49 protein-coding genes, 1 other RNA gene and 1 pseudogene (2 of these 51 cut by a window edge) are annotated in these 57,671 nt (G+C 41.0%); 27 read left to right on the top strand and 24 right to left on the bottom strand.

The window, feature by feature from the left end; all coding sequences use genetic code 11:
* The 6 genes from D2V08_RS13875 to D2V08_RS13850 all read right to left on the bottom strand — a co-directional run.
* Positions 1-2,992, bottom strand: the 5' portion of a protein-coding gene (locus tag D2V08_RS13875) for a TM0106 family RecB-like putative nuclease (protein ID WP_119608757.1). 368 nt of this gene lie to the left of the window's left edge; 2,992 of the gene's 3,360 nt are visible here — the first part of the coding sequence; its start codon is at positions 2,990-2,992; its stop codon lies beyond the left edge, outside the window.
* Between the two features lie 215 nt (positions 2,993-3,207).
* On the bottom strand, positions 3,208-4,950 hold the full coding sequence (locus D2V08_RS13870; protein ID WP_119608756.1) for a DUF262 domain-containing protein: 1,743 nt from the start codon (positions 4,948-4,950) through the stop codon (positions 3,208-3,210).
* Between the two features lie 148 nt (positions 4,951-5,098).
* Positions 5,099-6,847 (bottom strand): ATP-binding protein, encoded by a 1,749-nt coding sequence (locus D2V08_RS13865; protein WP_119608755.1) that lies wholly within the window; start codon positions 6,845-6,847, stop codon positions 5,099-5,101.
* An 8-nt stretch (positions 6,848-6,855) separates the two neighbouring features.
* Positions 6,856-7,887 (bottom strand): SIR2 family protein, encoded by a 1,032-nt coding sequence (locus D2V08_RS13860; protein WP_119608754.1) that lies wholly within the window; start codon positions 7,885-7,887, stop codon positions 6,856-6,858.
* A 177-nt stretch (positions 7,888-8,064) separates the two neighbouring features.
* The gene (locus tag D2V08_RS13855; protein WP_245980590.1) at positions 8,065-8,940 is read right to left on the bottom strand and encodes a pPIWI-associating nuclease domain-containing protein; all 876 of its coding nucleotides are present in this window, start codon (positions 8,938-8,940) and stop codon (positions 8,065-8,067) included.
* A 202-nt stretch (positions 8,941-9,142) separates the two neighbouring features.
* Complete coding sequence (locus D2V08_RS13850) at positions 9,143-9,469, bottom strand: helix-turn-helix domain-containing protein (protein ID WP_182835559.1); 327 nt, start codon at positions 9,467-9,469, stop codon at positions 9,143-9,145.
* Between the two features lie 759 nt (positions 9,470-10,228).
* Between D2V08_RS13850 and D2V08_RS13835 the strand changes: the two genes are divergently transcribed.
* The 3 genes from D2V08_RS13835 (at position 10,229) to D2V08_RS13825 (ending at position 17,094) form a co-directional block, all read left to right on the top strand.
* Positions 10,229-13,261, top strand: a complete 3,033-nt coding sequence (locus D2V08_RS13835; protein WP_119608750.1) for a SusC/RagA family TonB-linked outer membrane protein — start codon at positions 10,229-10,231, stop codon at positions 13,259-13,261.
* A 16-nt stretch (positions 13,262-13,277) separates the two neighbouring features.
* Positions 13,278-14,714 carry a RagB/SusD family nutrient uptake outer membrane protein gene (locus D2V08_RS13830; RefSeq protein ID WP_119608749.1) on the top strand — a complete coding sequence of 479 codons (1,437 nt, stop codon included), beginning with the start codon at positions 13,278-13,280 and terminating at the stop codon, positions 14,712-14,714.
* A gap of 73 nt (positions 14,715-14,787) precedes the next feature.
* Positions 14,788-17,094 (top strand): zinc-dependent metalloprotease, encoded by a 2,307-nt coding sequence (locus D2V08_RS13825; protein ID WP_182835558.1) that lies wholly within the window; start codon positions 14,788-14,790, stop codon positions 17,092-17,094.
* Between the two features lie 120 nt (positions 17,095-17,214).
* Here the strand turns inward: D2V08_RS13825 and D2V08_RS13820 are convergent, their stop codons facing one another.
* The 4 genes from D2V08_RS13820 to D2V08_RS17225 form a co-directional block, all read right to left on the bottom strand.
* Positions 17,215-17,460 (bottom strand): DUF6520 family protein, encoded by a 246-nt coding sequence (locus tag D2V08_RS13820; protein WP_119608747.1) that lies wholly within the window; start codon positions 17,458-17,460, stop codon positions 17,215-17,217.
* Positions 17,461-17,521: 61 nt separating this feature from the next.
* Positions 17,522-17,974 carry a MauE/DoxX family redox-associated membrane protein gene (locus tag D2V08_RS13815; protein ID WP_119608746.1) on the bottom strand — a complete coding sequence of 151 codons (453 nt, stop codon included), beginning with the start codon at positions 17,972-17,974 and terminating at the stop codon, positions 17,522-17,524.
* 96 nt (positions 17,975-18,070) lie between these two features.
* Positions 18,071-18,997 (bottom strand): AraC family transcriptional regulator, encoded by a 927-nt coding sequence (locus D2V08_RS13810; protein ID WP_182835557.1) that lies wholly within the window; start codon positions 18,995-18,997, stop codon positions 18,071-18,073.
* Between the two features lie 10 nt (positions 18,998-19,007).
* The gene (locus tag D2V08_RS17225) at positions 19,008-19,388 is read right to left on the bottom strand and encodes a DUF7793 family protein (protein WP_147374132.1); all 381 of its coding nucleotides are present in this window, start codon (positions 19,386-19,388) and stop codon (positions 19,008-19,010) included.
* Positions 19,389-19,585: 197 nt separating this feature from the next.
* On the opposite strand from D2V08_RS17225, the gene D2V08_RS13805 reads away from it, so the two are divergent.
* From D2V08_RS13805 to D2V08_RS13745, 13 genes are all read left to right on the top strand, one after another.
* The gene (locus D2V08_RS13805; RefSeq protein ID WP_119608744.1) at positions 19,586-21,991 is read left to right on the top strand and encodes an aminotransferase class I/II-fold pyridoxal phosphate-dependent enzyme; all 2,406 of its coding nucleotides are present in this window, start codon (positions 19,586-19,588) and stop codon (positions 21,989-21,991) included.
* Positions 21,992-22,004: 13 nt separating this feature from the next.
* On the top strand, positions 22,005-22,844 hold the full coding sequence (locus D2V08_RS13800) for an RteC domain-containing protein (protein ID WP_119608743.1): 840 nt from the start codon (positions 22,005-22,007) through the stop codon (positions 22,842-22,844).
* A 285-nt stretch (positions 22,845-23,129) separates the two neighbouring features.
* Positions 23,130-23,408 (top strand): helix-turn-helix domain-containing protein, encoded by a 279-nt coding sequence (locus tag D2V08_RS13795; RefSeq protein ID WP_119608742.1) that lies wholly within the window; start codon positions 23,130-23,132, stop codon positions 23,406-23,408.
* A 4-nt stretch (positions 23,409-23,412) separates the two neighbouring features.
* Positions 23,413-23,952, top strand: a complete 540-nt coding sequence (locus D2V08_RS13790; protein ID WP_119608741.1) for a hypothetical protein — start codon at positions 23,413-23,415, stop codon at positions 23,950-23,952.
* Positions 23,949-24,611, top strand: a complete 663-nt coding sequence (locus D2V08_RS13785; RefSeq protein ID WP_182835556.1) for an ATPase — start codon at positions 23,949-23,951, stop codon at positions 24,609-24,611. The genes D2V08_RS13790 and D2V08_RS13785 overlap by 4 nt, the downstream gene beginning before the upstream one ends.
* Before the next feature lie 364 nt (positions 24,612-24,975).
* A complete protein-coding gene (locus D2V08_RS13780; RefSeq protein WP_119608740.1) occupies positions 24,976-25,263 on the top strand; it encodes a hypothetical protein in 288 nt (95 codons plus the stop codon).
* On the top strand, positions 25,263-25,541 hold the full coding sequence (locus D2V08_RS13775) for a hypothetical protein (RefSeq protein WP_119608739.1): 279 nt from the start codon (positions 25,263-25,265) through the stop codon (positions 25,539-25,541). The genes D2V08_RS13780 and D2V08_RS13775 overlap by 1 nt, the downstream gene beginning before the upstream one ends.
* Positions 25,534-27,945, top strand: coding sequence for a TraG family conjugative transposon ATPase (locus D2V08_RS13770; protein ID WP_119608738.1), 2,412 nt, complete (start codon positions 25,534-25,536; stop codon positions 27,943-27,945). The genes D2V08_RS13775 and D2V08_RS13770 overlap by 8 nt, the downstream gene beginning before the upstream one ends.
* 41 nt (positions 27,946-27,986) lie before the next feature.
* Positions 27,987-28,547 (top strand): conjugal transfer protein, encoded by a 561-nt coding sequence (locus tag D2V08_RS13765; RefSeq protein ID WP_500683415.1) that lies wholly within the window; start codon positions 27,987-27,989, stop codon positions 28,545-28,547.
* 2 nt (positions 28,548-28,549) lie between these two features.
* The gene (locus D2V08_RS13760) at positions 28,550-29,389 is read left to right on the top strand and encodes a hypothetical protein (RefSeq protein ID WP_119608736.1); all 840 of its coding nucleotides are present in this window, start codon (positions 28,550-28,552) and stop codon (positions 29,387-29,389) included.
* 11 nt (positions 29,390-29,400) lie between these two features.
* Positions 29,401-30,027 (top strand): conjugal transfer protein TraK, encoded by a 627-nt coding sequence (locus D2V08_RS13755; protein ID WP_119608735.1) that lies wholly within the window; start codon positions 29,401-29,403, stop codon positions 30,025-30,027.
* Positions 30,008-30,913: a conjugative transposon protein TraM gene (gene traM, locus D2V08_RS13750; RefSeq protein ID WP_119608734.1), complete on the top strand. Its 906-nt coding sequence runs from the start codon at positions 30,008-30,010 to the stop codon at positions 30,911-30,913. The genes D2V08_RS13755 and traM overlap by 20 nt, the downstream gene beginning before the upstream one ends.
* Positions 30,914-30,915: 2 nt before the next feature.
* Positions 30,916-31,722: a DUF4138 domain-containing protein gene (locus D2V08_RS13745; RefSeq protein ID WP_182835555.1), complete on the top strand. Its 807-nt coding sequence runs from the start codon at positions 30,916-30,918 to the stop codon at positions 31,720-31,722.
* Between the two features lie 141 nt (positions 31,723-31,863).
* Here the strand turns inward: D2V08_RS13745 and D2V08_RS13740 are convergent, their stop codons facing one another.
* Together D2V08_RS13740 and ssrA are read right to left on the bottom strand one after the other, a co-directional pair.
* The gene (locus tag D2V08_RS13740) at positions 31,864-33,090 is read right to left on the bottom strand and encodes a site-specific integrase (RefSeq protein ID WP_119608732.1); all 1,227 of its coding nucleotides are present in this window, start codon (positions 33,088-33,090) and stop codon (positions 31,864-31,866) included.
* Between the two features lie 235 nt (positions 33,091-33,325).
* Positions 33,326-33,726: a transfer-messenger RNA gene (gene ssrA / locus D2V08_RS13735) on the bottom strand.
* 300 nt (positions 33,727-34,026) lie between these two features.
* On the opposite strand from ssrA, the gene D2V08_RS13730 reads away from it, so the two are divergent.
* Positions 34,027-35,232 (top strand): NAD(P)-dependent oxidoreductase, encoded by a 1,206-nt coding sequence (locus tag D2V08_RS13730; RefSeq protein ID WP_119608731.1) that lies wholly within the window; start codon positions 34,027-34,029, stop codon positions 35,230-35,232.
* A gap of 80 nt (positions 35,233-35,312) precedes the next feature.
* Positions 35,313-35,582, top strand: a complete 270-nt coding sequence (locus D2V08_RS13725) for a hypothetical protein (RefSeq protein WP_220473407.1) — start codon at positions 35,313-35,315, stop codon at positions 35,580-35,582.
* 1 nt (position 35,583) lies between these two features.
* Here D2V08_RS13725 and D2V08_RS13720 read toward each other — a convergent pair whose 3' ends face one another.
* Entirely contained in the window at positions 35,584-36,699 is a 1,116-nt protein-coding gene (locus D2V08_RS13720; RefSeq protein ID WP_119608729.1) for an Sb-PDE family phosphodiesterase, read from the bottom strand.
* Between the two features lie 213 nt (positions 36,700-36,912).
* Here D2V08_RS13720 and D2V08_RS13715 point away from each other — a divergent pair, with 213 nt between their 5' ends.
* The 3 genes from D2V08_RS13715 to D2V08_RS13705 all read left to right on the top strand — a co-directional run bounded on the left by D2V08_RS13715 (position 36,913) and on the right by D2V08_RS13705 (position 38,711).
* On the top strand, positions 36,913-37,368 hold the full coding sequence (locus D2V08_RS13715; protein WP_119608728.1) for a COG2426 family protein: 456 nt from the start codon (positions 36,913-36,915) through the stop codon (positions 37,366-37,368).
* Positions 37,369-37,458: 90 nt separating this feature from the next.
* Positions 37,459-38,328, top strand: coding sequence for a DUF808 domain-containing protein (locus D2V08_RS13710; RefSeq protein ID WP_119608727.1), 870 nt, complete (start codon positions 37,459-37,461; stop codon positions 38,326-38,328).
* A gap of 17 nt (positions 38,329-38,345) precedes the next feature.
* Positions 38,346-38,711: a DUF1801 domain-containing protein gene (locus D2V08_RS13705; protein WP_119608726.1), complete on the top strand. Its 366-nt coding sequence runs from the start codon at positions 38,346-38,348 to the stop codon at positions 38,709-38,711.
* On the opposite strand, the gene D2V08_RS13700 is transcribed toward D2V08_RS13705, so the two are convergent.
* The 6 genes from D2V08_RS13700 to kdsA form a co-directional block, all read right to left on the bottom strand.
* Entirely contained in the window at positions 38,712-40,283 is a 1,572-nt protein-coding gene (locus tag D2V08_RS13700; protein WP_119608725.1) for a PepSY-associated TM helix domain-containing protein, read from the bottom strand. It abuts the gene before it with no gap.
* Positions 40,284-40,286: 3 nt separating this feature from the next.
* Complete coding sequence (locus D2V08_RS13695) at positions 40,287-40,574, bottom strand: hypothetical protein (protein WP_119608724.1); 288 nt, start codon at positions 40,572-40,574, stop codon at positions 40,287-40,289.
* A 3-nt stretch (positions 40,575-40,577) separates the two neighbouring features.
* Entirely contained in the window at positions 40,578-40,910 is a 333-nt protein-coding gene (locus tag D2V08_RS13690; RefSeq protein ID WP_119608723.1) for a hypothetical protein, read from the bottom strand.
* Positions 40,911-40,912: 2 nt separating this feature from the next.
* Positions 40,913-41,629, bottom strand: a complete 717-nt coding sequence (locus D2V08_RS13685; protein ID WP_119608722.1) for a DUF4198 domain-containing protein — start codon at positions 41,627-41,629, stop codon at positions 40,913-40,915.
* A gap of 9 nt (positions 41,630-41,638) precedes the next feature.
* Positions 41,639-44,101: a TonB-dependent receptor gene (locus D2V08_RS13680; protein ID WP_119608721.1), complete on the bottom strand. Its 2,463-nt coding sequence runs from the start codon at positions 44,099-44,101 to the stop codon at positions 41,639-41,641.
* Between the two features lie 163 nt (positions 44,102-44,264).
* Positions 44,265-45,083, bottom strand: coding sequence for a 3-deoxy-8-phosphooctulonate synthase (gene kdsA, locus D2V08_RS13675; protein ID WP_119608720.1), 819 nt, complete (start codon positions 45,081-45,083; stop codon positions 44,265-44,267).
* Between the two features lie 73 nt (positions 45,084-45,156).
* On the opposite strand from kdsA, the gene D2V08_RS13670 reads away from it, so the two are divergent.
* The 3 genes from D2V08_RS13670 to typA all read left to right on the top strand — a co-directional run bounded on the left by D2V08_RS13670 (position 45,157) and on the right by typA (position 48,258).
* A complete protein-coding gene (locus D2V08_RS13670; RefSeq protein ID WP_119608719.1) occupies positions 45,157-45,738 on the top strand; it encodes a hypothetical protein in 582 nt (193 codons plus the stop codon).
* A gap of 65 nt (positions 45,739-45,803) precedes the next feature.
* On the top strand, positions 45,804-46,361 hold the full coding sequence (locus D2V08_RS13665; RefSeq protein ID WP_147374130.1) for a hypothetical protein: 558 nt from the start codon (positions 45,804-45,806) through the stop codon (positions 46,359-46,361).
* Positions 46,362-46,458: 97 nt separating this feature from the next.
* Positions 46,459-48,258 (top strand): translational GTPase TypA, encoded by a 1,800-nt coding sequence (typA, locus tag D2V08_RS13660; protein WP_119608717.1) that lies wholly within the window; start codon positions 46,459-46,461, stop codon positions 48,256-48,258.
* 205 nt (positions 48,259-48,463) lie between these two features.
* On the opposite strand, the gene ppgK is transcribed toward typA, so the two are convergent.
* From ppgK to D2V08_RS18100, 5 genes and pseudogenes are all read right to left on the bottom strand, one after another.
* Positions 48,464-49,222, bottom strand: coding sequence for a polyphosphate--glucose phosphotransferase (gene ppgK, locus D2V08_RS13655; protein ID WP_119608716.1), 759 nt, complete (start codon positions 49,220-49,222; stop codon positions 48,464-48,466).
* A gap of 97 nt (positions 49,223-49,319) precedes the next feature.
* Positions 49,320-50,003, bottom strand: coding sequence for a cell division ATP-binding protein FtsE (locus tag D2V08_RS13650; protein ID WP_119608715.1), 684 nt, complete (start codon positions 50,001-50,003; stop codon positions 49,320-49,322).
* A 76-nt stretch (positions 50,004-50,079) separates the two neighbouring features.
* Positions 50,080-50,463, bottom strand: a complete 384-nt coding sequence (locus D2V08_RS13645) for a DUF3137 domain-containing protein (RefSeq protein WP_182835554.1) — start codon at positions 50,461-50,463, stop codon at positions 50,080-50,082.
* The gene (locus D2V08_RS13640) at positions 50,439-51,209 is read right to left on the bottom strand and encodes a hypothetical protein (protein WP_119608713.1); all 771 of its coding nucleotides are present in this window, start codon (positions 51,207-51,209) and stop codon (positions 50,439-50,441) included. Before D2V08_RS13640 ends, D2V08_RS13645 begins: the two co-directional genes overlap by 25 nt.
* A 55-nt stretch (positions 51,210-51,264) precedes the next feature.
* Positions 51,265-51,517 (bottom strand): annotated as a pseudogene (locus tag D2V08_RS18100) (LemA family protein).
* Positions 51,518-51,892: 375 nt separating this feature from the next.
* On the opposite strand from D2V08_RS18100, the gene D2V08_RS13625 reads away from it, so the two are divergent.
* The 3 genes from D2V08_RS13625 to D2V08_RS13615 all read left to right on the top strand — a co-directional run.
* Positions 51,893-54,916 carry a tetratricopeptide repeat protein gene (locus D2V08_RS13625; RefSeq protein WP_119608710.1) on the top strand — a complete coding sequence of 1,008 codons (3,024 nt, stop codon included), beginning with the start codon at positions 51,893-51,895 and terminating at the stop codon, positions 54,914-54,916.
* A 12-nt stretch (positions 54,917-54,928) separates the two neighbouring features.
* Positions 54,929-56,680: a TonB-dependent receptor gene (locus D2V08_RS13620; RefSeq protein ID WP_119608709.1), complete on the top strand. Its 1,752-nt coding sequence runs from the start codon at positions 54,929-54,931 to the stop codon at positions 56,678-56,680.
* A gap of 102 nt (positions 56,681-56,782) precedes the next feature.
* Positions 56,783-57,671: the 5' portion of an OmpA family protein gene (locus tag D2V08_RS13615; RefSeq protein ID WP_147374127.1), read on the top strand. The gene runs 194 nt beyond the window's last position; only the first 889 of its 1,083 coding nucleotides appear in the window; its start codon is at positions 56,783-56,785; the stop codon falls past the right edge of the window.

The raw sequence follows: 57,671 nt of genomic DNA, 5'->3' as shown, positions 1-57,671 counted from the left end.
AACGCACATCACCAGTGGTAAGTAGAGTCACGATTTCCAACACTTTTTCAACCTCTTCTATGGATGAGTTCGTGTTTCCGGTATGTTCTACTTTTTCAAGGTATAGACCCGCACCTGCATACCTTGAATCGATTATTTGCTGTTGGTCAAGATGCTCTTTTGATTTTAAACGGTTTTCATAGAAAAGCTCAGATACGAAAGCATTGATAGACGAATGCATGCGCCAAGTTTCACCTAGAAATATTCCTTGCTCATCAGAAATGGTTTTCTCACCCTTTAGCACATGCTCTAAGGCAGATACTTCAGAACCGTCCGGATGAACACCTTGTTGAGGTTGTTTCAATTGTTGGGGGTCCCCGAGGAGCACGAGGTTTGAACACGAATGTGATACAGCAAGTGTGTCGATCAAAGATAGCTGACCGGCTTCATCCACAAAAAGGTAATCTATACTATCTTCATAGGGTGGTTTGCTCCACATAAATGACGTTCCGGCAATTACGTCTGCTATCCCTATCATTGCTTGGATTATATTTTCGTCATTGCTTACTGTCCATGGAGAAGGATTAACTGGGTCCGGTTCAGTTTTTTGGATCATTTGAATATCAAAAGCAGCTTCCTGGGCTCTTTTGTGTACTTGTTTTAAAAGATTTGTAATCACTTTATGGCTCAGTGCAGTGATGCCGATTTTTTTGCCTTGCTGAGCCAAGCGGACAATAATTTGGCTACCCGTATAACTTTTACCGGCACCAGGAGGGCCTTGAACAGGGAGATAGCTATGGTCAAGTTTGCTGGCAAAGTCAAACGATTTTTCCAGAATGTCGTTATGGTTCTCTAATTCTTCGTTTAAGCTAGGAGGGACATTCATAAGCATTTGTCGAGCAGCTCGGTACTTTTCATCTACACTATCAATACCATTTTCTACTACCCATTCTGCTAAATCGATGATTGCTTCTTCTTTAGTTCTTGAATTGACACTCTCTAGGCTGATTACAGAAAAGGGGTGGGGGAGGTCGATTTTGGATGGTCCCTTTTTAATTCTCAGTACACCCGCATCACTATCAATCTCATGAATACTCCCTGGCTTGTTATTTTCTTGATCTTCCAATGAATTACCAGGACGTAAATCGCATTCCTGTGGGGGGAATGTATATGTATCTAACACGCTCTTCTTTATTGGTTCCCTTTCACCTGTATATTGAAGAAAGGAAATGGCTTTTCGCTCTTCTAACAGTTCATCTTCAGGTAGCTCTTTCAACCTAAAAAACTCCCACCAAAACGATTTTTTCTCTCTTCGATACCAATCCAACATGTGCGCTAGAATGAATCGTGCCTGTTCAGTGTTGGTTCGTTCAGTTTTTATTGGGGATACACCATCAAGTAGAGCCTCCATTATCGGTTCTATACGTTCCTGATGATCGGTGATAGTCTCGCTAGCTTGACCATCCCCATCTTCAGGTCGGGTAATATTAGCACCTTCTGCGATAAGAATTGCTCGAATACCCTCAAGCCATTCTTGAAGCCTTACCAAGGATTCACAGTCATCTTGATTGTAGAGTTGTACGGCATCTGCTGTTTCCTTGGTGAGTTTGTCAATGTTCCCGGTTTGAAGCAGTAATTCCAGTTGCGATTTGTGGCTTGATAGGTCCCTTAAATCCATCTTACGTTCATAACCAAAGAATATTTCCAAATCTTTGATTGAGTATTTCTCCACGCTAGCTCGAATAGATTGCCGAACCACACTATAGAGATCTACAAATGTGTTTGATCTCAAGAATGTGTCAATTTCATTTTCACGTGATGCGTATTTACCCATAAGCCGCTTTAAAGCAGTCACTTCATAAGGGGCATAGTGGTATATATGGAGTTTAGGGTCTTCTTGTTTTATGGCATATGCAAAGTCAATGAATTGTTCAAAAATGGCTTTTTCTTCCACTTCATTTTTAGCCCACAAAACATGATATATCCCTTTGTGTACATAACCAATCATGTATTCAAGACCATCAGGTTCAACCATACGGTCGCCTTCAAAATCAAGATAGATATCATTTGCTGAGGGTTCCGGTAACTTATTCAATCCTTTGCCTTCTTCTATGTCTAGAGTCTCGTAGATTGGTTTATTTCCATCTTCTCTACTTAGATACTGGATACGTGCTTGTTCACGTAGCTTGTTGTAGGTCTCTTTTACGCCTTTGGAAGGATCAAAAGGGACAGGTAAAGAAAGGTTCGCCAATTTTTCAAGCGTATTTACATCATTTAACCTAAACTCTTTTATTTGGGATTTTCCCATCCCCGCAACAAAGGTTAAGTGGTCATCTTTTCTTCTCACCGTGTTGCAATACTTCCACCATCTACAGATGTCGCAATGGGTCACAGGTTCCGGATAGGTTTCATATTCATTGGCAATCGCATCTTCTAGGTTTCGTTTTACCAATCTGATATATGCAGCGTTTTCATCATAGCGATAGCGTTCTTCACCCTCCGGCTTAATTACTCCCATATACTCTGGTGTTATTCCTTGGATTTTGGCTACACGTTCTGAGTAAAGACCAATCTGTAATATTGTCCCAGCTTTGGTTTCATTGGCCAACTTGGTATCCCACACCTCGTATGACCAGGTTCCCAAATTGCTTGGTGTTTCTACTTTAATCAAAAAATCAGCCCAGCCACTCCATTTACCCTCTTCTTTTAAACGCGCTTGGTAGATGACATCTGCCCCAGCATCCATAGCTTCTATTGTTTTCTTTTCGGCATGAGGGTCTTCAGTGCTTATCTCTGTTATCGTGTTTCCTTGTTCTTTAAGTTCTTGCAAGTGATTCTCCTCAAACGCTATTCCCTTGTCCTTAAGCATTTTCAAAACGTGGTTCGGATATACTTCTGGATCTGTGATTTCACCTCTTGCATTTCTTTTATTAAGCTGAGTAAGATGTTTACAGCTACTATGAGAAGAAAGGTCGGAAGGACTGTAAAGAATATGGTTGTTTTTGTTCTTCATATAAAAGTTTGAAAAGGGCTATTTATTGACAAGATTATTTTCAGCGACAATTAGTATGCATTTATGTCCAAAAATTTACCTAACTGCCCTGGTTATGAGTAGTTGCCTGGTTTAGCACTTAACTTTGCAAGTATACTCCAAACTGAAAATCCGTGAGGATTTTCAGAGATAAGCGAGAACAAGCAACTACTTATGTAAATTGTTAACCACGGTTTTTATTCCGAGTTTTCTTCCGTTTCCCAAATCTCTGGAAAGTCGATTTCATTATCTTCTACGTCTATATTTTCCTTGATTTTAGATAATATTTCGTTTTCTCTTTTAGCGATGAAAGTTTTGTATTGGGAATAATCAAAAAGAGACTTATCGATTAAGGACTTTTCAAGGATTGCCTCGCCTACATCCGCAAAGTAGTCTTTTGGATGTTTGTTTGATTTGTTTTGGTTCTTTGTTTTGGCTAAAATCCAAAAATTCCCAATCGTATCAATCTCAGACCATTCATACTCTTTTTCTCTCAGAATTGATTTGGGAAATATGTGGTCTATTTCAGGGGAATTCTTTTTGTATTTAACCTTGGTTCCTTGCATTCCTTGAAGGAGATGTAAAGTTAGATGTCTATTCCGCTGTAATAGCTTAATGTCAAAACGGTTATATCCTTCCCAATAATTTGCCCACCAAATTGAATTATCTAAAGGAAACGAATTGTCATTTTTCTCTGCTAATGGTTTAAGCTCTTCTCGTATAAATTTACCAATTCGACTATCTCCATAACGACTAAATGGCTTTGTGAAGCTAAAGATATATAAAGCTTTTTTTAGATTTCCAATTTCACTATTCGGCACCAAATTGTCTTTAGTGTATGACAAATAATAGACAATTGGAATAAGGTTTAGATTACCCCCAATTAAACCACTATTGAGGATATTTAGGTCATCACCCATAAAGTCAACCAATGACCGTATAGCATTACAAGTTCGTTCATAGTTACTTTTTACTTTCTTAACATTTGAATGTTTACGAAGTAGGTCAACATCAAATTTCGAACCCATATTTGAAACTGCAAAAAGTGAACGAATAACGAAATCAATATCAATTCCCAAATTGTTTCCATCATTCATTTCTTTTATGAATTCTGGTAGTTCTTCTGCTGATTCTTTCCAGTTTAATTTAAGCATACTGAAAATCAAGTCAGAACGGCTCAATGCAATTCCTTGTCGATTAACCCTTACAAATGCTTCTAAAATGTCAGATTCAGTTTTTCTGTCTTGGCTGTCTCGAGATTTGTTTTCATCGATAGTTGAAATCTTAAGAATATTGGAATCATTGGTAATAGAATGCACTAATTTGTTCATGTTAAGTTCAACAGTCAGAACCTCTTTGTCCGTAAGGTTGTAAGTCTCTTTCCATTTGTTTTTTAAATGCAGTCTGCCTTCTGGTGATGAGTTAAGAATCTCTTTCATAGATACAAAGATTGAAGTGTCTTCTACATCTTTTAATTCTTCTTCCGTTTCTTCTTCTTGTTTTCTTAGCTCAATCGATTTTTGATTCAACTCTTGAACTTTATTGGTGTCAAGAAATCTAAAAATGTAGAAAACCTCCCTGAAATCGTCGGCTTTTTTACCACTTAAGATATCAAAAAACATTTTTTTACCGTCAAGTGTTCCTTCCAACGCTAAATAAAGTGATTGCAGTCTTTGCTGACCGTCTAAAACGAGTTTTATCCTTCTATTTTCATCGTTATCTTTAAACGAATACTTAATCTCCTTGTGAAAGTCCTTATTGAATTCTCTGTATTTAATGTTTAAATATGTTTCCCAAAGCAGAGCAATTCCTAAAGGATATCCTCTCATTATTGAATCAAACATCATAGTTATCCTTTGTTCATTCCAAACAAAATCTCTTTGAATAGCAGGTAATACTATTTCGTCATTTTCAATTTGGGCTATAAGATTGCTTATCATTCTATTGAGGTTGGTTTATATTGTGGGTAATGGTCTTGTATATGTAAAGTAGCGGATTAAAATTTACTAACTTTTCGGTTTTGCGCTGATCTTTGTTTTATCACTTAAACCACGACCCCTCATACTTATTGTTACGCTTTTGTACTTTTTACTTTGATTGTTTTCTGAGTCCAATTACCGCACTAGGAATATCTTGTTCAGCTTTTTCATTGCTCCATTCTTTCCAAAAGTCAATTGTTGCACTTTGAGGTTTAATAGTTGGCTCATCTATTAATATTCTTGTCGGCAAAAGAGATGAGTCTCCAACGACTAGAGCTTCTCCTATATCTAAAATTGGTAAAACATCTGTTAGTCCAGAAAGATTATCTGGCAGTAGTCTTTTTATAACTGATTGGTCTTCTGCATTTGATAACCTTAGTGATATGAAATTGTTACATTGACTAAGAACTGTTCTGTTAACCTCTGCTGGTCTTTGACTTATGACAGTTAGACTAACACCATATTTCCTTCCTTCTTTTGCAATTCTTTCAAAATTCTTTAAACCAAGTTCGGAAGCAGAATCTTGACTTGTCCTTTCGGGAATGTATAAATGAGCTTCATCACACAATAAGCAAATAGGATGTCTTTTATCATTTGCTGTCCATTGCTGAACAGTGAAAACTATTCTAGCTACCAATCCAATAACAAGTGGTAAAACGTCTGAAGGAACCTCCGAAAAATCAATAACTTTTACACCTGATTTTTGGTCATTGTGTTTAGAACCTTGCATTAATGAATTACATAAACTATTCATCCAGTCAATATCTAACTCATCATTTGATATTTGAAATAAGAAACCTAGTCTTTTGTCTTGACTTTTTGCCTCTAACCTTTGTACGAATCTTGTCAATTTTCCATTGAATGGTCCTGCTTTGTCTGAACCTGGTCTTGTCCCGGGAACTCGTTCTTCATCTAGAGCTTTTAATTTGTTCAATACGTTTTCAATTTTATATGGTATGGGACTATCGATAGTTATTGAATCTCTAAATTCGGTATCTCCAATAGAATCTAAATAAGCTAATTTTTCTTCAAAGACTATTTTCGAAAATAGCATTGCTTGATTAGGTGCATTACTGTCACTTCTATCAAGTAGCATTGCTAACATTTCTTCATAAGTCAAAAGCCAATAAGGAAGCATTAAAACACCGTTTTGCAGATTACCAGTTTTCCCCAAGTCAGAAGGGTTAGCAACTCTTGAGTGTTGTATTCCATTGGTTTTAAATTCCTCACCACTATATTCACCGTGAATATCAAAAAGAATTGAATTTGCCATTGGAAGTTTTGCAATTTGTTCAACCAATTTTGCTACGCACCAAGATTTTCCAGAGCCAGTACTTCCAACTATTACAGCGTGTCTTTGAAAAAGTTTGTCTCCATCCAAATACGCATCTGCATTTTCATCAATTGAGTACTTACCAAGTGAAAGAGGAATATCATAATTTTCCTTCGATGATATTGTACCCATAAACTTTGTAATATTTTCTCCGTCAATAGGAAAACAGTTTGCTTCAATTTCAGGAACTGTATCTAACGTTCTTTTGAATACATTTTCTTTCTGTCCGTGCTTATCTATTAAAGTGCCAATTAGGTTAACTTTTAAGATGTTTTCTGTTAGCAAAAAATTGGTTAGACCTAAATCATCTGAGACTGGATTCTTGTCATCGGATACTTTTCTTGTAATTCGGTTGATGATACCAATTAGATGTTGTCCAGCTTTTGAACTTTTTATAGCAATTAAATGATTTACCTGCAGCTTTCGAAGCTTTTCAAGTTCTTCAACTTTCACGATTAGAGTAGAAGTGTCAACACTAAAAACCGTACCGATTTTTATGGATTCTTCAAATTGGAATATAGCCATGATTCTGTTTATGAAATGATTAGTTTTAAATATTCTCCTAATTCCCAGTAACTAGTATCTTCAATTACAAATTCTCCAAATTTGGAAGAATAAATTTTGGTGTCTTTATAATTAGCCTCTTCGATAAGCAAGTACTTTTGGCATTTATTATCAATGATTGATTGTTTAGTTTTTTCAGTAAGTTCTTTTGTTATTACAACAATTGGCTTATTGTTTTTTATTTGTTCAATTAGTTTTGGTTGAACATGAGTGTCATTAAACCCATAGCCAATACATAAAAACCCATTTGCATTCTCAATTTCAGAGTCTGCTTGTGTGAAAATTGTTCTATAAGGTTCATTATGTGTCTCCGAATATTTGCTTAAGCCTGGTGTTACAATTAAAGGTCGATAGTCTTTAGGAATACTTTGTCTTAAGGGAAGTTGAATATTTTCATCTTCATTAGATTTAAACCAGTCTAACGAACCGTGAACTTTCCATATGTTTACTTGTCCTTTATATCCGTTTAAAGATGCTAAATTATTGGATTGAATATTGTTTGAGAAGTGTCCAATATGACTTTGAGCATAACCACTACATACAATCGCTTTGGCAAGACTAGTAGCATATTCAGCTAACCTATCATAGTTCGTTGTTACAACTGAAACTTTTTTACCTGCTGTGTCTAAGAAATATTTTAATAACTCGGCTAAGGGAAATTCAATTTCTTTGTTGATAATTTTCTCGTACGCTTTTAAATCTGATTCATTGACAAGTTCCCAAGTTTTATCAACGATTTCAGCAAGTACATTGGTTCTTAATTGAAGTTTTGTAAGTGTTTTTTCTAAATCACCAGTTTTGTCAAATTCGTCTTTAAATTTTTCAAATTGAGCTTGGTCATTAGAATCTGTAAAACTTATTGAACTTTTCAAAAAATCCCCCAAAGTCCACATTGAAGGAAGTTTAAAAGGAACAGAAGCTCCGCTTCCAAGAACAATTAGAGGAATATTATTTGTCCAAGTTTGTAATTGTTTTAATACAGCTTCTTTTTCTTTATTCATCCATTTTTTGTTTTATACTCGGTGTTTTTCAATATTAAGAACAACTTTCTAGGCTATGAGTAGTTGCGTACGTTAGTACTTAACTTTGCCAGTGCGCACCAAACTGAAAATTCTGGAGAATTTTCAGAAGTAGGTGAGAACAAGCAACTACTTTTAACCATTGTTATGTGTAGTGCTTTATTCACTAATTATTTCGTTTAGATAAGCCAATAACCAAATCGTAATTCCAGTTTTGACTTTTAAACTCCTAACTTGATTTTCTGTAATTCCGACATTTGGTTGATGAACATTGCATAAAATCGAATAACAATCACATACATATTTTATCTCATTTTTGGTAAAATCTTCTAACATTCCATATTCAAATTGAGATGTAAAAAACTCAATTTTCTGCTCTCTTTTAATTCGTACGTGAATTAGTTTTTGTTTTCCATTTTTATATTTCATAAACTCTTTCTCAAACATTTCTTCATCTTTCAATTTCTCAATTGGTGCGAGAATGTCGTCAATTAAATATTCCAAAATTGTACGCAAAGAAATTAAGCAATGTCTTAATCTGTCAGGATTTGAATTGTTTTCGAGTGCGTGATTTGCTCCATACCACAGATTATCAAGCCCAAGTTTTTCCAAATATGGCACAAGATTTTCTGCCAAAATTTCTTCTTTGGTTTTTATGTCTTCATCGGTCAAATTTGTAACTAAACTTTCTTTAAATTCCTCTGCGGATTTTAAATTTAGAATTTCAAGGTCTGTTATAAATCCAAATTGTAATTCAGGATTATTCTTTAACCTTTCACCAATGTTCCCAATGTTCCTTAAACTTTCAAGTAGTTCGGAATTTAATAATGGTTTAAACTTTGGAATATCAAACTTTTGAAAAATATAAGTTGGTATTTCTATCTTTGGAAGTAAGGATTTGAATTTGTTTTGTGTATCAATCATTCGCTGAACACTTTCAGGCAATGCAAATCTGTCGGCAATTTTACCCATTTCTATCAGTTTAGAATTCATTCCTTTCAATTTTGACATTTTATCCAAAATGTTTTCTTCCATTACATACAACAGTTTTATATAATGAACTTATTTGAGCATACATTTCCAATGTGGTTGGCTTGGTCCAGGTTTTGCTTTTTTAAAATACCTGATATCAAAGCTACAAGGTTTCTTAAGACAGAATCGAACTAAAAGTAAGAAATACCAATCAGGAAGAAATACGGCATTCTGTAAGGAAAGTAAACTTGTTATTTTTGTTGCCTCAAGGCCGGATGTTTGTTCCATATTCCTTTTCAAATTCTGAAAAAAAATCTTGCAAGGAACAATTTTCAAAACGACAAATACTGTAAACAGTGGTTAAAGGAATATTGTAGCCGTCTAATTGTTTAATTTTACTTAAAGTTGATGAAGTAATCCCACAACCTTTGGAATATTCATTTTGTGAGATTTCGTTGCCGTCTTTATCATAAAATGGGCTAAAGAATTTTTTAGTGATAAAATTGCATAAATACTTATTCACTAAAGCGTTTATCTTTTTTAATTCTATTTTATTTGAATTACTCTTTGGCAACTTGTTTACTTTATTCAAAAAAAGAGGTTCACAAAAAAATATCTGTTCGCGATAGCAAATGATTATAAAAATTTGCTATCTTGCCATTGTTATAAATACATTTGCGATTCTTCTAAAAGGAAAATACTAGAAGCATTCGCTTTGAATCTCGCCATTGAAAACTGGTAATTTTTGCAACGAGATGATAAGCAGTTTGCTCACGACCCGGGCGTGAGCTCGCTTATTGTTGCAAGGTATACCAGTACCCCAATGGCAATGAGTTGAGTTTTCACGCCCAACTTGTTTCTTGGCGTTTGGTTTTATTTTTTTCGATGTGTCGCTTACCTTTTATGGTTATGGGAAACATTTGGCAACTTTTTAATGTGGGGTTCACATCGTGTTTTTGTCCTGTTTTTGGGACATCGCACTCGGTGTTCGATATCCTGTTTCGTAAGAAGCCCAAGAATCCCATTTAATTGATGTTGTGACTATAGTTGTGGGATATCCGTTTTATTGTTTCTGGATTCGTTTTATCTCTTTGTCCCATGACTGACGTATACACTTTTGGGGTATCCGGCCCTAATCCATTTTCATAGTCCATTTCTTTTTTAGGAGTCCTATCTCTAGGTACAGCTTGTGCCTGGACAGGGTGTTCTTTGCCTGAACCTTGGCCCTTATAAGTTACGATTTTGTGGTGACTTGAGGGCAGTGTAAATAAAAAACCTCCAGACAGGGTCGTAGCTGTCCAGAGGTGTGATTCAATAAACACAAACTGTTTAATCAAACTATCTCAAAATTATGAAGAATTTATCTTTTTATGTCAGCAGGACCGTCCTGCTCTTACTGTTTTATTTAGTATTGGCTCCATGGCATTCATCTAATGTCTTGGCCGGTACGAAAATCATGCGTTTTCAGACCATGGTATCGGGTACCGTTACCGATATGGATGGCAATCCGTTGCCTGGTGTCAACATTGTAGTTGAGGCCACTGGTACCGGTACCATTTCCGATATGGACGGCGGCTTTCGTATCGCTGCTTCCGATGGGGATGTGCTGGTCTTTTCCATGGTGGGATTTAAATCACAATCCGTTCCACTGTCCGGTAGGGATGACATTCGTATCTTCATGGTAGAGGATGTGACCGCCTTGGGTGAAGTGGTGCTCAATGCGGGTTATTATAAGGTCTCCGAAAAGGCGCGTACCGGTAATATTGCCACCGTTACGTCCGATGTTTTGGAAAAGCAACCCGTGGCCAACCCCTTGGCGGGTATGCAGGGGCATATGTCAGGGGTCAACATCGTCCAGAATACCGGGGTTCCCGGAGGTGGGTTTTCCGTGGAGGTCCGGGGGCGGAATTTTCTAAATGGGGCTTCCGATCCCTTATTTATTGTGGATGGGGTGCCCTTTGGTTCCCAGTCCTTGGGAGCGGCCCGGGTTTCCAATCAGATCGTGGGAGGGGATATCAGTCCGCTAAATGCTATCAATCCCAGTGATATTGAAAGCATCGAAGTTTTGAAGGATGCGGACGCCACTGCCATTTATGGTTCCCGGGGGGCCAATGGCGTGGTGTTGATCACCACCAAGAAGGGTAGGGCCGGAAAGACGCGTTTTGATGCCCACCTGAGTACCACCCTTGGTGAAGTGTCCAACTATTTGGAGCTTCTGGATACGCCACAGTACTTGGAATTGCGAAGGGAAGGTATTGCCAATGATGGGTTTCAGGACCTGTTCGAAGGTCCCATCTTTGATTTTTTCTGGCCCGATCTTAAGACTTGGGATCAAGATCGGTATACGGATTGGCAGGAAGAACTTATCGGAGGTACGGCATACCGTAACAATGCACAACTCTCGGTGTCCGGGGGCAATGATTTGACCCAGTTCTTGGTCAGTGGCGCTTATCAAAAGGAGACCACGGTCTTCCCCGGGGATTTTAAATACGAGAGGGCGAGTGTTCACTCCAATCTGAACCATAGATCGGAGAATGGGCGTTTTATGCTCAATTTGTCCACGAGTTACAGCCAAGAGAACAACCAGTTGCCCAGTGGCGATTTTACGGCACAGGCCTATACCTTGCCACCCAATGCCCCGGCACTTTTTGATGAAGAGGGGAATTTGAACTGGGAGAACAATACCTGGGACAATCCCTTGGCCATTTTGGAGGAATCCTATGTGGTCGGTTCAAAAACCCTGATATCCAATGCGGTGCTTTCGTATGCGATACGACCCAATTTGGAACTGAAATCCAGTTTCGGGTATACCAATTACCGCTTGGATACCTATCGGACCATGCCCAGCTCGGCCAGAAATCCAGGTTTTGGGCTTACCCCACAGAATTATTCCAGTCTCATGACCAATGGTTCCCAAAGGGAGTCGTGGATCATTGAGCCACAATTGAACTGGCGAAAGGAATGGGACGGAGTTTCAATGGATGTGCTATTGGGAACCACATTCCAACAGGAGACCTCTGAACAATCGGTGCTGAGGGGCCGTGGGTTCCCCAATAATGAATTGATACGGAACATGGCAGCCGCTGAAACTTTGGAGGTACTTTCCAATTCCGATAGCGAGTACCGATACAACGCGGTATTTGGACGGGTCAATCTTAACGTTTTGAATCGATATTTACTTAATCTGACGGGAAGACGTGATGGCTCCTCCCGTTTCGGGCCCGGTAGACAGTTTGGAAATTTTGGTGCGGTGGGATTGGCCTGGATCTTTTCGGAGGAATCCATCTTTGGAGCGGATTCCCCATTGAGTTTTGGGAAACTGCGTGCCAGCTATGGGACCACGGGAAGTGATAATATCGGGGATTACCGCTTCTTGGATACCTATTCGGTCACTGGGAACAATTACAATGGGGTGACCGTGGTGGAGCCTACGGGCATATTCAACCCCCAATTTGGTTGGGAGGAAAACAAAAAACTGGAAGCTGCCCTGGAGCTGGGTTTTTTTAAGGATAGGGTGATGGTCAATGCTTCTTGGTACCGAAACCGTTCCTCCAACCAGTTGGTCGGCATACCCTTGGCGGCCACCACGGGCTTTTCCTCTTTGACGGGGAATTTTGATGCCATTGTGGAAAACACAGGTGTGGAGATTGATTTGAACACGGTGAATATCAGGTCCGGTAAGTTCGGTTGGACCACCACATTTAATTTGACGATACCCAAAAACAAGCTAGTGGCCTTTGATGGCTTGGAAACTTCCACATTCGCCAATCGATATGTACTGGGGGAACCCTTGACCATCGTCAATTTGTACCAGTCCTTAGGGGTCGATCCTGAGACGGGATTGTACCAATTCGAGGACTATAATGGCGATGGTAATATCAGTAGTTCAGAAGACCGGGAATGGATCGAGGACCTGGCACCGGACTTTTATGGGGGACTTGGCAATACCTTTAAATGGGGAGATCTGACCTTGGATGTGTTCTTCCAGTTTAAAAAGCAAAAGGCCTATAATGCATTGCGGTACAATGCCTCCCCTGGATGGCAGACCAATTCCTTGGTGCAGTTGTACGATCGTTGGCAGGAACCTGGGGATATCACGGATATTCAACGCGCTTCCAGTGGTCTGGATTTAAGCAACAATCAAGGGGCCTTGCAGCAAGAGAGCAATGCCGCGGTATCCGATGCTTCCTTTGTTCGGTTGCGCAATATATCCCTGAACTATAAAGTACCTGGTTTGGACAATGGATTGGATATCAATGTCTATCTCCAAGGGCAAAACCTATGGACACTTACCGATTATCTGGGACCAGATCCGGAACAGCCCTCCAATATTCGGTTGCCCCCTTTAAGGCAGCTTACGTTAGGGCTTCAATTTAGTTTTTAACCTTTAAAAAAATACTATGAGACGAATAGAACAACTATTATATTTGATTAAGAAGGGTGGTATGGTCATTTTGGAACAGGTGGTCTTTGGCCATTGCCTAGTATTAGTGGCCCTAGGCCTTTCCCTATGGGGATGCTCCGATTTTGTGGAAGTTGACCCACCGAAGAACACCTTGATTTCCGAAACTGTTTTTGATGATGCTGCCACCGTGGAATCCGCATTGGCCAACCTGTATTTCGAGATGAGGGAGCAGGGGATGGTTTCGGGCAGTTTTGGCCTGACCACAGGTATGGGCATTTACGCCGATGAACTGGATTATTTCGCCTCCAATGCGGACTATTCCCAATTGTACCAACATAATGTTATCGCTGGGAACAACCTTGTCTTTACTTGGTGGAGCCAGGCCTATCACCTGATTTATAGTGCCAACGATATCATCAAGGGCGTGGAAGCATCGGAGAATCTTACCGATGATGAAAGGAAACGGTTCAAGGGACAGGCTCTGTTCGTAAGGGGCTATATCCATAGTCTATTGGTGGGGGTTTACGGGGATGTACCGTATATCACCACAACGGATTATGTGGAGAACAATGACGTAAACCGTATGGCGGTTGGCGAAGTTTATGAACGGGTCATTGCCGATTTGAATGACGCCGTGGTACTATTTGAAGAGAGCGGGATGGATGCTACTGGAAGGATTCTTCCTGATGCCCATGTGGCAAAAGCATTATTGGCCCGAATGTACCTGTATACGAAACAATGGGAAAAGGCGGTAACCCATTCCACGGAGCTTATCGGTGCCTTTGTGTTGGAGCAGGATTTGGATCGTGTTTTTTTAAAGGATTCCCCTGAAACCATCTGGCAGCTGAAAGCCGATGCCGATTTTCCGAAGAATACCAGGGAGGCGGGGCAGTTGATCATTCAGGGCATTCCGGGACAGACCTATGCCCTGACAGATGACCTCTTGGGCGCCTTTGAGACCGATGACCTGCGACGTGATCATTGGGTAAACAGTATCTCGGATGGGGACGGTACCATTACCCTCCACTATGCCTATAAGTACAAGGCCGATCTCAATGAAACGGTATCCTTGGAATACTCCATCTTATTTCGTTTGGCGGAACAGTATTTGATCCGGGCGGAAGCCAGGGCACGATTGGGAAATATCACCGGGGCACAGGCCGACCTTAATAGGATAAGGAACCGGGCCGAATTACCCGATACTGCATTCGGTACCCTTGATGGTCTTATGGAGGCCATCATTCAGGAACGACGGATAGAGCTCTTTACCGAACAGGGACATCGCTGGTTCGATTTGAAGCGTACTGGTCGTGCCGATAAAGTATTGGGGGCTTTAAAATCCAATTGGAAGCCTACGGATGTATTGCTTCCCATCCCAGAAGCCGAATTGGAAACCAATCCCAATTTATTGCCACAGAACAACGGTTATTAAAACAGGTTCCCTTGCCAATCGGGTGCATTTGATCCTGGTTGGCAAGGATACCACAATAACATATATAGATACCATGAAACAGCTTATATTTTATATCGTTATGGGAATCATGCCTTTCCTAGGATTTACCAGGGAGCCTGACTTTTTTTTATCCAAGTACGAGGGCGGAAATATCCCTAAGGAGCAGTCTTCTTTTTTGAGCACTACCCTTCGTGATGATCAGCTTTTTTTGACCATACCGGAGTCTCTTTTGGATACTCCCATGATGTTTGTCCGATATGATCATGTGCCAACACCCAAATACCTTCAAGTGGTCTGGGACTTACACGGGGATGACATCATATTGAAAATACCGCGGATCGAGTCTACCGCAGGTATCCTATTGCCGGTTAGGGAACGACTTGCACAGAAGGACAATATCATTGGTATTTATCCTGTGGAGCAGACGGGGGAGACGGTTGATGGTTATACCATAAATGCAACGGAGCTGCTCTTGAGTCAAGCTATCGAGTGGAATCCTAGGTATACGGAAACCCCTGTGCCGCAAATCAGTCTGGTCCTGGGGGCCAGGAACTGGGACAACGAGGTGGTCATTAAGGTGCGCAAGGGACTGGTCATGGGGAAATCCAGGATAGCGGTGCCCATGTTCTATGGGTTTGCCGCTTTGCCAATTCCCATGAAGTCCAGACGGTTTGATTACCGAATGGGTTTTTTTGATGATGCCATTGACCAAATCCATTTTGATCTGATCAACAAAAAGGCCAATATCACCCGATGGCGCTTGGAAAAGAAATTCAAGGACCGAGAGGTCAGTGTACCGGTGGAACCCATAACCTTTTGGATATCCCCTGATGTGCCCAAACCGTGGAGACTTTATATCAAAGCAGGGATAGAGGAGTGGCTTCCTGCTTTTGAGTCTGCCGGGTTCAAGGATGCCCTAGTGGTCAAAGAACTGGATAGTTTGGACCCCTGGCAAGCACACCGTATCCATTTCAATATGGTGCACTGGTCACAAAAAAAGTACCTGCGTGGTTCCGAGGAAGAGAACTATGGGGGAACTGTTGGCCAGGTGATTGATATCAGGACCGGGGAAATATTACGGGGAGATATTTTCATGGGTGCCTCGGCACGAACCGTAATGGAGAAGTATTTTGTAAGGGCGGCGCCCCTTGATCAAAGGGCTCAACGATTTCCCTTTCCCGAAACCCTGACCGGTCAATTGTTCCAAGTGATAGCAGCCCATGAAGCGGGTCATGCATTTGGACTGATAGATGGCAATTTTGGGGAGTTTACCTATCCTTGGGACAAGATGACCGATAGTATATGGCTTCGGAAGATGGGCCATACCCCCAGTATCATGAACTATACCCGATCGTCCAATATTCCGCAGCCAGAAGATAGTATACCTCCATCGCTATTATTGCAAAAAGTAGGGCCTACCGATCACTATAATATCCAATGGGCCTATACGGAATTCCCGAAAGAGACCACCAAGAAAGCGGAAGCGGAAGCCTTGGAGCAAATGATCAGGTGGCAAGATTCGGTACCCTGGTATCGGTTCAATTTTGGAAGGCTGGAAGTTAGTGGTCCCGCGGCCTCCAATGAGGTGGTGGAAACCAATAATCCGGTACAAAGTACCCGATTGGCGCTTAAAAACCTGGAAAGGGTCATAGGGATGTTGCCGGACGCCTGTCATGATCAAAATGACAATGCCCGATTGGAACGCTTATATGAGCGAACGGGATTGTTATGGTTGGATCATATGAAACATGTGTTGGCCCTGGTCGGGGGGTATGATATCCACTATAAATCCATTAGCCAACCAGGGCCGATGTATAACCCGTTGGATAGGGATATGCAGGAGGAAGCTTTGGACTTTCTGTTGTCCCATGCTTTTGATCCACCAAAGTGGTTGGTCAAACCAAGTTTTCATACAAGGACACGGTTTTCCACTTTTTCGGACAAGATCTTGGAACACCAGCGAATATTGCTTTTTGAACTCTTATCGGCCAATAGGTTGAAGCGACTGGAATATATGGAGTCTTTTTTAGGCTATGAAAACTTGGTTGTTACATTTTTGTCTAAACTACAATCAGGGCTGTTCCAAGAGCTGCGGTCAAAAACTTTTCCCATCGATGCAAGACGTCAGGAACTACAACAACTTTATATCGGAAGGGTCATTGGAATTCTCGAGAAAGAAGGCCCAGGTTTAGATGCCCAGGAACAATTCTTTATCCATTCCGACTATGCCAAGGGGTTACTGATGCAGCAACTGATAGAGTTAAAGAAAGAGATTAAGAACACATTAAAAAGAAACAAGAAAGGTCCCAATAGGGGGCACTGGCAATTGTGCTTAAGGAAAATCAATGCCATGGAATAGTGTATTAAAGGTAAGCCATGGACTTTGGGGAATCCCATAGGTTTATGGATGTATTTGAGTTAGTTAAAAAAGGTGCCTTGTTTTAAGGCACCTTTTGAAGATGAACACTAGACCGAATTTTTAGTCTTTGTGCAATTGTGTACTGCCAAAATCAGGCTCTTCGTACAACTGGTAAACACCGATCTTACATGGAATGGCTCCACTGTCGTCACATGATTCTTGAACCATGGTGGATTGCCATCCTTGACCAGGGACATTATAGTAGGCCAAGCGGTCTACAGAATTGTCCTCAGTGGCAAAGGCCAGGCCGACCGCCAAAATGATGGCGAAGGCCGGTAAAACGATTTTTAAAAAATTTGTTTTCATGATATCAACTATTATGAATTATTGCCTACTCTTTTCTACAGTTTTTCGGCTTCCCCTGGCACTACGTAGTATCTTGATCAAGCAACTTTAGCTTGTTTTGTTTTCTGATGAGTAGAATGGCACAAAAGGCCAAGGCCATAAAGGTGAGGTTGAACAGGATGTGGTCCTGCCATCCCAGCATGGACAACACACCCCCACAGGAACAGGGGATGGAGTCACTGAATTGTAGTACAGCAGTGATATAAATGGTAAAGAACCCCAGTAGGAACAAGCTTGCGTATATGGCCAAGGTGCGATGCTTTTCGATGAGCAAAAGGCCAGCAATCACCAGCTCGGTAAAAGGAACTGTCCAGGTAAGCCAAGTTGCATATGGTGACAGGTAGGGCATTCGCTCCAATTGTGATTGAAAGGTGTCGAGCTGTACCAATTTGCTGGTGGCCGTATAAATAAACAGCACGCTCAAGACCAGGCCTATGGCATAAATGAGCTTTTGGTATGTTGTTGTCTTGGACATATCGTTTGAATGGATATGACAAAGTTCAGGGGTCTGAATTATTTATACGGGAGTTTCTGTTATCTGAAAGGGATTACCTAAATCGGCTATTGTATTTTATCGTCTTACCTGGCTGGGAGGAAGCCCATATTTTTCTTTAAAGGCCCTAGAGAAATGGGTAATGCTCTTGAAGCCCGTCATTCGGGCAATTTGTTTGAGGGAATGCTGGCTGTGTAGGATGAGGGTCTTGGCCTGCCGAAGCCTTTCTTGGGTCAGGAACCTGAAAACCGTGATGCCGTACATTTGCTTGAAACCATATTTCAATTTGTATTCGTTGGTGCCCATCTGGAGGGCAAGGTCCTTTAGTCTGGGCAGGTCATTCTCTAGATTGTTGATAATCATGTCATGGACATCCCTCATAATTTGAATGTCCTTGGGGCTTAATCGAACCTTGTGATCTTTTGTTCCCTTGGTGACCATGAGTTTGTTTGCGGCCTTCTCTTTTGGAAAGGGCTCTCCTTTGGAAAAGAATACGGTGTCCAGTAATATTTTGGATTCTTTTGTATTCAGGTTCTGAAAAACGGTAATATTACAGTCCTTGGTCAGCAATAGCCCTTTGGAGCTGACAAATTCCAGTTTTAAGACCGTTTCATGATATTCCTTTTTTAATAGTTTGGGCAGTTTCTGGTTCCACTTCTTTTGTGAGGGTTTGCTCAAAATATCGTTAAGCGGTTTTCCGATAAGGTCATTGGGCAGGCATTTCAGAAGGGAACATGAATTGTTGGTGACCATTTCGATACGACCATTGGAATCCAATAGTAAGGACAATTGTATCATATACTGAGGCGTGTGGTGCGCATTGGTAAAGCCTTGGTGTATGAAGGAGTCCCGCAACTCTTCATTGACCATATTGAGCATGACCACCAAAGAGGCGATATTGTCATTTTTTTCTTCCGGCTCCAAGCTGTAGAAAAAATTCCCTCTCGCCATTTCCAATAGCAATTGGTGGATACGTTTTACTCTGAAGTCATCGCTGTTTGGCATGGTAAGGGGTTTATGGGCTTTCCTGGTACTGTAGAAAACGCAGGGCCTCCGTTTTTTTGATGAATGATTTTGTTGGGACTTTTTGGGCATGGGTTCCCAAATATATGCTACTGATGACATCCGTGACTGGAGGGTCGACCAAGAAAGCTAAGGCCCTTATCCAAAGGGAACCCTCCAGTGCAAAATAATCCCGAGCGGGTTTGTCCACCTTTCTGACTTGCCGGATATCACAGAGCACGGGCATTTCCTTTCCCTTCTGAAGCATCATGCGGTCCTTGACGATGACCTGTGCCGCTTTGAGATCTATATATGGGACACGCTTATAAACGATATGCAGAAGCTCATCGGTCAACAGATAGACAGCGTAGGCATTCTCATGGGATTCTTTCATGTCTTGAAAACTGGTAATGGGTTGAACTTACAAAATTATTCCAACTGGATTTTGAGGATATCTGTTAGGTCTTTAATAAAAGGACTTTGGTTTATCCAAAAAGGATAATGTGTTATCTAAGAAGGATTATAACTGATTGCAATAGGTTGGAATCCTACAATTACCATTACTTTTTATGACAAATATGACCAATAGATATGGCAAAGATCAAGCAACACAATTTTTTGAACACCGTACACGAAGTGTTCACACAAGCAAGGGAAGCAGGGGTTTTGCACCTTTATGCCGGGGGAAACTCCTTTTCTGGCCGGACCATCGCCATCGATGGGAAGAATCTCTACCATTTTGGTACCACTGGGTATTTGGGACTGGAGCAAGACCCCAGATTGAAGAAGGCGGCTAAGGAGGCCATTGAACGATATGGTACCCAATTTCCATTGTCCAAATCCTATATTTCGAATCCATTGTATGGGGAACTGGAGCAATATATGGGGAAAGTGTACGATAATCCCATTATCATTACCAAAAACAGTACTCTGGGCCATATGGGAGTCATCCCCAGTGCCGTGGACGATGATGATGTGATCGTTTTGGACCACCAGGTGCATTGGAGCGTACAGAATGCGGCCAAGATGCTCAAGACGCGTAGTGTCCCCATTGAAATGATACGGCACAATAACCTGGAAATGTTGGAGGACAAAATCCGGAAATACCGCGGTTCGAAGCGAAAGATCTGGTATATGGCAGATGGTATATATTCCATGTACGGGGACTATGCTCCCGTTGCCGAATTGATGGAACTGTCCAAAAAATATCCTCAGTTGCATTTTTACTTTGATGATGTGCACGGGATGAGCTGGGTAGGCAAAAATGGTACGGGCTATGTGTTGGATCAATTAGGGGAGCTTCCTGAAAATGTGCTGCTTTTTGGGACACTGAGCAAGACCTTCGGGGCCAGTGGGGCCGTGTTGGCCTGCTCCAATCCTGAACTATATGACAAGATCAAGACCTTTGGTGGGCCGTTGACCTTCTCGGCCCAGTTGGAACCGGCATCGGTGGCGGCAGCCATTGCTTCGGCACAAATCCATTTGTCCCCGGAGATCTATGGGCTCCAGGCAGAGCTGCGCGAACGTATCGATTGTTTCAATTCATATCTTTCCAATACTGAACTGCCCCTGATCGATACCAATGAATCGCCTGTATTTTATATCGGGACGGGGATGCCCAAGACCGGTTACAATTTTGTAAACCGTTTGATACAGGACGGTTATTATGTCAATCTGGGTATTTTCCCTGCAGTACCGGTGAAGAACACAGGGGTGCGCATCACTATTTCAAGACACAACCAAAAGGAGGAGATCAAAAGCTTGGTGGACGCCATGGCATATCATTTTCCTAAGGCTTTGGAGGATACCCATACAAATACCGAACGGGTGTTCCATGCCTTCAAATTGAAACCCTTCAGATACATCAAAGCGAAGGAGCCTGCCGAACTTAAAATGGAAAACTTTGAATCCATTGTGGAGGTTGACAAAGTGCAATGGAATCGTTTTTTGGGAGGACAGGGCGTCTATGACTGGGATGGTCTAAGGTTTCTCGAGCAAGTCTTCCAAGGGCACAGCAAAAAGGAGCATAATTGGCTTTTTCTATATCTGATCATCAAGGATGGTGAGGGAGTGCCCGTCCTAATGACCTTTGTGACCCTGTCCCTGTGGAAAGACGATATGTTGGCGAATGCCGAGGTTTCCAAAAATATTGAAGAGCAACGAATGAAGGTTTCGTACCACTTGTCCTCTATGATACTATCCATGGGATGCCTTTTTACGGAAGGGAACCACCTATTTTGGGATGCCTCACATCCATTGGCCGAAAAGGCCAAGGTTTCTTTTTTGGAATGGTTGGAAGGAAGGGAACAGGATTTGGGTGCTAAGATGACGGTTTTACGCGATTTTCCCGAAGATACACTATGGCATGGGGACTTGTATGGACATGGCTTTCTAAGGATACGGATGCCAAATTCATGTTCGATTGATTTGATTAACATCCCTTCCATGGAAACCTATATCGTCCGTTTATCCTCAAGAAATAGACGCCACTTCCGCAAGGATGTGCAACCGTTTTTGGAGACTGTTTCGAGTACTGTACATGATTGTGTGGCCCAAGGGCAATTATCACAATTTAAAATGCTGTTTGAAGAAGTCCATGCCAGGAACCTCGGACTGAATACCTATACATTCCCAGATACGCTTTTTGAACATATGAACCAAAACCAATTATGGGAGTTTATTGTGCTGTGTCCCTTGAATGCACCGGAAAGGGTTTTGGGGGTCATGTTCTGTTATAAAAATACCGATCAAGTCTATGTTCCTGCCTTTGTGGGATTGGACTATGGACATTTGAAGACCTATGCCACCTATCGGCAACTTTTGTATCGCACCATTGAACGTGGCATTGCACTTGGTATGCGCAAAATAGATCTTGGGATGACCGCATCCTTTGAGAAGAGAAAGCTTGGGGCAATCGTTGAGGAAAAGTATGCCTATCTCCAGACCCGTGATAATTTCATTTTGGAGTTGCTCGGGGTGATGGAAGGTCAACGGTAAAGGTAAAGTTACCATGAAATACCAAAAACTGTTATCGGAATTTGAGGGACAATTGGAGTCCTTGGAGCAAGGGAACGGGGATATCCTTTTCAAAGCTGAGAAGGGGATCGTGCTGGTGGAAAAGTGTATCCGTAAACTTCAGAAACAGATTACGGGCAAGACATTCGAAAACCAGGCAGATGAGATATATTTCTTCAAGCATGTCAAGCCCCAGATTTTCAGCAAGCTTATTTATTATGTCCGTTTGTTCAATATTGAAAGCAAACGTCCCCGTGGCAAGAATGCTGCACAGGTCAAATATCTCCAGCAGCACATCGACAAGTTGCAGACCTTCTTTAACGATAACCTAGAGTTTTATAACTATTACCGCCGTGGTGCCATGTCCCTCGATGAGCAGTACTTTGTACGTGGTAACCGGGATTTGAGACTGCCCTTGGAATCCTTCCATTTTTTGATCGATGACCAGTTTTCCACCTGCCAGGACGGTACTGTGGCGACCATAATGGCCTATGATATGCTTATCGTTTATCTCAGAAAGGAGGTCGATGATCTCAACAATGCCCTTGAACCAGCAAAAAACACACCTATGGAAAAACCTTCTAAATTATTTTGGACGGGCAGCAAGACCGACCTTATCGAGCTCTTATATGCCTTGCATTCCAGCAGTTCCGTAAATAGTGGAACAGTTGAAATCAAAGAATTGGCCTCCCATTTTGAGCATTTTTACAATGTGGACCTGGGAAACTATTACCATACTTTTATTGATATCAGGTCGCGAAAAACCAGCAGAACGCGCTTTCTGGATAGGCTGATAGAAATGCTGAACCAACGAATGGATTCCCTTGAGGAATAAAACTATGGTATACCAAGTTGTTACCCACTTGGGAATTCAGCATTTCATTGGTATTTCAGCTTTGAATCCTTCATTGTTGGATTGTATTACGCATTTCAATGGTTTCAAAACGTACTGGATGGCCCCAAATTTTATGTGAGATAAAATCGTTCCCACCTAGGTACCAACTATGGATTTTTTTCCAAAAAGCTTTCTCAGTTTTGTTTCCGAAAGTCAAATCAGTGGAAGGGCCGTCAATTTGAATGAACCCAATGCAGCGGCCCTTTTTTTAAAAAATCAATACGAATGGGAGCAACTATTATTACCTCAGAGGACCTTATGGAATTCAAAATGGAACTCTTGGAGGACATCAAAGATCTATTGCAAAACAATGAGGGTCAGTCAGCAAAGAAATGGCTTAAGTCCAATGAAGTCAGGGAATTGTTGGGTATATCCCCTGGCACCCTCCAAAACTTAAGGATCAATGGCACCCTGCCCTATACCCGAATAGGCGGGATACTGTACTATGACCAAAGGGAAATCATGGAGGTGCTGGAACGCAATAAGGTCAACCCAAGATTCTAAAAAATTGGAGGACATCAATTATATCTCCCACTTGAATGGGATTTTTGGTCAATTTTCCAAGGACAGCCGTTTGAACCCCACCCACATCAGCCTGTACATGACCTTGTTCCATTTTTGGAACAGCTTCTACTTTAGACCGGAATTTTATATCAATAGGGCGGAGGTGATGCGTATATCCAAAATCGGTTCTACTGCCACTTATCACAGATGCATCAAAGAATTGAGCCATTGGAACTATATCGGGTACCAACCTTCACACAACCCTTTCAAGGGCAGCAAAGTCAAGATGTTCAATTTTGATACAAGTACTGAACAAGCAATGAACAACAACTGTGATCAAAATGAAACAAGTCCTGAACAAGCATTAATACCTATAAACAAACATATACAAAGCTTGAAAAACAAAAAAAATAGTGATACACGCGAAAATTTTAATCTTGATCCATCGTTTGATTCGCAGACCAAGGCCAAACCTGGTGAACTTGTTCAATTTCGGGACAACTTGAAAACAAGCGAAGGGAAGGACTATGGGGAACCGCTATGAAATTGGATTATCCACATATCATCACTGAAGGGAATACTACCTATCGTTTGGGCGAGCTTAAGGGGAATCAGGTGCTGTACAGTTTCGAAAAGATGCTGAAATACCTGGAGGCCAAGGGCAAACTCATGTTCGGGGATAATTTCAAGATTTATGAGGAAGACCATGGCCTATTGTTGCAATTGTGCAATTACATGATTCGTGATTACGACAGCTGTAAAAAATATGGTCTTGATCCCAATAAAGGTCTGCTGTTGAGCGGACCAGTGGGTTGTGGTAAGACCAGCCTCATGCGGCTCCTTAAGTTCTTGGTTCCCTACCAACGGCCCTATACCGTGATTCCTAGCCGGAACTTGGTGTTCGGCTTCAACCATATCGGATATAAGACCATATCAGATTATGGTGATGGTCAATACTTTTGCTTCGATGACCTTGGAGTGGAACCTTTAGGCAAGCATTTTGGCAAGGACTGCAATGTGATGGGTGAAATTCTACTTTCCCGCTATGAACTGTTTGTCAACCATCAGGTACGTACCCATTGCACCACCAATCTCAATGCCAAGGAACTGGAAGAGCGTTATGGAAAAAGGGTAAGAAGTCGAATGCGCCAGATGTTCAACTTGGTGGCCTTTGACCACAACAGCAAGGACAAAAGGAAGTGAATCAATTATTGTAAAAGGTTTTGGACCATCTGCGTTTGCTGGTTGAAAAGGAAATCAGAACCCTACCTATGCCAATGTTTTTCCTAAAAGCCTTTCTACAATTTGGAAGTCAATTTTCAAGCCATTTTTGACGACCATACCCTGAAAAATGACGTTTTGGTGCCATTGTGTTTTCAAATGCATTGGAGTTATCCACAGCAATATGTTGAACCCTCCTATTTTTTGATGGTGATCGCATACAATTGGCTGCAACGGGCCATAATAAAAAGGATATCAACAAATATCTGATATACAGATATTTAAGTGTGTTTTTGATGTACTTTTCCAGTAGTTGTAAATCATAGGTTATAAAATCGTTGCTACTATGAAAAAATCATTCTTCCCAACCATTTTCTTTTTATTTGCCACCAGTACCGTTTTGGCCCAAATTGGGGGCATTGAAGATTCTGTCAATGACATTTCCGATACCATCCGTGCCATCTTCCCCATCATCCTTGGGGTGATTTTTTTGGTGGGTTTCCTTTTCAATGCAGGACATTTCTTTGGTGAGAATTCAGACCTCAAAAAGGGGATAACCCGGGTACTTGTCTTTGTACTGATCGCGGGAGCTGTCGTTGGCATATTTACCTATCTCATCGGAATCGTTGTGTGATGAAAAAGTACACTGTATATCGAAATATACGTAAGCGCGCCATCATTTTCGGGCTGCCGGTTTCCCTGTTCGCGCTGCTAATGGTAGCCGTCATCGGTTCGTTATTGATCACCATTTTTTCATTCAGTTTTAGTGTCATCGTGGCCCTGCTGTTATTCAATGTCCTTTTATATGGGGCATTGATACAGTGGGTCAATAAACCTTTCCATATTAAAGTGGGACATACCTTTCCTTCCGTCATCAGCAATAAAAAATTAAGCCCTTTGTCCCATGTCTAAAATCAACTTCAATACATGTCATCCCATCTTGGACATTCAAAACCACGTGGTCTTTGCCAATAACGGGAATGTAGTGCTCGGTTATCGGTTGGAATTGGCTGAAGTGTACTCCTTGTCGGAATCGGATTTTGAAGAACTTCATGGGATTTGGTTCCAGGCTTTCAAATCCATGCCCAAAGGAACGGTCATCCATAAACAGGATATGTATCAAAAGCGGGGCTACCATGGGAATCAGCTTCCCAAGGAAACCTTTTTGCAAAGGGCGACCTATACTTATTTCAAGGGCAGGGACCACTTGCAACATCACAGCTATCTATTCTTTGTTCTACCTCTGGACAATAAGCTGAACGCTTCCAAATATGTAAACCCTTTTCGTAAAGTGGACAAGGGGTATCATCGGAAATTGGATGTGCAAGTGGCTTCATTTATAACTGCAGTGAACGATGCGGTCTCCTATATCAATAACACAAGGAGGATGAGTGTTGTTCCGATGGTGGCCCAAAGTATTCTTGACCATACCAACGATTACTTCAATGGTTTCAACCGTGATTTCGATACGGATATCCAGCTGGGTAAAGGACCCATTGCCATCGGAGACCACTATTTTGACGTAATGGCCCTTACCAATGAACGCTGTTTTGGAAATACTGTCCAAAGCAGTGTGCCCAACGATAAGTTAAGGACAGATGATTTTGTATTCCACCAAGGCTTTTTGGATGGAATCGGTCTAGAACTGAATGAGAATCACATCATCAACCAAATCATTTACTTGGATGACAAGCACAAGTGGATGAAGACATTGGAAAAGAAAATGGAGGAGCTTTCCAAGAGTTCCAACTTTGGGACTCGTAACAAGGCAGTGTTACAGAAGATCCGTCATATTGTCGATCAGATCAATCAAGACGACACCTCAAGGATTATTCGAGGCCATACGAACCTGGTCTATTGGCATTCGGAAGCGGATCAATTGAAAAGGATTGCTTCACAGATCAAGGCTGTTTTTAAAGAGTTGGACATTCTGCCATATCATCCCATGAGCGAGGAACGCAAACACTACTTTTTAAATTCCCATCCCTGCCATGTCACCCATTTTTCCAATGAAGATATGTATGTGACCGATTTGAAGCATGCGCTCTGTTTGTTTATCAATAACACAAATTATGGTTCGGACAGTACTGGAATAATCTTTAATGACCGTCAATACAATATTCCGGTGCTCAAGGATGTGTGGGATGAGGGGAAGCGACGTATCAAAGCCAGGAACTTTGCCATTTTCGCTCCGACCGGGGAAGGGAAATCCTTTTTGGCCAATAATATCCTCAGGCAATATTTCGAAGATGGTGTCCGGTTGGTCATTATCGACCTTGGTGGTTCTTATGCGAAGTTTGCCAAACTGTATCCGGACCAACATATCATACTGCGTTACGAACCTGGAAAGAACTTGGGAATCAATCCCTTTTATATATCGGGTGAAGCTGACCTGAACCCTGAGCGTTTGGAAGATCTGACCTTATTCCTCTTGGAACTGATGGCCGAAAATAAGGTAACCAAGGCCAAAGAAGTGGCACTAAAGAAGATCTTGCTGTACTATTACGGGTACATCAGGAAAGACCACTCCTTGGCTTCTCTGTACAACTTTGTTGACCGTCGAAAGGATACTTTGATTCAGGATTTAAAGCTGCAAGAATCCGATTTCAATGTGTATGGCTTTTTGCACATTCTTTCAGAATATGTGGATGACGGGCTTTATAGTTTTCTGTTCGCTGTGGACGAGGACCAGTCCTATATTTTGGAGGACAAACGCTTGATCGTATTTGAACTGGACGAGGTCAAGGACAACAAGGAAATCCTATCGGTAATGCTCAAGCTTATCAAGTCGGCCATTCTGCGCACCATATGGCGCAACCGTTCCCAACGCGGTATTATTCTTTTTGATGAGTTCGCCAAACAGTTGAAGTTTCCAAACGTGTTGGAGAGTGTAGAGTATTATTATCAGGCCATCCGAAAACAGAACGGGGCTATCGGGATCGTCTTGCAATCCATAAATCAATTACCCGAAAACGCTACCGCTGCCAGTATATTGGAGAATACACAGGTCATCTACAGCCTAAGGAACGAGAAAGGCTATGATGATCTTCAAAGGAGACTTCATCTTTCCTGCCACGACCTGAACCAACTCAAATCCATTAGGAACAATCTCATTGGGAATCAGAAATACACCGAAATATTTATCAAGATTGGCAAGGAAAGCAATGTGTTTCGTTTGGAAGTGCCCCCAGAGGTGTATGCCGCCTATCTGACCGATGGGGTGGAGAATGGTGAAATTATGGATCTCTATGATCAATATGGGGATATGGAGCATGCTATTGAAACATTTATTAATCAACAAAAGAAAACCCTATGAAAATGGATAAGAAACAAGCCCTATCGAAGAAAAGCAGGGTAATGGTCTTTGCACTGTCCTTGTCTTTTTTACTGCCAGCAGGTGCTACCTGCCAGGGGATGCCAGTGTACGACAACACGAACTTTATCAGTATGACCAAATCGCTGTTGGAGTCTGCCAAACAGACTTCGGAGCTTTTGAAGACCGTTGAGTTCTTGAAAGAACAGAAGGAGAACATTGTCAAGGTAAATAATGTTGTCAAGCAATTGAAGGCGGTACGTGAACTGGCACGGAACAATGAGACCTTGTTTCGGACGGTGCAAACGGATTTGAAAGCTATTTTAAATTCGCCCTATATCAAGGCCAGGGAAGTGGAACGGATATCAGAATCCTTTGAGGAGATTATAGACGCCGCTGTGACCGATCTTGATTTTGTGAACCAGGTTTTATCGAGTGACCTTTTCAAAATGACCGATGCAGAGCGAACGGCCATTTTGATGGAGAAGAAAGCCTTATCACAGGAAATGGTGGCCGAGTTGGAGGTCAAGACACGTCGTTATCGGGAGATTATCTCCTTTCGAAGGATGCAGGATATTATCAATCATCGGGAAAAAACGTTTTGATGATGGCTGGGTTCTTTTTGAGTATCGGATTGGAATATGTGGATGCGGTCTTTCAGACCATTAAGGACAGTGACTTTTCACAGTACACCATTGTTGGGATGAAGACCTTGGCCGTGTTGTTCTTCTTGGTCAACGTTTTGAAGAAATACAATGAGGGCATTGCCTCTACCGATGGTCATACCTGGGGTTTGACCCCGACGGAATTGGCCAAGAATTTTATAGTGGTGCTCTTGGTCATTTTCTCCACAGAGGTATTGGGGGTGTTCGATGGGATTTTGGTTGCCATTGAAACGCAATACCGGGACACGGCTCCGGCACTCCTCCCGTTGCAGTTACAAGATGTGGACTTGGAGCGGGATGTGGGTGCCTTGGAAGCCGCCAAGAAGGCCATGGCACTCTTGTACGATGCATTGGTTACCCCGTTGTACGGATTGAAGGTGTTGGCATTCATTGTTGGCGTGATTTTATGGCTCATGGATCTCTTTATTTATCCCTTGTTCTTGGCGGAACGCTACTTTTTGTTGGGTATCATGCAGGCCTTTTTTCCCTTGGTCATCAGTCTGGCCGTATTTGAAAGGTTCCGCACTTTGGCCTATAACTTTTTCAAGCTTTATGCCGGAGTCTATATGTTGGTGCCCGCCTTTTTCTTGGTGAATGTTTTTGTAAACAACCTCTATACGGAGATCAACACCAATTTCTGGGGCAATTTGTTCGGTTTTGATTGGGGCAGTGAGTTTTTCGCTTCCATCATCCAGTTGGGAACCATTGGGTTCATTGTATTGCTCAAGTTCAAATTGTACAGAAGGGCCACCAGCTTTACACTGAGATTGTTCACCGGATAATATATAACAACATGAAAACACCATTTAAAAACATACAAGTACAACTTCGGTTGAACCGATGGGTAGTACTTTCTGTGGTCATTGCCTCTGGTTTGGTCACTGTGGTTGCATTGATCCTTATGGCTAAAATTCATAGAGAGGCATTGGACAATGCCTTCATAATCAATGGGAATGGCAACGTCATTCCTTTGGTATGGGCGGATCAAAAACAAAATATGGAAGTGGAAGCACTGGCCCATTTGGAACAATTCCATCGTTGGTTCTATGGAGTGGATGCAGGAAGTTATGAGCGCAATATGGAAAGAGCCCTATGGTTGGGGAATGCCACGGTCGCAGAAGTCTATCAGCAAAAGAAGGCCAATGGCTTCTACAATAGATTGTTGCAGTATTCCCTGGTACAAAAGGTCGAGCGTATAGATTCCAAGATTGCTGTGCAACAGGATTCCATGACATTCCGAACCCGTATTATCATAGAGATCAACAGAGGTTCCGTTACGGATGTCTATGAATTGGTCACTACGGGGCGTTTGATACCGGTGGAACGAAATTTTCCACACAATCCACATGGATTGTTGATCACTGATTTTTTTGAAAACTCACTCCGTAAAATTAAAGGATATGAAACTACAGAAAAATAAGATTGTTTTTGTGCTGGTCATGGTCTGTGTCGTGCTGTTCATTGCGGTATATTCCATTATGACCTTTGGCCGGGATAAGGAACCTGAATTGGATCCTGAACGTATGCCTATCCCCGACCTGGAGGACTACCAGGTTGATTTTAGCACTAAACTGGAAGCTGTGGAGGCCATTAAAAAAGAAACTGAGACCAATGTACCGTCCATATATCCAGAACATATGGTGGATGAGAAGGGGTATTTCAACCCAGATTACATGGAGTATGAAAAGCATCGCATCATTGACAGTGTTTATCAATCCAAGACCTTTTATGACAGAGGTGTTCGTAAAGGAAGAAAAGATTCATTGCAGGCCATAGATCGAGCTGTGGACATCGAGCAAGATGGGGATGATATGGAGGTTGTCAAGTCAGAACAACCGCAGGAACTTGGACTTTCACATCAACTGTTCTTTGACTCACGACCACAATTACTGTTTGAACAGGTCGCTAGCGCCCACGTGGATGGGAGTCAAATTGTTGCGGATGGTCATCGTTTGTCCCTGAGGTTGGATTCGGACATTCAAATACATGGAAATCACTTTTCCAAAGGCCTGCGCATGTATGGATTCATAAAAATCAGGCCAAATCGTATCCTATTGGAGATTTTTAGGATAGGAGCACATAAGGTAACGCTAAAGGCCCATGATTTTCAGGATGGGCTGGAGGGTATCTATTTGGTGAACCGCTTGCGTGGTGAAGTCAAAGAAAGTGTTCTGGATGCTACCCTTGGAGATATCAACCTTCCTGGAATTCCTCAGGTTGGAAGCGTCAAACGAATTTTTCAAAGGAACAATAGATCTATCAAAGTGGAAATTCCCCATAACTATAAATTGATCCTAAAACCATGATTATGCATTTGAAACATATTTGTTTATGTAGCCTTGTCCTAATGCTTTCCATAGGGGCTTATGGCCAAAACACATTGGATACGCTATATGCCAATGACTACAAGAATGTGGCCTTGTTTTTTCCCAGCCCCATTCGGAAGGCGATAACAGGACATCAGAATTTTGTGTTTACCTACAATAGGGATCATGAAGCACATTACGGCCTACTGCAAGCGACGCCTGGACAAGAAAGTAATTTACTGGTGATTACCTCTGATGAATCGGTTTACAGTTATAACCTTGCGTATTCCAAGGATATTTCTAGATATAATTACTTTATAGGGCCCGATGATCATGTAGGACGCGCACGCCCCTTGTATGAAACCAAAAACAAATCCTATCAGGAAAAGGATGCATTGACCCAGGAAAAGGAATCATATCAAAGGATAAGTGAAATACTCCTGACGAAAAAGCCAGGACGTTTGGCTGTCCGCCGTAAAAAAGGAATGCTTTTTAGACTGGAGCATATGATTTATCAAGGGAAGCAAGTATATTTTGTCTTTCAAATCAGAAACCGGTCCGGAATTGATTTTGAGGTGGATACCTTAGACTTGAATATCATTTCTGGAAGTCAGAAAAAAAGAACCGCCTATCAGGAAAAGCCTCTGGGGATTTCCTATGTTTATAACCGTCCAGAGATTGTCAAGAAAGGAAAAATGAATCGGTTCGTTTACGTTGTGCCCAAGTTCGTATTGGGCGACAAAGAACGATTACAGGTAACTTTATATGAGTTAAACGGAAATAGGCTTCTTTCATTGATAAAGCCATGAGCAGGGAGCCTTTATCCCTCTTGTTTGACGATTATGGAAATTCACTTACCTATGTTCCCAGAATTCTAGGTTTTGTTCAACCCCAGGATTGCATCGTCATTTGCTTGAAATATGTCAGTTGCGGATTTATGTTTTTTCAACTTACCCTATATTTTGCTTACCCAAAACTTCTTTCAATGCAGCCATGTCATCACTAACTTTCCTGTCAATAATCTTTGCATAGTGTTGAGTGGTCCGTAGATTTTTATGTCCCAGCATTTGCCCCACGGTTTCTATGGGAACTCCATTGGAAAGCGTAACGGTGGTTGCAAAAGTGTGTCGCGCTAAATGGGTGGTCAAATTCTTTTTAATCCCGCAGAGATCTGCAATTTCCTTTAAATAGGCGTTGGACTTTTGATTGCTCAGTACGGGTAAAACACAATCCCCATTGATGACCTTCGGGTGGTTCTTGTATTTTTCCATTATGGATAATGCAGTTGGGAGTAGGGGAATGCCCAATCTGGATTTTGTTTTGGTACGTTGGGATTTTATCCAAAGACTACCGTCAATATGCTTTACAATATGTTCTGGATGTAATTTTTGGACATCAACATAGGAGAGGCCGGTGTAACAACAGAACACAAACATATCCCTTACAACATTGAGGCGTTCTCCTGTAATTTCCTTATCTACCAAAGCTTGTAGTTCTTCTTTGGATAGAAATTCACGCTCAACGGTTTTGAATTGAACTTTATAGTTGTAAAATGGGTCTTTACTGATCCATTCATGGGCAACTGCCATTCGGATGATTTTCTTAAAGTTGTTGATGTACTTCAACGCCGAATTGTGATTACATTTTTTATCGGTCTTTAGGAAGAATTCAAACCTTTTGATGAATTTCAAATCTACATCCCGGATAGGGATATCAGATTTTCGGAATTCGGTTTTGATAAATTCGGCCACATGGTTTCTTGTGGTATGATACCTTTTGTATGTCCCCAGGGCGAATTCAATATCAATCAGCTTCTTCATCTGTTGGTTATGCTCATCGAAGAGTTCCAACAACATCTTAACCCTTTTGTCGTTGCCTAAAAATTTATCCTTTACATCATGCACTGTGAAAAATTCACCTTCTTCTACCAATTCATGGTGAATCTTATTTATCTTATGACGAACAGTGGACATGAATCGATTTAATTCTTCTGCTTCAACGCCTTTTCCTTTCAATTTGTTCATTCTCGAGTCCCATTTTTCAGGATCGATCTTTCTATGAAGGCTTATTACAGATCGTTGACCATTTACGGTTAATCTAAGGTATAGTCCGGCTTTGCCGTTCTTATCGAGACGTTTGTCTTTAAGGTAAAATAAGACTGCAAATGAATTTGACATATTTTGGGTATCGATTTATGTCGATAAAGGTATGAAAAATAACTCTATGGAGTTTTGTAAACCATTAAAAAAGAATAAATTACAGAGAAATCGATACCTTTTTTAAATTTTTAGAATGGGTATCGATTTGGTTCCTTTTAAACTGATTTCATTTGAGTTTAAATGAAACTAAATAAAATAAAAAAACCTGTAAATCAATGACTTACAGGTTTGTTGTTTTGTTTTGATGGTCTTCTAGTGGAGCCGGAGGGATTCGAACCCTCGTCCAAACAAGCAATAACCACGCTTTCTACATGCTTAGTATCTGCTTAATTTTCGATGCATACCTGACCAGATACGGCCTAATATACACTTATCTTCTTTAGGTTTTAGAGGTGTCGCCAAAGCGAACGGACACCCTTGTGTTGACTTTTTTGGTGCTCCTAAACGAATCGCCGTCAACAAGGGCTATTCAGGAACATCTCGCTTCCCTACCTTGTAGGGACGAGGCAAATCCTACTATAATTCAGATTATGCGGCAAGAGCGTAATTATTTTCGCCAATTAAAAAGTGTGAAACATAAGATTAACGAGCTATATCCCAGCGCTCGACATGCTTACATCGCCATTGGTCTTGCTGTCAAAACCGGTCGGCCCCATAATGAGCTAGGTAAGCTTTGCTTACCGTAAACGAATTATGCCCTGAGCGAAGTCGAAGGGCCTAAACGTAACTCTCATTTTTTTATCAAAGAACTTAGCCTGCACAGAGCACAGTCGAAGTGTTGGCTTTTCCAAGACCTCGCTTCGCAATATCTTGGCCGGGCTATCGTCTGTACTAGGTACTTGACTCTATCCCTAACGCGGTCGGCAAAGGTAAACCATATCCATCAAACAATAAAAAGTTTGCTTACCCTTCCTATTACCCTTATTTTGGTCAACAATTATACCAAAATAATCTATGAAGTTCGGAATCATCAGGGAACGTAAAAATCCACCCGATCGTAGGGTAGTACTGTCACCAGAGGAATGTCAAAATGTCCTTTCCAAATTCCCCAAAGCCCAAATTTTTGTTGAATCATCACCAATTCGCGTATTTTCAGATAAAGAATACGCCGATAAGGGGCTCGAAGTTGTTCAAGATATGGAATCCTGTGAGGTGCTCTTGGGTGTAAAGGAAGTTCCGATAGAAGCATTGATTCCCAATAAAAAATATTTTTTCTTTTCACATACAATCAAAAAACAACCCTACAATAGAGAATTGCTCCAAGCTATTTTAGCAAAGAACATCGAATTGTACGACCACGAAGTCATAACCAATCAAAAGGGGAGTAGACTTGTAGCCTTTGGCCGTTATGCTGGAATTGTAGGTGCTTATAACGGATTTAGGGCCTACGGGTTAAAGTATAATTTGTTCCAATTGCCCAAAGCTGAAAGCTTGTTAGATCAACAGGCCTTAATATCGGAATTGAAGAACATAGGACTCCCGAACATCAAAATATTACTGACCGGAAGGGGAAGAGTGGGCAATGGAGCCAAGGAAATGCTCGATGCTATGGGGTTAAGAGAAGTTAGTGCCGATGATTATTTATCCAAAACTTTTAACGAACCCGTTTATTGCCAAATCGATGTTTCCCATTACGTTAAGCGCAAAGATGGGGTCAAAGGCAATAAAGCAGATTTTTTCCAAAACCCAGAAGCGTACAAGTCTAACTTTTTCCGCTTTGCCAAAGTAACGGATTTTTTTATCGCTGGTCATTTTTATGGCGATGGCGCTCCTTATTTATATACTCGGGAAGATGCCAAGCGGTCCGATTTCAAAATTAAGGTCGTGGCCGACATTAGTTGTGATATCGATGGTCCTGTAGCATCCACTATTCGTCCATCCACCATCGCAGAACCCATTTATGGGTATGACCCTGTTTCCGAAACAGAGACCGATTTTAAAAATGAAAACGCCATTGCTGTCATGGCTGTGGACAACTTACCATGTGAATTACCTCGTGATGCAAGCGTTGGTTTTGGAGAAGCATTCTCCAAATACGTGATTCCATCATTTTTTAATGAGGACAACGATGGTCTTCTGGACAGGGCACGCATGACCCAAAATGGGAAGCTGACCCCTCGGTACGCCTACCTTCAACACTATGTGGACGGTAAAGAATAGCCGTATACCCCAAAAAAGGCTCCAAAAGTTGGTAATGGGTTGTTTTTTAGTATATTGTATGTCCTAATTCTCAAAAGCCAGTGACGTTTAATTGGGTGTTTTCTGGAGATGACAATCCAGCACTGAAAAGAACCTGTATTGATTTGGAATACAGTCTAAGACCAAGAATCATGAGATTCCTGTTGTCCAGGTTCGATGTTGATGCCGATTTCACCAATTTCTATTTCGATGTGAATGTCGACAAACAGTGGGTGTCCATTTCAGACAAAACCCCAAAAGAATATGCCATAAAAATATCACCTGACTTTGATCAGGCAATCAATGGTTCTTCTTTTTCTTCCGTGGCATAAGCTATTCCTTTAATCTAATATTCCAAGTAACAATAGGATGTTCTTTTGGAGCAATATAAGCCCCTAATGCTTTTAGCTTTATTTGAAGGTCAGCTTTCTTTTCCAAGGTTTTGATATGAAGGGTTTTGGTGCTTCCCGCTGGTACGGTAAAAACAGGTGAACTCGAGTAGAAGGTATATGGCATTTGATTTTCAAAAATCAAGTCGCTACTGGTTACATTTTTTAAAGTAACCTCCAAAATCGAAGTGTTGTCAATGTATTTGGCCGTTTCTAATTTTAATGAAGCATTAAGTAAAGGAACCAGATTTTCTTTCTTCCCGACCAATAACGAATTGAACACGGCAACTGTTCTTCCTGCAAACAAAGCTTCTTTAAGGGATTTCTTGGTTTTTTCCCTGGCAAAGACAAGGGTAATAGGGCGGGTATGTCCTTTTTCTACATAATCCCAGTCAATAAGTCCATGGATATCGCTGGTCCCCATTATGGTCAGATTGTTTTCTAAGGCAAGGGCCAAAGACTCTTCCGAATAATCCCCGGTATTGATTACCTCTATTCCGTGCAACTCTCCTTTTTGGATTCGTTCTTTTTGAAAATCGCTAAGAATCGGATTACCTTTTGGTGATTGGGCATACCACGCAGGATGGTTCCAAAACACAAAGGCATCTTGTTTTTTAGCTTCGGCGAATGAATCTTCTGCATCATTTACCAGTAATTTGTTGGCATCTGCTATAAATATGGCATTGTTGTGTCCAATGGGTTTTTGTCGGGTAATTTCGGATCCATGGACCAAAAGCAAGTCATGGTCTTTAGCTTCTTTCAGGGCTATTTCGTAGGATCTATTCCTATCTGGGTGCGGGATATCTTCTTTATGGGGTTGGTACTCTATATGTTCGGTAAGGGAAATTACATCCAAATTATCTCTGAGTGCTTCCATCACCCTAATGTTGGGCCATACATTCCCATCGGAAAAAACAGTATGCTGGTGTAAATCTGTCTTCAATGTTTTGAATCCAGGTATGTCGGGAAAAGCAAGAGTCCTGGAACTTTGGTGCGAATGTTCTTGGGCAAAAAGAAATGAGGAGACAAGAAGTGCGATAAAAAACGGTTGGAATTTCATAATGATGGTTTTATCAAAACTATGAAACCTTGCAATGGGTTTCAATCATGAAGGAAACATTTTACAAACTGTTAACCTGATGGTAAAGTAGTTAGGTTGTTTTAGCTAGAAAATTGAGAGAAAACGAAATCACAATTAATAAATATTTAAGGGTTTGAAACGCTGTCAAACGCAAATTCCTTGCTAGGTTTGCCAGCTTAAAACCTCGGTAATTTGCACATCGATTTAATTATAGCGGCACTTTGGAGCCTTTCACCATTTGGGGAGGCCAAAGTGGGCATTCCATATGGCATGTACCAAGGAGTAAATGAATACTTGGTATTTATTGTTTGTTTTGGTGCTAATGTATTGGTGTTCCCTATGATGATGTTTTTTTTGGAGTACGTCAATCGTCATTTGGTCAAATGGCGATTCTATAAAAAATCTGCTGTTTTTGTAGGGCAAAGAGCCAAAAAAGGGTCAGGTAAAAAAATACAGCGCTTCGGGTTTTTGGGCATTGTACTCTTTGTAATGATTCCCTTACCAGGCACAGGGGTTTACGCGGGAAGTATTGCCGCCTATCTTTTTAAAATGAAAAAACGACAGGCATTTGCTGCGAACACTATCGGAATCTTCTTTTCTTCCGTTATTATTTGGGTGGCCACTTTGTTGTCCATGGAAGGAGCATAGTACTTTTTACTGCTTTAATATGGGCAGTTAAGCTTGGATTTATTTATTTTGCTTCCAATCTTTGACTTTTCACTAACCTAAAAGATTTCTATGGCTTCTGGTTTTTTTGCTGTTTTGGACGACATTTCTGCACTTATGGATGACGTGGCAACTATGAGTAAAGTTGCAACCAAGAAAACAGCTGGCATTTTAGGTGATGACTTGGCCGTAAATGCCGAAAAGGCTACTGGATTTCTGTCCAGCAGGGAAATTCCTGTGCTGTGGGCCATTACCAAAGGCTCTTTTTTAAACAAATTGATTATTCTTCCGATTGCATTTTTGTTGAGCGCCTATTTGCCCGTTGCCATTACGGTTATTTTGATTTTGGGAGGCGTGTATTTGGCCTATGAAGGCGCGGAGAAAGTGTACGAATATTTTTTTCACTCTAACGAAGAAGAACATATTGAAGACCCTATTGATATTCCTGAAGAGGAGTTGCCAGAACTGGAGAAGAAAAAAATAAAGCAGGCGATTATCACGGATTTTATACTCTCCATTGAGATAGTCATTATCGCATTGAGCACCGTGGTCAACGAACCTTTGACAATACGAATAGCAACAGTCTCCGTAGTAGCGCTATTGGCCACTGTTGGCGTGTACGGTATTGTGGCTTTAATTGTTCGGATGGACGATTATGGATATAGATTGATCAACCTAAATGGTGAACATGATAGTTTTTCTGATAAAGTGGGTAGGGCACTGGTGAATGCATTACCCATTATAATTAAATCACTTTCCATAATCGGAACTTTGGCCTTGCTATTGGTTTCTGGAGGAATCTTTATCCATAATATTGAATTTTTCCATCATTTGTTCCCAGGCCTGCCCACACTTCCGAAAGATTTTATTTTTGGGTTGGTCATTGGTTTCGTTGCACTTCTTTTGATGAAGCTGTTTAAAACGTTGTTCAAGCGTAAATAAAATCCAAGCTCTCTTGCATGAACCCAGCGGAAGATTATATCATCAACCAAGAAGAACCTTTCAAAAGCATATTGCTACAATTGCAGGTGTTGGTGGAAACTTCGGTTCCTAACTTGGAACTGAAATATAAATACCGACTGCCATTCTATTACCTAAACGGAAAACCTTTCTGCTACTTCAATGCTTCCCGAAAAAAAGGTTATGTGGATGTGGGCTTTTGGAGTTCGGCACATCTTTCTGTTCATTTGGATAAAATGATTACCGAAGGCAGAAAAGTAATGCGGTCACTCCGTTACTATACCTTGGAGGATATTGATGCTGAAGTTTTTGTGGCTGTCATCCAGGATGCGGAAGCTGTAAATCACAAAGGCTTCTGGAAATAATCAATTGGGTAACGGTTTTAAATCTACTTTTTTGGTTTTCAGTTTAAAGAAGGAAATCCAAAGCGACACAATACCCAGATTCAACCAAAGCAAATCCACGAGTAGGATGTGCTCATATTCATTCTGATAAGCCACCCAAAACCAGTTTCCCGTAGTAATCCCGTTTGCAATTGGAACCAACAATCCTATGATACCACCTGAAATCAAAGTCCATTTGTTGGTAAAGGCAATATTATTCTTAAAAATGAAAAATATAGAAACAACTAACCAAATCGGAAAATAGGTTTGGTACAAAAGGGTCATATTCACCTGTTCAGAAAATTTTACGATGATAAATTCCAAAGCGGTAACAGGTAGCATGCTCAGACAAATGGCCATATAAATATTGGCCACTTGTTGATTGAACTTTCTTCGTTTTTCTGGAATGTTCTTTTTATCGCGTGCCACGAGCCAAATCATAATCCCTGACAGAATCACAAAGCAGGAAACCAATCCCAGGATAAAGGATATCACTCGCAACCCATACCCTGCGTAATCGCCAAAGTGGAGACGGAACATCATGTTTTTAACACCATCCAAATATGAATTATTGGTGGTGGGCACTTTTTCCTGAGCAATGGAACCATCTACAATTTTGTAAATACGGTACCCCAATCCATTCAATTTGGTTTCATACCCCAAATAGCCACTAATGGAAGCATGCATATTTTTATCTCCGTAGTTGAAAATGTGTGTTTCCGTAACCCTAAAATCGCCCCAATCTGACTTCATTTCGTCAACATATTGGTCTAAATTGATGGTACTGTCCAATTTTTCGTTCTGGAATTCATAAACAGGGAGGTTGTACTCCAAATCTTTGTACAATTTGTTTTGGTCACCATCGTATAGCCCCATGACAACGGGAAGAATCAAAATGCCCTTGAGCAAAAAGAAAGCTCCCGTAACTGCATAAACAAACTGAAATGGAAAGCCGATAACGCCTAGAGCGGTATGAGCATCGGTCCAAATGGTTTTTAGCTTGGCCCAAGGTCTGAAGGTATAAAAATTAGAGACAATCTTGTTCCAATGCACCAAGATTCCAGTGATAATGGCGAACAGGAAAAAGAATGCTACCAATCCTGCCAAATATCTACCATAGGGGTAGGGGATTTGATCTAAAAAGTGAAGGCGGTATAAAAACTCGCCCAGATGATAATTACTTGCATAGGTGTCTGTTTTGGTTTTGGCAACAGGGTCCAAATAGAAGAATACAGGTGATTTGTCCTCTTCTAAAGCTAAGGAATCCTTTGCAGCACTCAAGTTGACAGAAATACTTCTTTCGTTGTAATAGTGCCTTAATTCCACATCCCGTCCGTATAGGTTGTAATTTTTGGAAAGGTCATTTAGATGCCCATCCACACTACCGGGCAATTCATCTTCTTGACTCACGGCATGCCCATGTTGCCAATTGGCAATTTCATCCCTGAAAAAAGAGAAGGAACCTGTAAAGAAAATTACATATAGTGCAACACTGATTACAATGCCACTTACGGTATGTGTGTGAAATAAAATGTTATAGATACGGTTTCCCATAGTTTAAACTTGGTTTCCAAAATAGAATATGACAAAGAGCACTAGGCTGGCCAAAAGGTAAATGCCCCATACTCTCCAGCCATTTTTGCCCAAAAAGGCAACCACCATTAAAACGGCCCAAAGAATAAAGGCCGAAAAAGTACTGGTAATGATAACGGCTGCGTGATTGAACCAACTGGCCAATGCCAAATGGAATAGGATTGCAACGATAAGCCCACCAAAAATGGCGGCGGTTATTTTAGCAAATCGTTGCCAAGGCGATGGGGTCAAGTATTTTTTGTTGGCTGGCATAGTTCAGAACAATAAGGATTCAAAAAGGATGGAGCATAAAAAAGGGACGCCCAAAAAACGGTAGTTCAGCAATCGTAAGGGGGCTAAAAGTATCACCAGACTGGCAATGGTCATTAAGAGGATAAAAAAAGTAAACGTCCCGGAACCTATTCCCCAGTAAAAACAGCTGAGCCCAAATGATAAAACCATTAGGGCCAAACTGGCATATTGAGATGTCTTTTTATGCGCACCAATCCATTTCTCAAAACCGAGGTTTCCTACTGCAGACATTTTTTTAGAAGTGTTGTACTGTAGATAAAAGGCGATAAAAGTGAGTAGAGAAATTCCGGTGACCATGCTTATTTTTTTATGCAATAAGTAGCGCAATGCCAGATAAATTCATAAGCTTCACCATTGTAGGTGCCTGGAACTTCTTCCTTGGTCGTGGTCTCCACAATGTATTTAGTATCCCATGGTAGGCCAAAAGAAACTTCACCATTATCGTCGGTGTACAATGTTTTGGACCATAGATCGGAAACATAGACTTTAAGCTCGTTTTTGACGATGGGTTCACCTTTGTACAATATTTGAAGTTTGATTTCTTCCCCATCATTTTCCAACTGCTTTATCACAATGCCTTCTCGATTTGCTGTTTTCGTGTCACCATCAGTTCCAACCAGAACCTTTGCTGTTGAATGGTAATGTGTTTTGAAAATACCGAAGTCGTACTGAGTGTAATCGATTACATCAATTTCATTGTTGTTCAAAGCGATGGTATAAACGCCATTTTGAGAGGGGGTGAAACTAGCCAAATAGTGGTCTTTTTTGGCTTCGCTGCTCAATTTTGTCTTTGTGCCATCTGGGGCAATAACCCATAAAGTAAATTTAGAAACAGCCGGAAAAGCTTCGCCCTCCACTTTTTCAATTACACCATAGGTGTATTCCCCGTAATGAACACGAACTTCTTGTGCTTTGCCCAACTTTCCGCTACTGTTGGTCTCAATCCACAAATAGTGAGCTGAGGCCGATAAAACGGGTAAGGGAATAAGCAATAGGGTTGCAATTAGTTTTTTCATTTTGTTTTCTTAGAATTTATAAGTGAAATTGGCAGAAAGACTTCTTAAGTTTTGTGGACTAATGGTAGACCAACCTTTGTAGTAGTCTTTGTTGGCTATGTTGTCCAACTTCAAAGTGATTCGGAAGTCACGGGCATCGTAAAAGGCGGACGCATTAAGAATCGTGTACTCATCAATAGTAAACGTACCATTAGATCTATTGAAGATTTTGTTCTCGCTGGCGTAGTTACCTCCAAATCCGAGTCCGAAGTTTTCCAAGGTACCTTGTGTAAATCTGTAGCTTGCCCAAACATTGGCCAAGTTCATTGGGCCTGCACTTTCTGGTCTAAACCCTGTAAAGCTGGCATCTCCTTCCTCTAATTTGCTATCATTATAGCTGTATCCTGCAATGATGTTCAATCCATCGATAGGAGAAGCGACAACACTGGCTTCAAAACCTTTACTGGTTTGTTCTCCGTCTTGAGTATAGAAATAGTTGTTGGCATCAGTATCGATTCGTTGTGACATATCGCTCACGGTAATATCGTAGTAGCTAAATGTGGCCGAAAGTCCATCGTTGAAGAAGTTCAACTTGGTACCGACCTCGAACTGGTTGGCATGCTCAGGGTTCAAGGCTCTCACGGATGTATTTCCGTCGGATAGCTCGGTTACGGGAGCCACATTGCTGAAACCGTTCATATAATTGGCGAACAACGATACTTTGTTCAAAATAGGCTGATAAACTAATCCAAACTTTGGTGAAAATGCAGTTTGGTTATATCCATCATTTGAGAAACGATCCACACGCAAACTAGCCATGGCGGATAATTCTGGCAATAGATTGATTACGTTAGAGGCGTAGGCACTTAAAATCTCTTGCTCTGCCTCGCTAAATTGTGCCCCTGGGTTGGCCAAGGTCGCGATTCCAGCATCGGCACCTGCTTGTGTCAACACACCGGAGTCATACAGGCCTGTTCCCATTGGGGTTCCGAAGTAATCATGTAGGGCAGGGGCAACGGCTTGGAATTCGTTGGGGTTTTCTCCAGCGTAAATAAATCCTTGGTTACCGTAGCCTGTACTGTTGTTTATGGTCCTGGTTTTAAGGTAATCCAAGCCCACTACCATACGATTGCGCATGGTTCCAATAGTAAAATCCCCGATAAAGTTTTGTTGTATGTCGGTTCCTAATGTTTCTGAGTTTTGGTTGCTGGTGTAACGAGCCAAAATAATACCGTCAGAAATAGGGCTTCCTGAAAGGCCTTCGGTCGTTGAGGTCACCTCGTACAAGTAGGAGTAGTAACCATCAGACTTGGCATTAGATCTGGAAACAACGGTTTGAGAGGTCCAAGAATCATTCAAAATGTAGTTCATTTGACCTTGCAGGCTATACGTTGGTGTGTCGATATACAAATCGTTGCTGGTGTAGGAGCGTTTGAAATCATAACCCAATTCATCCAAATTGGTTACACGAAGTGGCGAACCACGGTCTAGGAACAACATTGTTTGATTGGTGCTCCTACCATTGTAAAATTCGGTGTTGATGTTGAACGAAAGTCTATCACTTGCCTGAAATGCCAGTGAAGGTGCAAAAAAGAAAGACTTTCTAAATCCAGCATCTTGGTAGCTATTCTGGGTATGGTATGCCGTGTTCACCCGAATGGCAATGTTGTTTTGGTCACCCAAAGTGGTGTTAACATCAGCGCTTACTCTGTTGAGGCCATAACTACCTGAGGTGTAAGAGATATTTCCTCCAAAACCGTAGTATGGTTTTTTGGTGTTGATGTTGATCAAACCACCGTAAGAAATCAAGCTGCTGCCATACAAAGTTCCTGATGGGCCTTTGATTACTTCGATGGATTCGATGTTGGCTGGGTCTGGGCTACCGTTGGTTAATCCTGGTAAACCATTTATCATAGTGGGTTGAACAGGAAAACCACGCAATGAAAAGTAGCCAGCACCGTCGCTTCCTCTACCAGTAGATTCCCAAAGTTTGTCGATTCCAGGGGCGTTTTTAAGGGCACCATCAAAATTGGTGATTACCTGGTCCTGCAGCAATTCTGATGAGATAACATTGTAGACTTGTGGGTTCTCGATGTCTTTGAGTGGCATTTTAGATACATAGACACTTGCTTTACGTGTAAACTTGTTTACTTGATTGGCTTCAACTATAACTTCATTGAGTTGTTCTTGGCGCTCAACCATAACAATTGTTTGTACGTTGGTGGTCTGGTTAGCGTAAACGGTTACGGTTTTGTTCTGTGCGCCAAAACCTACCATCGAAAAAGTCAGGGTGTATGAGCCAGGGGCAAGATTGGATATTTTATATTCCCCTGAATAATCCGTGTTTGTACCTAAACTGGTGTTAGAAACGGCAATATTTACATTGCCAAGTGGGTTGTTGTTTTGATAGGTCACCTTTCCTTTTAGGCTGCCTGTTTGTGCTTGTACTGTCCCTAAAAAAGCTAAGCTTAAGACAAGTAATATATTCCTCATTTTATTTGTAATTAGTCTAAATAAGTTTGTGACGCAAATATATATTTCAATGTTTGATCACGCAATATATATTTAGACTAATTATAAATAGTGTTTAAAACGAATTTATAATATGCTGATAGATAAAAAAATAGATGTAAAATTTTAACAGTTTGAATACTGTTTAGAGCGAATTGATAGTTTTGCGAATCGCTGTCAGGTCTGTCAATAACTTTTCCAGAAGACTTAAATCCAACATGTTCGCACCATCACTTTTGGCATTGGCAGGGTCAAAATGTGTTTCCATAAAAAGGCCATCAACACCCGCTGCGATTCCAGCTCGAGCCATAGTTCCAATTAAAGCTGGCCTACCGCCCGTAACCCCAGAAGATTGATTGGGTTGCTGTAGGGAGTGGGTTACATCTAAAACCACGGGAGCATACTGTTTCATAGTTGGAACCCCACGGAAATCTACGATCATATCTTGGTATCCAAACATGGTGCCTCGATCGGTAATCCAAACTTGCTCGTTGCCCGAATCGGTTACTTTTTTTACAGCATGTTGCATACTTTCCGGGCTCATAAATTGCCCTTTCTTCAAGTTGACTACCTTGCCCGTTTCAGCAGCTGCAACCACCAAGTCGGTTTGTCTTACTAAAAATGCAGGAATTTGAAGTACATCTACATATTCGGCGGCCATGGAAGCATCCGATATTTCATGAATATCCGTTACTGTTGGAACTTCAAAGGTTTCCGAAACTTTTTTCAAAATTTTTAAGGCTTTTTCATCACCAATTCCCGTAAAGGAATCAATACGGCTACGGTTCGCCTTTTTAAAACTTCCTTTAAAAACATAGGGAATGTTGAGCTTGTCAGTTATGGCTACTACCTTTTCGGCAATTCGCATGGCCATGTCTTCGCCCTCAATGGCACATGGGCCAGCCAACAAGAAAAAATTGTCATTATCGGTATGTTTTATCTGTGGAATTTTGGTGATGTCCATTTCTTAAAGTTTGCACAAATATAGTATTAAACGATGGCATCCTTTTTAGATTTATGTAGATAAACCACTAACCATGACGTATCGATTTATTTTCATTGTTCTTTGTTTTGTTTCTACCATTTCGCAAGCGCAATGGCAAGAAAGGGGCGGCACTTTTGATTTGCCGCATCTGGAACGCCATCAATTTAAATTGAATTTATTGAGCCCTGGGTTTACGTACGAGCTGGGACTTTTCAAAAACCAAAGCGTCTCCACAAACTTGGGCTTGGCTACGGCAACATACGAAGAGGGATATGTATTTGGCCTGGCATCCAATAACCGTTATCGGTATTACCATAATTTTAATAGGAGGGAAAGACTGGATAAAAACACCTCTGGGAATTCAGGGAATTATATTGCCGCGGCCCAGGCCATATTCTTTTCGCAGCTTCGAATTTCAACTAATGTTGAAGGCCCAGACGATTTTAACCTCGGTTTTTACGGAATGGTCTATGGCATTCAACGTACTTATGAGAAAGGCTTCAACTTTAATCTGGAAGTTGGCGCAGGATACTACAGGGGAGACGGTGTGCCCGATGGTTATGGTCCCTTGTTCAATTTCACATTTGGTTGGGTGGCCACCAAAAGAAAGAAAAAGGACCCATATCTGGATTAAATAAAGCCATCAAGACATACTATTTTGGCAAAGTTTGGGTTATAATACTACCAAATTAACCTACAATGCGTCGCTTACTACTTCTGGCATTCCTGTCAACAGGTTTTTTTATGCATGCCCAATATGGGAAAAACTGCGAAATCCGTCAGTTTAAGCTCAATGCCTTTAACCCTGGAATCGAATACGAAATGGCTCTGGGAGTAAACAGCACTTTGGATTTCAGGGTGGCGTATCAGGCCGCTTTGGAACCTGCAAGCTCAAAACCTTTGGAAGATTTCGATTTTTTTCCAGCGATAACCGTTCAAAACCGATATTACCACAACCTCAATTCTAGAGAAAGACGCAGAAGGTCTATCTATGGGAATTCGGGGAACTATGTAGCGCCAACGGTAGCCATTTTTTCTCCAGGAGACCGTGTGGTCGAGGGGCGATTGGTGGATGGTATTCACGGCTATGGTGGCCTGGTTTATGGTGTTCAGCGTAGTTACGATTCAGGATTTAGTTTCTCCATAGATGCGGGTGCTGGCTATTATGTAGGACCATTTAAAGGTACTATTCAACCCGTGGTCAACCTGAGTATTGGTTGGATTATCAGCGAAAAGCGTTGGTGTGTTGGTCTGTAGATTTGGAACTCCCACAAAATCAATAAGATAAAAATAACATTTAGGTGTGCATACAAGAAAAAAATAGCAGTATCTTTGCGGGCTTAAAATTTAGGTTATGTCCAAAATTAAAAACATTGCAATCATTGCACACGTAGACCACGGTAAGACTACCTTGGTTGATAAAATTATGTACCATTGCCAGTTGTTCCGAGATAACGAGAACAAAGGCGACCTGATATTGGACAACAACGACCTGGAGAGGGAGCGTGGAATCACTATCGTTTCCAAAAACGTTTCTGTTGTTTACAAAGACACTAAAATTAATATTATAGATACCCCTGGTCACGCCGATTTTGGTGGTGAAGTAGAGCGTGTTTTGAATATGGCCGATGGAGTTTTGTTGCTGGTTGATGCCTTTGAAGGGCCAATGCCGCAGACCCGTTTTGTGCTTCAAAAAGCCATTGACCTTGGTTTAAAACCATGTGTGGTTATCAACAAAGTAGATAAAGAAAATTGTACCCCGGAGGAAGTGCACGAAAAGGTCTTCGACCTTATGTTTGAATTGGGTGCAGAAGAATGGCAGCTGGATTTCCCAACCGTTTATGGTTCTGCAAAGAACAACTGGATGGGTGAAGATTGGAAAGAGCCTACCGAAAACATTGAGCCTTTATTGGATATGGTTATCGAGCATGTTCCAGAATTTAAACCACAAGAAGGTACAACCCAGATGTTGATTACTTCATTGGATTTCTCTTCGTTCACCGGTCGAATTGCTATCGGTAGATTGCAAAGAGGAACGCTTCGTGAAGGACAGCAAGTTTCTTTGGTAAAAAGAGATGGCTCCATTGTAAAAACCAGAATCAAAGAACTTTATACGTTTGAAGGTTTAGGTCGCTTAAAGGTGGAAGAAGTTGTTGCAGGAGATATTTGTGCCATTGTTGGAATGGAAGGTTTTGAAATTGGTGATACCGTTGCCGATATTGAAAGCCCAGAAAAACTAAAGACCATCGCCATTGATGAGCCAACTATGAGTATGCTTTTCACCATTAACGATAGCCCGTTTTTTGGTAAGGATGGAAAGTTTGTTACTTCCAGACACATTAAAGAGCGTTTGGAAAAAGAATTGGAGAAAAACTTGGCACTTCGCGTTAAAGAGACTGATAGTGCCGATAAGTTTTTAGTATATGGTCGAGGCGTTTTGCACCTTTCTGTTTTGATCGAGACGATGAGAAGGGAAGGTTACGAACTTCAAATTGGTCAGCCACAGGTAATCATCAGAGAGATTGATGGAGTAAAATGTGAGCCTGTTGAGCATTTGACCATTGATTTGCCCGAAGAAGTATCCGGAAAGGCCGTGGAAATGGTATCCATCCGTAAAGGAGAAATGACCAGTATGGAAGCGAGAGGTTCCAGAATGGTTTGTGAATTTATCATTCCATCTAGGGGAATTATTGGTCTTAGAAACCAATTGTTGACCGCTACAGCTGGTGAGGCCATTATGGCGCACAGATTTTTCGAGTATCAACCCTTAAAAGGTGATATTGCTCAGCGATTGAACGGTTCTTTGGTTTCTATGGAAAACGGAACTGCGATTCCTTATTCTATTGATAAACTTCAGGATAGAGGTAAATTCTTCGTTGATCCGGGAGAAGATATTTACGAAGGTCAGGTAATTGGTGAGAACTCTCGTCAAGATGATATGACAGTAAATGTTACCAAGACTAAGAAACTGTCCAACGTTCGTTCTTCTGGAGCTGATGATAAGGCTAAGATTGTACCGGCCATCAAGTTTTCTTTGGAAGAAGCTTTGGAATACATCCAAAAGGATGAATACGTAGAGGTGACTCCAAACCACTTGAGGATTAGAAAAATCTATCTAAAAGAAGTGGACAGAAAAAGAAACAAAGTAGTTTAATCGAGAATATACTTCGAATATTTAGGAAAGCGAGTGAGGAAACTGATCTTCATTCGCTTTTCTTTTAAAGAATGGTAGTTGTTGTCATTTCGTCCCGATAGCTATTGGAAGTGAGAAATCTATTTGCTATAGATTCTTCATTCGCTTTGCTCGTTCAGAATGACAGTAAAAGTCTTGGCTCTGTTGGCCTTGAACTACTTAAAAATTATTGCAAATGGCCATGGTGCTGTTCGCGCAAACAGGATACGGCAGCTCCTATAATCCCAGCGTGGTTCATTAGTTCGGCCTTGACAACCTTGGTTTCAATATTGATGTGGTGGCTAAATTCTTCCCATTTTTTAGAAGTTCCACCGCCTACAATAATCAAATCTGGGGAAATTATAAGCTCTACATACTTTAAGAACTTGTTGAAGCGTTTGCCCCACTTTTCAAAGCTGAGCTCCTCCCTTTCTTTTGCGGAGGCAGCGGCCCATTTTTCTATTTTCTTGTGCTTCTTATAAGGAATTTGACCCAATTCAAAATTAGGGATCAAAACACCATTAAAGAATGCACCGCTTCCAAGACCGGTCCCGATGGTAATCATAACCACAAGTCCATTCTTTCCTTTTCCAATTCCATAGTTCATGGAGGCATATCCAGCGGCATCGGCATCGTTGAGTACGGTAAATTCTTGACCGGTATATTTGGTGAACAGCTCATCGATATTCACACCTACCCAACTTTTATGTAGATTTCCTGGAGACATACAGACCCCATTTTTTACGATTGACGGAAATCCGCAGCCTACAGGACCTTTATAATTAAAGTGATCCACAATTTCGGCCACGACTTTGGCCATGTCTTTTGGCTTTTTTGATTTTGGAGTTGGAATTCGGAAACGTTCTGTCAACATTTCCCCTGTTTCGGCGTTTACGAGGGCACCTTTAATGCCCGATCCGCCTATATCAATACCAAGAATTTCCATATATAGGAAGCGAAATTAGTTTAGACAAAGTAACAAAAACTTTTACTGATCAAGTAATTATATTGAAAATCAGTGGGCTATACGTGTTTTGTAGTGATTATATCGCTTTTTGAATTACTTCAAAAACCTTACTGGCATCACATTTCAACGTTTTGTGGGGATATTTCAAGATAAGGGCGTAATCGTGCGTGGCCATAATAATAGTTCTCCCATTTTGATTGATATCCTGCAATACTTTCATGACCTCTACACTGGTCTGCGGGTCGAGGTTTCCTGTAGGCTCGTCCGCCAAAATTAGTTCAGGGTCGTTCAAAAGGGCTCGGGCAATGGCGATGCGTTGTTGCTCCCCCCCGGAAAGCTCGTGAGGAAACTTGAAACCTTTGGTTTTCATGCCGACCTTATCCAGAACTTCCTCGATTTTATTGTCCATTTTTTTTGGGTCGGTCCATCCTGTTGCTTTAAGCACAAACCTAAGATTGTTGTTAATGTTACGATCGGGAAGCAATTTGAAATCTTGAAAAACTATGCCCAGTTTTCTGCGTAGAAATGGAATATCTTTTTCTTTCAAGGTTTTTAAATCAAAATCCACTACCTCTCCAGCTCCTTGTTTTAAGGGTAGGTCGGCGTAGAGGGTTTTCATAAAACTACTTTTCCCGCTACCAGTTTTGCCAATTACATAAACAAATTCTCCTTTTTTAACCTCAAGGTCAATATGGTTAAGGACTAAATTCTCGTTCTGGAACACGGCTACATCTTGTAACTTTACAATGGTCTCGGGCATAATTTTACTTCAATAGTTACACAAAAGTATTTGAAAATATGGTACGAGACATTAAAATCCACTATTTCTCCCGAATTTAAACTGATTTTGTAGTGGATACATTTTTCCAAATTTTAGTATTCAGATTTAGGTCTTCCACAATGCCAATTGCCTTTACAATGTCTTCATATAATAGTTCTAGCGCATTGGATGTTATCAGGTTTTTACTTTCGTTTAATCTTAAAAATCCATAAGGATGGTAAACTGCGAAGTACAGCTTGTTATTCTTGAAGGATAACATAATGGCCTTGCCGATTTTCTTTTTTAAACGGGTTATTCGCTGCATTAACGAGGTAGACATTACGTACCGTGCTTCTATTTGATCGGAACTATAAACAACAAATTCATTTTCAAATTCAGTGTCCTCAAGATTTACCAATTGATTGCTGCTTATATTTATGGACTGGATTGTTTTCGCCAAGTATCCGATTCTTTTTCGAACTGATCGGGTAAAACAATAGTTGTTCCATTAAAATTTTTGTTGAATTCGACAATGGCAAACATGCCTAAAAATTGGCTTCCTACTTGTTCAAGCGTGTGTTTTTTGGAGAACCATGGCCTAATGTAGTTGTAAATTATGTAGAGGTAATTTAATCCAGGGACATACATGAAATAAGAATTGCCACTGCGGTTTAGTGTCTTTACAGCTCCCATTGTAATTGATGTGTTGCTAACTTTCCCAGAAAATATTCCGCGACTCAGATTATATACTGAATTTACTTTTGTGGCTTTTTTGAATCGGAGCTGGTGGGTTGATATCAATTCGCTCTCTGCAATTACTTTCGGGTTAATTTGCTTGTGCTCATCAAACTTGAATGTTGGTGCTATCTTACCTATAACGGCTCTTATAATTTGTTTTTCTATAGTGCCATATTTGGCTTTCTGGCTTCTGGAAAGGATCATGAAAAAGAAGAAAAATCCCCAGAATAGCAGCATATATAATTGAGGGGAAAAGTGCCATAGGTCTTTGTTTTGAATTGCTTCAAACCATTTTGTCAGTTTGGAACTGAACAGGTATACGAACAAGGGAATTGAAATTCCAAGTAAAAGAATAAATTGAAGGAGCAAGGAATTCATCACTTTAAAAAATCGATAGACTCGTCTTCTTTTTTCCGCTTGTTGAAGTAGGGTCAAAAGTTCTTTTTGAATGGTGCTGTAACCATTCATAGTAAAGTTTTCTTAAAAAGAAACTTTTGGTTCTTCGGATTCCAAAGGACCTATTTTATAGAAAGTTTTGCAGGAGCATAAAGTTTTGACTGGCCTTCAAATCAGGATAAGCTTCCAAGGTAATGTTTAGTTTTCCTAATAGTTGATCTATATCACTTTCAAGGTTCAGTCTTTGTTCGGAGGGTAGGTTTCCTTCCAAAATTCTTTCTCTCAGTTTTGATGGTAATCAGAGTTTCGCTCTCATGTTTGGTGTAACCTTTAATGGTGTTTACCAATTGTGGAATCAGGTCGGTTCTTTTCTTTAGCATTACATCGATGCTGCTATATGCTTCTTTAACCTTGTTCTTTTTACTGATTAGGTTGTTGTATATAAGTACACCGACCAATAAAAATGCCAAAGGGATAATCGCTAAGTATGTCATCTCAACAAATAATTAATTAAATAATAGGACAAATCATAAATGCTGTCCAGTTTTAAAAATTTAATGGCTTTTTCAGCCTATTATGTTGAGGTTTTGGAAATTATGGCCGATAAGGTTTTTCGGCAGTTGGGCTAAAATTACTATTTAGTGGCAATAAATCAAGCCTAGGGTCGTAAATTTCGGCAAATGACATTTTAAAATATACTTTGGCCTTAATTTTGACGTTATGAGTAAAGTCAATCGAGAACAGCGTAGAACACTATGAATCGAAAAAACCTTCTTTGTATTCCCATTTTAATGGGAACTTTTTTTGTGCTTTCTGCACAGGAAACCAAAATATATACCCACGAAAACAAAGCCTATCAAGATGCCTTGGCGCTCTATAACAATGAGCAATACCAAGCGGCACAGAACATTTTTGAGTCCGTAAAGGCATCTACTAAAGATGGCGAGACAGAAGCCAATAGCGCATATTATGCAGCAAATGCCGCCATTCGACTGAACCAGCGTGGGGCGGATAAAATGATGGAAGACTTCGTGGAACGATACCCAACATCCACCAAAAGGAATTCCGCTTTTTTGGATGTGGCCGATTATTATTTTGAGACAGGAAAATATCCATACGCCTTAAAATGGTACAAAAAGGTGGATGAAAATTCGATGCCTTATTCGGAAAGAGATCGTTTTAATTTTAACAATGGCTATGCCTTGTACGCATCCAAACGCCCGAAAGAGGCTGAACGCTATTTGAACAAGGTCACCACTTCCCAAAAATATGGTTCGCAGGCGAAATATTATTTGGGATACATTGCCTACGAACAGGATGATTACAATTCAGCAAGTGCCCGTTTCGACCAAATCCAGGACCCTGAATTACTTGATGAAAAACTATCATACTATCAGGCAGATCTGAACTTTAAGCTAGGAAAATTTGAAGAAGCTATTGCGATGGCCAAAAAGCAATTGGCAAAAAGTAATCGTCAAGAAGTTTCTGAACTCAACAAGATTATTGGCGAAAGCTATTTCAACCTGGAACAATATGCAGAGGCTATTCCGTATTTGAAGGAATATCGTGGTAAACGTGGTAAATGGAACAATACCGATTACTATCTGCTTGGGTATAGCCACTACAAATTGGGCGATTACCAAAAAGCCATTCAACAATTCAACAAAATTATAGGGGGAAGCAATGCGGTTTCCCAGAATGCATACTATCACTTGGCCGAATGTTATTTAAAATTGGATAAAAAATCGGAGGCATTGAACGCCTTCCGAAACGCTTCACAAATGGAATTCAGTCCCGAAATCCAAAAAGATGCCTGGTTGAACTATGCCCGTTTGAGCTACGAAATTGGCAATGCCTATGAACCCGTACCTCAGGTTTTGACCACCTATTTGGAAAAATATCCAAAGGATGGGCATCAATTGGAAATTCAGGAACTTTTGGTGGACTCCTACATTACCTCTCGAAATTTTGAAGGAGCTATGAAGCTTTTGGAGGAGAATAAAAACTACGCTAGCAAAGAGACCTACCAAAAAGTGGCCTATTACCGTGGTGTTGAACTTTTTATTGATGGAGATTACGAAGGTGCTTGGGAAAGATTCGATAAATCCCTGAAAAGTGCAGAAAACTCGAGTTTTGAAGCGCGTGCTTTGTATTGGAAAGCAGAGTCAGCCTATAGGTTGAACCGTTTTGAGGAAGCCTTGGTCGATTTTGTTAGGTTCCAAAACTCCCCAACAGCAAAATCACTTTCGGAATATGACCAGTTGGATTACAATTTAGGGTATTCCTATTTCAAACTGAAAGATTACAACAACGCCATATCTTATTTTCAAAATGTGGTGGCTTCAAACGCTATTGATGATCAAAGAAAAAACGATGGTTACCTGCGTTTAGGTGATAGCTATTTCGTGAACAGCAAGTATCAATTAGCGAAGAAGGCCTATAATACTTCATCAAAGATGAATGGACCCGAAAGGGATTATGCTGCCTTCCAAAAAACACTTTGCGATGGCTTTTTGGGCAATAATTCGGCAAAAATCGATGGATTGAACGAATTCTTAAGAATGTTCCCTACATCATCATTACGGGATGATGCCTTATTTGAATTGGGGAACTCCTATATCAAAAACAATCAAGAAAGTTTAGGGCTTCAAACTTACGATAGAATCGTGGACGAATTCTCCCGCAGCAAATTTGCTCCAAGAGGATTATTGCGTTCTGGATTGGTGTATTATAATTCCAATCGTAACGATCAAGCTTTGGAAAAACTTAAGGAGGTGGTTCAAAAATATCCCAATACGCAAGAAGCTAAACAAGCCGTAGCTACCGCCAAACTGGTTTATGTGGACGAAGGTCGGGTAAGCGAATATGCAGCTTGGGCCAGAAACTTGGATTTTGTGGAGGTCACCGATACCGAATTGGACAATGCCAGTTTTGAATCTGCTGAAAGAAAACATATTGAGGGTAAAATTCCGGCAGCCATTCGCGGGTATGAGGATTATTTAAAAGAATTCCCGAACGGATTGCACGCCCAAAACGCGAATTTTGCTTTGGCACAACTCTATTTTGCCAATGGAGAAAAAGATAAGGCCCTACCAAAGTATAAGGCTGTTGCAGATAGTGGGAATGGTGAATATACCGAACAGGCCTTGACCCGTGTTTGTGAAATCTATGTGGAAAAACAGGACTACAACAGCGCTATCCCGTATTTAAAAAGATTGGAGAGTACCGCAGATATTTCAGAAAACAAAACCTTTGCACAATCCAATTTGATGAAAGGTTTTTACGGACAGAAGGACTATTCACAAACTATTGATTATGCCGAAAAGGTGTTGAACGCTCCAAAAATTGATGATCGCATTAAAAGTGATGCGCAGATTATGATTGCACGCTCCGCTATTGCTACCGATAATGAAAGTTTGGCAAAAACAGCCTATCAAGATGTTAGAAAAATTGCTTCAGGAGAACTTGCGGCCGAAGCGTGGTACTACGATGCGTATTTTAAAAATCAGGAACAGGCTTTTGAAGCATCCAACGAGTCCGTTCAAAAATTGGCCAAGGATTATGCGGCCTACAAGGAATGGGCCGGAAAAGGCTTGGTGATTATGGCCAAGAACTTTTACAATTTGGGAGATGCCTTCCAGGCCACCTACATTTTGGAAAGCGTCATCTCCAATTTTTCTGAATTTGAGGAAATCGTTGCGGAAGCAGAAAGCGAGTTGGCCACTATCAAAGCCAAAGAAGCAGAGAGCAATTCATCCGTAGACCCCAACGAAAATTAAACGAGACACAAGATGCAAAAGAGAACCTATATATTTTCATTACTTTTTTTGAGCCTTTGCGGAGCTGTTATCGCCCAGGAAGAGGATAACATTGGTACGGAAACGGTAACGGTAGTAAAACCGTATTCCCCAACCGTTTCGGATGCCTTTAAGATTAAATCGTCACCATCTTTGAGCGATTCCATTGTGCTGCAAAAGAAAAAAATCAACTACAGTATTTTTTCTGTGCCCGTGGCATCGACTTTTACACCTGCAAAAGGAAAGGCTTCGGGAGTGGAAAAAACACCCCCGCCTACATTGTACAATTCGTATGCATCGGTTGGTTTGGGCAATTTCAATAATGCTTTGGTGGATTTTTACACAAGCCGCGAATTTAATAGGGGTGAAGATTTGTTGGATTTTGGCCTTACCCATAACTCGTCCCGTGGTGATTTGGATTCTACACCCTTGGAAACGGATTTCTACGATACCAAATTGAATGCTTCCTACGCGAAAAAGGACCGCTATATGGATTGGGGTGCGGCCATTGGGTTGCAGCACCAACTATACAATTGGTACGGAATCCAGAGTGAATTGTTCAGTGAGGATGAAATCAATGCAATGGACGAGACGCAAAACTATTTCAATGCCGAGGCCAAGGCCCATTTTAATATGGAGGATTCCTATTTTAAAAGTGGTAATGTATTGTTGAGGCGTTTTTGGGACGCCACGGAATCTGCAGAGAACAGAGCTGTCATCAACCCAACTTTTGAGCTTCCCATTACCGAGGAATTGATTACAATCTCTGCTAAAGTGGATTATGTAGGAGGGAGTTTTAAAAATAGTGACATTAACGAATTTGATAATCAGGGAGAACAAAAATACAGTAACCTTCAGGCTGGGGTAACCCCTAGTCTTTTGATTTTACGGGACGACCTTACCTTGAGCTTGGGGGCCAATATCGTTTACGGATTGGATATGGAAAACAGTAAAAACAACTTTTATATTTATCCAGCTGTAACGGCATCATACCGTGTAATGGACGAAAATGTGATTGCCTATGGTGGAATCGAAGGTGATTTGAAGCAAAACTCCTATCACGATTTTGTGAATGAAAACCCATATGTGTCACCAACGCTCAATATTACACCCACTGACCAACAGTATGAAGGATATCTCGGACTTAAAGGCCAGTTGACCTCCACTGTGGGGTATAACATCAAAGGGTCCTACATGGCAGAAAACAGAAAACCGCTTTTCTATCAGAACACTATAAACACTTCCAGAACTGATGAAAAGAGTTATTATTATGGTAATTCCTTTCAAGTTTTTTATGATGATGTAAAAACCCTGGGTGTATTTGGAGAAATCAATGTGGATATTAACCGTAATTTTTCTTTGGGAGTGAACGCTGAGTTCTATGATTATGATACTGAAACGGATAATCCTGCATGGAATTTACCATCCATTAAAGGGTCTTTGTTTATGGATTATCAAATAACGGATCAGTGGTATATTGGTGCCAACTTGTTCTATGTTGGGGAAAGGGATGCTTTGACATCTGTTGCCTTAACAAACAATGTACCCCCGACAATTTCTTATGCACCAATAACCTTGGATGCCTTTTTTGATGCCAATGCTCATGTTGGTTATAGGTTCAATGATCAACTCTCCATTTTTGTAAAAGCATCCAATATTGCCAATAACAATTACCAGCGTTGGGCCAATTTTAGGGTGCAAGGTTTTCAGGCTTTGGCAGGGGTGTCCTATAAGTTTGACTTCTAGATCGTAGGAGAATACGCAATAAATTGTTAAAAAGACCGTTCATTACTTTCTGTCAATTCATTGATATTCTGATGATTGTCAGTTCCAAATTAGTTGGAAGACATGAAAGTACGACCTCATTACATACTATTCTTGCTGATGATTTCACCAGGCTTTGGACAGAATTTGGTGCAAAACGGTGGTTTTGAGGATTTTGTTTCCTGCCCGGTTAAAATGAGCAATCTAAATAAAGATGCCGAGCATTGGAGTGCCCCTACACTGGGGACCACCGATTATTTTAACGAGTGCAGCCGAACCAAACTGGGCGTCCCCATGAACTTTAAGGGCAAACAAGAACCTTATGAAGGTGCAGCTTATGCGGGACTATATCTATTCGCCCCTCGTGATTACCGTGAGTACATTCAAGTACCGTTAAAGGAAACATTGGAAAAGGGAAGTCGATATCGATTGACCTTATTTTTGAGTCTCTCCGAAAAATCGGATGGTGCGGTGATGGATATGGGTGCTGTTTTTGCCGAAAAACCACTTTCTGTACATACCAAGCGCGAACTTTCACAAAATGAACTTTATACCGCCTCTACCCAAACATCACATATCAAACAATTTCCAGTTACTGGGTATTATCAGGATAAGCAAAATTGGATGGAACTGAGTTTTGATATCGTGTCCAAAGGTTTTGAAAACTACCTCATTCTTGGAAATTTCAAAAGCAATGCAGGTACTAATTACTTGAAGACTATAAACACTTCGAAAAGGGAAGAAGGTTATTCCTATTACTATTTGGATGATATTTCTTTAACCTATCTGGGTCCCGAATACAAAACTGATGAAGTTTATGTGCTGGACCACGTCAATTTTAATTTTGATCGTTTTGATCTTCAGCCCAAAGCGGAGCAAAGTCTTCGCGATGTTTATGAGCACCTCAAGAAAAACCCCAACCTAAAGGTTGCTATTAACGGGCATACGGATGATTTGGGTTCCGATGAATATA

The organism is Flagellimonas lutimaris, assembly GCF_003581615.1.
Taxonomy (GTDB): domain Bacteria; phylum Bacteroidota; class Bacteroidia; order Flavobacteriales; family Flavobacteriaceae; genus Flagellimonas; species Flagellimonas lutimaris.
Note: the sequence above shows the minus strand (reverse complement) of the source record. Positions and strands in the feature narration are given on the sequence as shown.

Bases quoted from the DNA above. Each gene is read 5' to 3' on its own strand.
- D2V08_RS13755 (WP_119608735.1), top strand. From the start codon at position 29,401: ATGAAAACACCATTTAAAAACATACAAGTACAACTTCGGTTGAACCGA.
- D2V08_RS13680 (WP_119608721.1), bottom strand. From the start codon at position 44,101: ATGAGGAATATATTACTTGTCTTAAGCTTAGCTTTTTTAGGGACAGTA.
- D2V08_RS13855 (WP_245980590.1), bottom strand. From the start codon at position 8,940: ATGGAAGAAAACATTTTGGATAAAATGTCAAAATTGAAAGGAATGAAT.
- D2V08_RS13815 (WP_119608746.1), bottom strand. From the start codon at position 17,974: ATGTCCAAGACAACAACATACCAAAAGCTCATTTATGCCATAGGCCTG.
- D2V08_RS13770 (WP_119608738.1), top strand. From the start codon at position 25,534: ATGTCTAAAATCAACTTCAATACATGTCATCCCATCTTGGACATTCAA.
- D2V08_RS13825 (WP_182835558.1), top strand. From the start codon at position 14,788: ATGAAACAGCTTATATTTTATATCGTTATGGGAATCATGCCTTTCCTA.
- D2V08_RS13700 (WP_119608725.1), bottom strand. From the start codon at position 40,283: ATGGGAAACCGTATCTATAACATTTTATTTCACACACATACCGTAAGT.
- D2V08_RS13670 (WP_119608719.1), top strand. From the start codon at position 45,157: ATGACGTATCGATTTATTTTCATTGTTCTTTGTTTTGTTTCTACCATT.
- D2V08_RS13620 (WP_119608709.1), top strand. From the start codon at position 54,929: ATGCAAAAGAGAACCTATATATTTTCATTACTTTTTTTGAGCCTTTGC.
- ppgK (WP_119608716.1), bottom strand. From the start codon at position 49,222: ATGGAAATTCTTGGTATTGATATAGGCGGATCGGGCATTAAAGGTGCC.
- D2V08_RS13640 (WP_119608713.1), bottom strand. From the start codon at position 51,209: ATGAATGGTTACAGCACCATTCAAAAAGAACTTTTGACCCTACTTCAA.
- D2V08_RS13760 (WP_119608736.1), top strand. From the start codon at position 28,550: ATGGCTGGGTTCTTTTTGAGTATCGGATTGGAATATGTGGATGCGGTC.
- D2V08_RS13765 (WP_500683415.1), top strand. From the start codon at position 27,987: ATGGTCTTTGCACTGTCCTTGTCTTTTTTACTGCCAGCAGGTGCTACC.
- D2V08_RS13775 (WP_119608739.1), top strand. From the start codon at position 25,263: ATGAAAAAGTACACTGTATATCGAAATATACGTAAGCGCGCCATCATT.
- D2V08_RS13835 (WP_119608750.1), top strand. From the start codon at position 10,229: ATGAAGAATTTATCTTTTTATGTCAGCAGGACCGTCCTGCTCTTACTG.
- D2V08_RS13650 (WP_119608715.1), bottom strand. From the start codon at position 50,003: ATGCCCGAGACCATTGTAAAGTTACAAGATGTAGCCGTGTTCCAGAAC.
- D2V08_RS13780 (WP_119608740.1), top strand. From the start codon at position 24,976: ATGAAAAAATCATTCTTCCCAACCATTTTCTTTTTATTTGCCACCAGT.
- D2V08_RS13710 (WP_119608727.1), top strand. From the start codon at position 37,459: ATGGCTTCTGGTTTTTTTGCTGTTTTGGACGACATTTCTGCACTTATG.
- D2V08_RS13795 (WP_119608742.1), top strand. From the start codon at position 23,130: ATGGGAGCAACTATTATTACCTCAGAGGACCTTATGGAATTCAAAATG.
- D2V08_RS13860 (WP_119608754.1), bottom strand. From the start codon at position 7,887: ATGAATAAAGAAAAAGAAGCTGTATTAAAACAATTACAAACTTGGACA.
- D2V08_RS13820 (WP_119608747.1), bottom strand. From the start codon at position 17,460: ATGAAAACAAATTTTTTAAAAATCGTTTTACCGGCCTTCGCCATCATT.
- D2V08_RS13810 (WP_182835557.1), bottom strand. From the start codon at position 18,997: ATGCCAAACAGCGATGACTTCAGAGTAAAACGTATCCACCAATTGCTA.
- kdsA (WP_119608720.1), bottom strand. From the start codon at position 45,083: ATGGACATCACCAAAATTCCACAGATAAAACATACCGATAATGACAAT.
- D2V08_RS13705 (WP_119608726.1), top strand. From the start codon at position 38,346: ATGAACCCAGCGGAAGATTATATCATCAACCAAGAAGAACCTTTCAAA.
- D2V08_RS13685 (WP_119608722.1), bottom strand. From the start codon at position 41,629: ATGAAAAAACTAATTGCAACCCTATTGCTTATTCCCTTACCCGTTTTA.
- D2V08_RS13805 (WP_119608744.1), top strand. From the start codon at position 19,586: ATGGCAAAGATCAAGCAACACAATTTTTTGAACACCGTACACGAAGTG.
- D2V08_RS13740 (WP_119608732.1), bottom strand. From the start codon at position 33,090: ATGTCAAATTCATTTGCAGTCTTATTTTACCTTAAAGACAAACGTCTC.
- D2V08_RS13625 (WP_119608710.1), top strand. From the start codon at position 51,893: ATGAATCGAAAAAACCTTCTTTGTATTCCCATTTTAATGGGAACTTTT.
- traM (WP_119608734.1), top strand. From the start codon at position 30,008: ATGAAACTACAGAAAAATAAGATTGTTTTTGTGCTGGTCATGGTCTGT.
- D2V08_RS17225 (WP_147374132.1), bottom strand. From the start codon at position 19,388: ATGAAAGAATCCCATGAGAATGCCTACGCTGTCTATCTGTTGACCGAT.
- D2V08_RS13690 (WP_119608723.1), bottom strand. From the start codon at position 40,910: ATGGTCACCGGAATTTCTCTACTCACTTTTATCGCCTTTTATCTACAG.
- D2V08_RS13730 (WP_119608731.1), top strand. From the start codon at position 34,027: ATGAAGTTCGGAATCATCAGGGAACGTAAAAATCCACCCGATCGTAGG.
- D2V08_RS13720 (WP_119608729.1), bottom strand. From the start codon at position 36,699: ATGAAATTCCAACCGTTTTTTATCGCACTTCTTGTCTCCTCATTTCTT.
- D2V08_RS13870 (WP_119608756.1), bottom strand. From the start codon at position 4,950: ATGATAAGCAATCTTATAGCCCAAATTGAAAATGACGAAATAGTATTA.
- D2V08_RS13665 (WP_147374130.1), top strand. From the start codon at position 45,804: ATGCGTCGCTTACTACTTCTGGCATTCCTGTCAACAGGTTTTTTTATG.
- D2V08_RS13830 (WP_119608749.1), top strand. From the start codon at position 13,278: ATGAGACGAATAGAACAACTATTATATTTGATTAAGAAGGGTGGTATG.
- typA (WP_119608717.1), top strand. From the start codon at position 46,459: ATGTCCAAAATTAAAAACATTGCAATCATTGCACACGTAGACCACGGT.
- D2V08_RS13800 (WP_119608743.1), top strand. From the start codon at position 22,005: ATGAAATACCAAAAACTGTTATCGGAATTTGAGGGACAATTGGAGTCC.
- D2V08_RS13695 (WP_119608724.1), bottom strand. From the start codon at position 40,574: ATGCCAGCCAACAAAAAATACTTGACCCCATCGCCTTGGCAACGATTT.
- D2V08_RS13785 (WP_182835556.1), top strand. From the start codon at position 23,949: ATGAAATTGGATTATCCACATATCATCACTGAAGGGAATACTACCTAT.
- D2V08_RS13865 (WP_119608755.1), bottom strand. From the start codon at position 6,847: ATGGCTATATTCCAATTTGAAGAATCCATAAAAATCGGTACGGTTTTT.
- D2V08_RS13745 (WP_182835555.1), top strand. From the start codon at position 30,916: ATGCATTTGAAACATATTTGTTTATGTAGCCTTGTCCTAATGCTTTCC.